At 47.7% G+C, this 57440-nt stretch carries 57 protein-coding genes, 1 tRNA gene, 3 rRNA genes, 1 other RNA gene and 1 other annotated feature (1 of these 63 only partly in view); of the genes, 38 read left to right on the top strand and 24 right to left on the bottom strand.

Annotated elements, in window-relative coordinates:
* Positions 1-224: 224 nt before the first annotated feature.
* The 7 genes from rrf to rluD all read right to left on the bottom strand — a co-directional run bounded on the left by rrf (position 225) and on the right by rluD (position 10089).
* A 5S ribosomal RNA gene (gene rrf, locus LG381_RS09975) occupies positions 225-340 on the bottom strand.
* Positions 341-439: 99 nt separating this feature from the next.
* Positions 440-3342 (bottom strand): 23S ribosomal RNA (locus LG381_RS09970).
* A gap of 191 nt (positions 3343-3533) precedes the next feature.
* A tRNA-Glu gene (locus tag LG381_RS09965) sits at positions 3534-3609 on the bottom strand.
* A gap of 85 nt (positions 3610-3694) precedes the next feature.
* Positions 3695-5236 (bottom strand): 16S ribosomal RNA (locus LG381_RS09960).
* Together the 16S, 23S and 5S rRNA genes with 1 tRNA gene alongside form the textbook arrangement of a ribosomal RNA operon.
* 441 nt (positions 5237-5677) lie before the next feature.
* Positions 5678-8251: an ATP-dependent chaperone ClpB gene (clpB, locus tag LG381_RS09955; protein WP_002431841.1), complete on the bottom strand. Its 2574-nt coding sequence runs from the start codon at positions 8249-8251 to the stop codon at positions 5678-5680.
* Positions 8252-8380: 129 nt separating this feature from the next.
* Complete coding sequence (gene yfiH / locus LG381_RS09950; protein WP_000040123.1) at positions 8381-9112, bottom strand: purine nucleoside phosphorylase YfiH; 732 nt, start codon at positions 9110-9112, stop codon at positions 8381-8383.
* A complete protein-coding gene (gene rluD, locus LG381_RS09945) occupies positions 9109-10089 on the bottom strand; it encodes a 23S rRNA pseudouridine(1911/1915/1917) synthase RluD (RefSeq protein ID WP_000079112.1) in 981 nt (326 codons plus the stop codon). Before rluD ends, yfiH begins: the two co-directional genes overlap by 4 nt.
* Before the next feature lie 134 nt (positions 10090-10223).
* Between rluD and bamD the strand changes: the two genes are divergently transcribed.
* From bamD to pheA, 4 genes are all read left to right on the top strand, one after another.
* Positions 10224-10961 (top strand): outer membrane protein assembly factor BamD, encoded by a 738-nt coding sequence (bamD, locus tag LG381_RS09940; RefSeq protein WP_000197682.1) that lies wholly within the window; start codon positions 10224-10226, stop codon positions 10959-10961.
* Between the two features lie 270 nt (positions 10962-11231).
* On the top strand, positions 11232-11573 hold the full coding sequence (raiA, locus tag LG381_RS09935) for a ribosome-associated translation inhibitor RaiA (protein WP_000178456.1): 342 nt from the start codon (positions 11232-11234) through the stop codon (positions 11571-11573).
* A gap of 102 nt (positions 11574-11675) precedes the next feature.
* Positions 11676-11801, top strand: a sequence feature (Phe leader region).
* A complete protein-coding gene (pheL, locus tag LG381_RS09930; RefSeq protein ID WP_001386991.1) occupies positions 11677-11724 on the top strand; it encodes a pheA operon leader peptide PheL in 48 nt (15 codons plus the stop codon). (Overlaps the previous feature by 48 nt.)
* Positions 11802-11823: 22 nt before the next feature.
* The gene (pheA, locus tag LG381_RS09925) at positions 11824-12984 is read left to right on the top strand and encodes a bifunctional chorismate mutase/prephenate dehydratase (protein WP_000200136.1); all 1161 of its coding nucleotides are present in this window, start codon (positions 11824-11826) and stop codon (positions 12982-12984) included.
* Between the two features lie 39 nt (positions 12985-13023).
* On the opposite strand, the gene tyrA is transcribed toward pheA, so the two are convergent.
* Together tyrA and aroF are read right to left on the bottom strand one after the other, a co-directional pair.
* Positions 13024-14145, bottom strand: coding sequence for a bifunctional chorismate mutase/prephenate dehydrogenase (gene tyrA / locus LG381_RS09920; RefSeq protein WP_000225241.1), 1122 nt, complete (start codon positions 14143-14145; stop codon positions 13024-13026).
* 10 nt (positions 14146-14155) lie between these two features.
* On the bottom strand, positions 14156-15226 hold the full coding sequence (aroF, locus tag LG381_RS09915; RefSeq protein WP_001168056.1) for a 3-deoxy-7-phosphoheptulonate synthase AroF: 1071 nt from the start codon (positions 15224-15226) through the stop codon (positions 14156-14158).
* Between the two features lie 209 nt (positions 15227-15435).
* Here aroF and LG381_RS09910 point away from each other — a divergent pair, with 209 nt between their 5' ends.
* The 4 genes from LG381_RS09910 to LG381_RS09895 all read left to right on the top strand — a co-directional run bounded on the left by LG381_RS09910 (position 15436) and on the right by LG381_RS09895 (position 18184).
* Positions 15436-15801, top strand: coding sequence for a DUF2799 domain-containing protein (locus tag LG381_RS09910; protein ID WP_000976011.1), 366 nt, complete (start codon positions 15436-15438; stop codon positions 15799-15801).
* 150 nt (positions 15802-15951) lie between these two features.
* Positions 15952-16470, top strand: a complete 519-nt coding sequence (locus LG381_RS09905) for a YfiR family protein (RefSeq protein ID WP_001212411.1) — start codon at positions 15952-15954, stop codon at positions 16468-16470.
* Positions 16463-17686, top strand: coding sequence for a diguanylate cyclase DgcN (dgcN, locus tag LG381_RS09900; RefSeq protein ID WP_000368158.1), 1224 nt, complete (start codon positions 16463-16465; stop codon positions 17684-17686). The genes LG381_RS09905 and dgcN overlap by 8 nt, the downstream gene beginning before the upstream one ends.
* A gap of 15 nt (positions 17687-17701) precedes the next feature.
* Positions 17702-18184 (top strand): OmpA family protein, encoded by a 483-nt coding sequence (locus LG381_RS09895; protein WP_000595359.1) that lies wholly within the window; start codon positions 17702-17704, stop codon positions 18182-18184.
* Positions 18185-18260: 76 nt separating this feature from the next.
* Here the strand turns inward: LG381_RS09895 and rplS are convergent, their stop codons facing one another.
* From rplS to ffh, 5 genes are all read right to left on the bottom strand, one after another.
* Positions 18261-18608 (bottom strand): 50S ribosomal protein L19, encoded by a 348-nt coding sequence (rplS, locus tag LG381_RS09890; protein ID WP_000065253.1) that lies wholly within the window; start codon positions 18606-18608, stop codon positions 18261-18263.
* 41 nt (positions 18609-18649) lie between these two features.
* Positions 18650-19417, bottom strand: a complete 768-nt coding sequence (gene trmD, locus LG381_RS09885) for a tRNA (guanosine(37)-N1)-methyltransferase TrmD (RefSeq protein WP_000264785.1) — start codon at positions 19415-19417, stop codon at positions 18650-18652.
* A 30-nt stretch (positions 19418-19447) separates the two neighbouring features.
* The gene (rimM, locus tag LG381_RS09880; protein WP_000043335.1) at positions 19448-19996 is read right to left on the bottom strand and encodes a ribosome maturation factor RimM; all 549 of its coding nucleotides are present in this window, start codon (positions 19994-19996) and stop codon (positions 19448-19450) included.
* An 18-nt stretch (positions 19997-20014) separates the two neighbouring features.
* A complete protein-coding gene (gene rpsP, locus LG381_RS09875) occupies positions 20015-20263 on the bottom strand; it encodes a 30S ribosomal protein S16 (protein ID WP_000256450.1) in 249 nt (82 codons plus the stop codon).
* A 247-nt stretch (positions 20264-20510) separates the two neighbouring features.
* Positions 20511-21872, bottom strand: coding sequence for a signal recognition particle protein (ffh, locus tag LG381_RS09870; protein WP_000460035.1), 1362 nt, complete (start codon positions 21870-21872; stop codon positions 20511-20513).
* Positions 21873-22038: 166 nt separating this feature from the next.
* Here ffh and LG381_RS09865 point away from each other — a divergent pair, with 166 nt between their 5' ends.
* From LG381_RS09865 to LG381_RS09855, 3 genes are all read left to right on the top strand, one after another.
* Positions 22039-22830: an inner membrane protein YpjD gene (locus LG381_RS09865; protein WP_024165125.1), complete on the top strand. Its 792-nt coding sequence runs from the start codon at positions 22039-22041 to the stop codon at positions 22828-22830.
* 20 nt (positions 22831-22850) lie between these two features.
* On the top strand, positions 22851-24137 hold the full coding sequence (locus tag LG381_RS09860; protein ID WP_032149952.1) for an HlyC/CorC family transporter: 1287 nt from the start codon (positions 22851-22853) through the stop codon (positions 24135-24137).
* A 121-nt stretch (positions 24138-24258) separates the two neighbouring features.
* The gene (locus LG381_RS09855) at positions 24259-24864 is read left to right on the top strand and encodes a cytoplasmic protein (RefSeq protein ID WP_225762357.1); all 606 of its coding nucleotides are present in this window, start codon (positions 24259-24261) and stop codon (positions 24862-24864) included.
* 35 nt (positions 24865-24899) lie between these two features.
* Here LG381_RS09855 and grpE read toward each other — a convergent pair whose 3' ends face one another.
* Positions 24900-25490, bottom strand: coding sequence for a nucleotide exchange factor GrpE (gene grpE / locus LG381_RS09850; protein WP_001300112.1), 591 nt, complete (start codon positions 25488-25490; stop codon positions 24900-24902).
* A gap of 122 nt (positions 25491-25612) precedes the next feature.
* On the opposite strand from grpE, the gene nadK reads away from it, so the two are divergent.
* The 3 genes from nadK (at position 25613) to bamE (ending at position 28731) form a co-directional block, all read left to right on the top strand.
* The gene (nadK, locus tag LG381_RS09845) at positions 25613-26491 is read left to right on the top strand and encodes an NAD(+) kinase (RefSeq protein WP_001059169.1); all 879 of its coding nucleotides are present in this window, start codon (positions 25613-25615) and stop codon (positions 26489-26491) included.
* Positions 26492-26576: 85 nt separating this feature from the next.
* On the top strand, positions 26577-28238 hold the full coding sequence (recN, locus tag LG381_RS09840; RefSeq protein ID WP_225762356.1) for a DNA repair protein RecN: 1662 nt from the start codon (positions 26577-26579) through the stop codon (positions 28236-28238).
* A 148-nt stretch (positions 28239-28386) separates the two neighbouring features.
* Positions 28387-28731: an outer membrane protein assembly factor BamE gene (gene bamE / locus LG381_RS09835; RefSeq protein ID WP_001203438.1), complete on the top strand. Its 345-nt coding sequence runs from the start codon at positions 28387-28389 to the stop codon at positions 28729-28731.
* Between the two features lie 58 nt (positions 28732-28789).
* Here bamE and LG381_RS09830 read toward each other — a convergent pair whose 3' ends face one another.
* Positions 28790-29080, bottom strand: coding sequence for an RnfH family protein (locus LG381_RS09830; RefSeq protein WP_001117836.1), 291 nt, complete (start codon positions 29078-29080; stop codon positions 28790-28792).
* A complete protein-coding gene (gene ratA, locus LG381_RS09825; protein ID WP_024191158.1) occupies positions 29070-29507 on the bottom strand; it encodes a type II toxin-antitoxin system toxin RatA in 438 nt (145 codons plus the stop codon). The genes LG381_RS09830 and ratA overlap by 11 nt, the downstream gene beginning before the upstream one ends.
* Positions 29508-29677: 170 nt before the next feature.
* On the opposite strand from ratA, the gene smpB reads away from it, so the two are divergent.
* The 6 genes from smpB to LG381_RS09795 all read left to right on the top strand — a co-directional run bounded on the left by smpB (position 29678) and on the right by LG381_RS09795 (position 35833).
* Entirely contained in the window at positions 29678-30160 is a 483-nt protein-coding gene (gene smpB / locus LG381_RS09820) for an SsrA-binding protein SmpB (RefSeq protein WP_000162574.1), read from the top strand.
* A 213-nt stretch (positions 30161-30373) separates the two neighbouring features.
* Positions 30374-30736, top strand: a transfer-messenger RNA (tmRNA) gene (gene ssrA / locus LG381_RS09815).
* A gap of 165 nt (positions 30737-30901) precedes the next feature.
* A complete protein-coding gene (locus tag LG381_RS09810; RefSeq protein ID WP_225762355.1) occupies positions 30902-32131 on the top strand; it encodes an integrase domain-containing protein in 1230 nt (409 codons plus the stop codon).
* A gap of 250 nt (positions 32132-32381) precedes the next feature.
* Entirely contained in the window at positions 32382-33545 is a 1164-nt protein-coding gene (locus tag LG381_RS09805) for a hypothetical protein (RefSeq protein WP_225762354.1), read from the top strand.
* A 108-nt stretch (positions 33546-33653) separates the two neighbouring features.
* Positions 33654-34013: a three component ABC system middle component gene (locus tag LG381_RS09800; RefSeq protein ID WP_014641072.1), complete on the top strand. Its 360-nt coding sequence runs from the start codon at positions 33654-33656 to the stop codon at positions 34011-34013.
* Complete coding sequence (locus LG381_RS09795; RefSeq protein ID WP_225762353.1) at positions 34013-35833, top strand: DUF3732 domain-containing protein; 1821 nt, start codon at positions 34013-34015, stop codon at positions 35831-35833. The genes LG381_RS09800 and LG381_RS09795 overlap by 1 nt, the downstream gene beginning before the upstream one ends.
* Before the next feature lie 54 nt (positions 35834-35887).
* Here LG381_RS09795 and LG381_RS09790 read toward each other — a convergent pair whose 3' ends face one another.
* Positions 35888-36364: a hypothetical protein gene (locus LG381_RS09790; RefSeq protein ID WP_048990929.1), complete on the bottom strand. Its 477-nt coding sequence runs from the start codon at positions 36362-36364 to the stop codon at positions 35888-35890.
* 192 nt (positions 36365-36556) lie between these two features.
* On the opposite strand from LG381_RS09790, the gene LG381_RS09785 reads away from it, so the two are divergent.
* From LG381_RS09785 to LG381_RS09770, 4 genes are all read left to right on the top strand, one after another.
* On the top strand, positions 36557-38056 hold the full coding sequence (locus tag LG381_RS09785; RefSeq protein ID WP_118897101.1) for an SIR2 family protein: 1500 nt from the start codon (positions 36557-36559) through the stop codon (positions 38054-38056).
* Between the two features lie 27 nt (positions 38057-38083).
* Positions 38084-38374, top strand: coding sequence for a hypothetical protein (locus LG381_RS09780; protein ID WP_225762352.1), 291 nt, complete (start codon positions 38084-38086; stop codon positions 38372-38374).
* A 112-nt stretch (positions 38375-38486) separates the two neighbouring features.
* On the top strand, positions 38487-39029 hold the full coding sequence (locus tag LG381_RS09775) for a hypothetical protein (protein WP_225762351.1): 543 nt from the start codon (positions 38487-38489) through the stop codon (positions 39027-39029).
* A gap of 597 nt (positions 39030-39626) precedes the next feature.
* Positions 39627-40754, top strand: a complete 1128-nt coding sequence (locus tag LG381_RS09770) for a relaxase/mobilization nuclease domain-containing protein (RefSeq protein ID WP_225762350.1) — start codon at positions 39627-39629, stop codon at positions 40752-40754.
* Here the strand turns inward: LG381_RS09770 and LG381_RS09765 are convergent.
* A protein-coding gene (locus LG381_RS09765; RefSeq protein WP_225762190.1) for an IS3 family transposase occupies positions 40673-41847 on the bottom strand; the annotation gives its coding sequence in 2 pieces (ribosomal slippage) (positions 40673-41589 and positions 41589-41847; 1176 coding nt in all). The two genes, LG381_RS09770 and LG381_RS09765, sit on opposite strands and share 82 nt — an antisense overlap.
* 607 nt (positions 41848-42454) lie before the next feature.
* Between LG381_RS09765 and glaH the strand changes: the two genes are divergently transcribed.
* The 6 genes from glaH to csiR all read left to right on the top strand — a co-directional run bounded on the left by glaH (position 42455) and on the right by csiR (position 49879).
* Positions 42455-43432: a glutarate dioxygenase GlaH gene (glaH, locus tag LG381_RS09760; RefSeq protein WP_225762349.1), complete on the top strand. Its 978-nt coding sequence runs from the start codon at positions 42455-42457 to the stop codon at positions 43430-43432.
* A gap of 19 nt (positions 43433-43451) precedes the next feature.
* Entirely contained in the window at positions 43452-44720 is a 1269-nt protein-coding gene (gene lhgO / locus LG381_RS09755; RefSeq protein WP_225762348.1) for an L-2-hydroxyglutarate oxidase, read from the top strand.
* A 22-nt stretch (positions 44721-44742) separates the two neighbouring features.
* Entirely contained in the window at positions 44743-46191 is a 1449-nt protein-coding gene (gene gabD, locus LG381_RS09750) for an NADP-dependent succinate-semialdehyde dehydrogenase (RefSeq protein WP_105285925.1), read from the top strand.
* A gap of 13 nt (positions 46192-46204) precedes the next feature.
* Positions 46205-47485 (top strand): 4-aminobutyrate--2-oxoglutarate transaminase, encoded by a 1281-nt coding sequence (gene gabT / locus LG381_RS09745; protein ID WP_225762347.1) that lies wholly within the window; start codon positions 46205-46207, stop codon positions 47483-47485.
* 310 nt (positions 47486-47795) lie between these two features.
* Positions 47796-49196: a GABA permease gene (gabP, locus tag LG381_RS09740; protein ID WP_010345708.1), complete on the top strand. Its 1401-nt coding sequence runs from the start codon at positions 47796-47798 to the stop codon at positions 49194-49196.
* A gap of 20 nt (positions 49197-49216) precedes the next feature.
* The gene (csiR, locus tag LG381_RS09735) at positions 49217-49879 is read left to right on the top strand and encodes a DNA-binding transcriptional regulator CsiR (RefSeq protein ID WP_000156829.1); all 663 of its coding nucleotides are present in this window, start codon (positions 49217-49219) and stop codon (positions 49877-49879) included.
* Here csiR and kbp read toward each other — a convergent pair whose 3' ends face one another.
* Complete coding sequence (kbp, locus tag LG381_RS09730; protein WP_000522419.1) at positions 49880-50329, bottom strand: potassium binding protein Kbp; 450 nt, start codon at positions 50327-50329, stop codon at positions 49880-49882.
* A gap of 82 nt (positions 50330-50411) precedes the next feature.
* Positions 50412-50570, bottom strand: a complete 159-nt coding sequence (locus LG381_RS09725) for a YqaE/Pmp3 family membrane protein (RefSeq protein WP_000508177.1) — start codon at positions 50568-50570, stop codon at positions 50412-50414.
* Between the two features lie 183 nt (positions 50571-50753).
* Here LG381_RS09725 and LG381_RS09720 point away from each other — a divergent pair, with 183 nt between their 5' ends.
* Entirely contained in the window at positions 50754-51053 is a 300-nt protein-coding gene (locus LG381_RS09720; protein ID WP_000137274.1) for a helix-turn-helix transcriptional regulator, read from the top strand.
* A gap of 9 nt (positions 51054-51062) precedes the next feature.
* Positions 51063-51587: a rhodanese family protein gene (locus LG381_RS09715; protein WP_105280263.1), complete on the top strand. Its 525-nt coding sequence runs from the start codon at positions 51063-51065 to the stop codon at positions 51585-51587.
* Positions 51588-51633: 46 nt separating this feature from the next.
* Here LG381_RS09715 and stpA read toward each other — a convergent pair whose 3' ends face one another.
* Positions 51634-52035, bottom strand: coding sequence for a DNA-binding protein StpA (gene stpA, locus LG381_RS09710; protein ID WP_000115375.1), 402 nt, complete (start codon positions 52033-52035; stop codon positions 51634-51636).
* A 670-nt stretch (positions 52036-52705) separates the two neighbouring features.
* Between stpA and alaE the strand changes: the two genes are divergently transcribed.
* Positions 52706-53155: an L-alanine exporter AlaE gene (gene alaE / locus LG381_RS09705; protein WP_000492676.1), complete on the top strand. Its 450-nt coding sequence runs from the start codon at positions 52706-52708 to the stop codon at positions 53153-53155.
* 36 nt (positions 53156-53191) lie between these two features.
* On the opposite strand, the gene LG381_RS09700 is transcribed toward alaE, so the two are convergent.
* A complete protein-coding gene (locus LG381_RS09700; protein WP_000281310.1) occupies positions 53192-53536 on the bottom strand; it encodes a DUF2002 family protein in 345 nt (114 codons plus the stop codon).
* A gap of 151 nt (positions 53537-53687) precedes the next feature.
* Between LG381_RS09700 and LG381_RS09695 the strand changes: the two genes are divergently transcribed.
* Entirely contained in the window at positions 53688-54017 is a 330-nt protein-coding gene (locus LG381_RS09695; RefSeq protein ID WP_010345700.1) for a DUF883 domain-containing protein, read from the top strand.
* 55 nt (positions 54018-54072) lie between these two features.
* Here the strand turns inward: LG381_RS09695 and LG381_RS09690 are convergent, their stop codons facing one another.
* Complete coding sequence (locus tag LG381_RS09690; RefSeq protein ID WP_222680471.1) at positions 54073-55407, bottom strand: PLP-dependent aminotransferase family protein; 1335 nt, start codon at positions 55405-55407, stop codon at positions 54073-54075.
* A gap of 87 nt (positions 55408-55494) precedes the next feature.
* Between LG381_RS09690 and LG381_RS09685 the strand changes: the two genes are divergently transcribed.
* The 4 genes from LG381_RS09685 to nrdE form a co-directional block, all read left to right on the top strand.
* On the top strand, positions 55495-55926 hold the full coding sequence (locus LG381_RS09685; protein ID WP_222680470.1) for a carboxymuconolactone decarboxylase family protein: 432 nt from the start codon (positions 55495-55497) through the stop codon (positions 55924-55926).
* A gap of 208 nt (positions 55927-56134) precedes the next feature.
* Entirely contained in the window at positions 56135-56380 is a 246-nt protein-coding gene (gene nrdH, locus LG381_RS09680; RefSeq protein ID WP_001220162.1) for a glutaredoxin-like protein NrdH, read from the top strand.
* Positions 56377-56787, top strand: a complete 411-nt coding sequence (gene nrdI, locus LG381_RS09675) for a class Ib ribonucleoside-diphosphate reductase assembly flavoprotein NrdI (RefSeq protein ID WP_000080948.1) — start codon at positions 56377-56379, stop codon at positions 56785-56787. Before nrdH ends, nrdI begins: the two co-directional genes overlap by 4 nt.
* On the top strand, positions 56760-57440 hold the 5' end (the start) of the coding sequence (nrdE, locus tag LG381_RS09670) for a class 1b ribonucleoside-diphosphate reductase subunit alpha (RefSeq protein WP_225762346.1). It continues 1464 nt past the right edge of the window; the window shows 681 of its 2145 coding nt (coding positions 1-681); it begins with the start codon at positions 56760-56762; its stop codon lies beyond the right edge, outside the window. Before nrdI ends, nrdE begins: the two co-directional genes overlap by 28 nt.

The following is a 57440-nucleotide window of genomic DNA, read 5'->3' as shown; positions in this document are numbered from 1 at the left end:
TTTCTGCACCAGCGCAAAAAGGCCATCCTTGCGGATGGCCTTCTGCTTTATCTGATGCCTGGCAGTTTATGGCGGGCGGCCTGCCCCCCACCCTCCGGGCCGTTGCTTCGCAACGTTCAAATCCGCTCCCGGCGGATTTGTCCTGCTCAGGAGAGCGTTCACCGACAAACAACAGATAAAACAAAAGACCCAGTCTTCCGACTGAGCCTTTCGTTTTATTTGATGCCTGGCAGTTCCCTACTCTCGCATGGGGAGACCCCACACTACCATCGGCGCTACGGCGTTTCACTTCTGAGTTCGGCATGGGGTCAGGTGGGACCACCGCGCTACGGCCGCCAGGCAAATTCTGTTTTATCAACACGTCGTTCTTCAACATGTCGATTTAATCTGTATCAGGCTGAAAATCTTCTCTCATCCGCCAAAACAGCTTCGGCGTTGTAAGGTTAAGCCTCACGGTTCATTAGTACCGGTTAGCTCAACGCATCGCTGCGCTTACACACCCGGCCTATCAACGTCGTCGTCTTCAACGTTCCTTCAGGACTCTCAGGGAGTCAGGGAGAACTCATCTCGGGGCAAGTTTCGTGCTTAGATGCTTTCAGCACTTATCTCTTCCGCATTTAGCTACCGGGCAGTGCCATTGGCATGACAACCCGAACACCAGTGATGCGTCCACTCCGGTCCTCTCGTACTAGGAGCAGCCCCCCTCAGTTCTCCAGCGCCCACGGCAGATAGGGACCGAACTGTCTCACGACGTTCTAAACCCAGCTCGCGTACCACTTTAAATGGCGAACAGCCATACCCTTGGGACCTACTTCAGCCCCAGGATGTGATGAGCCGACATCGAGGTGCCAAACACCGCCGTCGATATGAACTCTTGGGCGGTATCAGCCTGTTATCCCCGGAGTACCTTTTATCCGTTGAGCGATGGCCCTTCCATTCAGAACCACCGGATCACTATGACCTGCTTTCGCACCTGCTCGCGCCGTCACGCTCGCAGTCAAGCTGGCTTATGCCATTGCACTAACCTCCTGATGTCCGACCAGGATTAGCCAACCTTCGTGCTCCTCCGTTACTCTTTAGGAGGAGACCGCCCCAGTCAAACTACCCACCAGACACTGTCCGCAACCCGGATCACGGGTCAACGTTAGAACATCAAACATTAAAGGGTGGTATTTCAAGGTCGGCTCCATGCAGACTGGCGTCCACACTTCAAAGCCTCCCACCTATCCTACACATCAAGGCTCAATGTTCAGTGTCAAGCTATAGTAAAGGTTCACGGGGTCTTTCCGTCTTGCCGCGGGTACACTGCATCTTCACAGCGAGTTCAATTTCACTGAGTCTCGGGTGGAGACAGCCTGGCCATCATTACGCCATTCGTGCAGGTCGGAACTTACCCGACAAGGAATTTCGCTACCTTAGGACCGTTATAGTTACGGCCGCCGTTTACCGGGGCTTCGATCAAGAGCTTCGCTTGCGCTGACCCCATCAATTAACCTTCCGGCACCGGGCAGGCGTCACACCGTATACGTCCACTTTCGTGTTTGCACAGTGCTGTGTTTTTAATAAACAGTTGCAGCCAGCTGGTATCTTCGACTGATTTCAGCTCCATGAGTAAATCACTTCACCTACATATCAGCGTGCCTTCTCCCGAAGTTACGGCACCATTTTGCCTAGTTCCTTCACCCGAGTTCTCTCAAGCGCCTTGGTATTCTCTACCTGACCACCTGTGTCGGTTTGGGGTACGATTTGATGTTACCTGATGCTTAGAGGCTTTTCCTGGAAGCAGGGCATTTGTTGCTTCAGCACCGTAGTGCCTCGTCATCACGCCTCAGCCTTGATTTTCCGGATTTGCCTGGAAAACCAGCCTACACGCTTAAACCGGGACAACCGTCGCCCGGCCAACATAGCCTTCTCCGTCCCCCCTTCGCAGTAACACCAAGTACAGGAATATTAACCTGTTTCCCATCGACTACGCCTTTCGGCCTCGCCTTAGGGGTCGACTCACCCTGCCCCGATTAACGTTGGACAGGAACCCTTGGTCTTCCGGCGAGCGGGCTTTTCACCCGCTTTATCGTTACTTATGTCAGCATTCGCACTTCTGATACCTCCAGCATGCCTCACAGCACACCTTCACAGGCTTACAGAACGCTCCCCTACCCAACAACACATAGTGTCGCTGCCGCAGCTTCGGTGCATGGTTTAGCCCCGTTACATCTTCCGCGCAGGCCGACTCGACCAGTGAGCTATTACGCTTTCTTTAAATGATGGCTGCTTCTAAGCCAACATCCTGGCTGTCTGGGCCTTCCCACATCGTTTCCCACTTAACCATGACTTTGGGACCTTAGCTGGCGGTCTGGGTTGTTTCCCTCTTCACGACGGACGTTAGCACCCGCCGTGTGTCTCCCGTGATAACATTCTCCGGTATTCGCAGTTTGCATCGGGTTGGTAAGTCGGGATGACCCCCTTGCCGAAACAGTGCTCTACCCCCGGAGATGAATTCACGAGGCGCTACCTAAATAGCTTTCGGGGAGAACCAGCTATCTCCCGGTTTGATTGGCCTTTCACCCCCAGCCACAAGTCATCCGCTAATTTTTCAACATTAGTCGGTTCGGTCCTCCAGTTAGTGTTACCCAACCTTCAACCTGCCCATGGCTAGATCACCGGGTTTCGGGTCTATACCCTGCAACTTAACGCCCAGTTAAGACTCGGTTTCCCTTCGGCTCCCCTATTCGGTTAACCTTGCTACAGAATATAAGTCGCTGACCCATTATACAAAAGGTACGCAGTCACCCCATAAAAGAGGCTCCCACTGCTTGTACGTACACGGTTTCAGGTTCTTTTTCACTCCCCTCGCCGGGGTTCTTTTCGCCTTTCCCTCACGGTACTGGTTCACTATCGGTCAGTCAGGAGTATTTAGCCTTGGAGGATGGTCCCCCCATATTCAGACAGGATACCACGTGTCCCGCCCTACTCATCGAGCTCACAGTATGTGCATTTTTGTGTACGGGGCTGTCACCCTGTATCGCGCGCCTTTCCAGACGCTTCCACTAACACACACACTGATTCAGGCTCTGGGCTGCTCCCCGTTCGCTCGCCGCTACTGGGGGAATCTCGGTTGATTTCTTTTCCTCGGGGTACTTAGATGTTTCAGTTCCCCCGGTTCGCTTCATTAACCTATGGATTCAGTTAATGATAGTGTGACGAATCACACTGGGTTTCCCCATTCGGAAATCGCCGGTTATAACGGTTCATATCACCTTACCGACGCTTATCGCAGATTAGCACGTCCTTCATCGCCTCTGACTGCCAGGGCATCCACCGTGTACGCTTAGTCGCTTAACCTCACAACCCGAAGATGTTTCGTAAAACACCATCGTGTTGCGAAAATTTGAGAGACTCACGAACAACTTTCGTTGTTCAGTGTTTCAATTTTCAGCTTGATCCAGATTTTTAAAGAGCAAATATCTCAAACATCACCCGAAGATGAGTTTTGAGATATTAAGGCAGGTGACTTTCACTCACAAACCAGCAAGTGGCGTCCCCTAGGGGATTCGAACCCCTGTTACCGCCGTGAAAGGGCGGTGTCCTGGGCCTCTAGACGAAGGGGACGTATCAGTCTGCTTCGCAAGACGCCTTGCTTTTCACTTTCTATCAGACAATCTGTGTGAGCACTTCAAAGTACGTTTCTTTAAGGTAAGGAGGTGATCCAACCGCAGGTTCCCCTACGGTTACCTTGTTACGACTTCACCCCAGTCATGAATCACAAAGTGGTAAGCGCCCTCCCGAAGGTTAAGCTACCTACTTCTTTTGCAACCCACTCCCATGGTGTGACGGGCGGTGTGTACAAGGCCCGGGAACGTATTCACCGTGGCATTCTGATCCACGATTACTAGCGATTCCGACTTCATGGAGTCGAGTTGCAGACTCCAATCCGGACTACGACGCACTTTATGAGGTCCGCTTGCTCTCGCGAGGTCGCTTCTCTTTGTATGCGCCATTGTAGCACGTGTGTAGCCCTGGTCGTAAGGGCCATGATGACTTGACGTCATCCCCACCTTCCTCCAGTTTATCACTGGCAGTCTCCTTTGAGTTCCCGGCCAAACCGCTGGCAACAAAGGATAAGGGTTGCGCTCGTTGCGGGACTTAACCCAACATTTCACAACACGAGCTGACGACAGCCATGCAGCACCTGTCTCACAGTTCCCGAAGGCACCAATCCATCTCTGGAAAGTTCTGTGGATGTCAAGACCAGGTAAGGTTCTTCGCGTTGCATCGAATTAAACCACATGCTCCACCGCTTGTGCGGGCCCCCGTCAATTCATTTGAGTTTTAACCTTGCGGCCGTACTCCCCAGGCGGTCGACTTAACGCGTTAGCTCCGGAAGCCACGCCTCAAGGGCACAACCTCCAAGTCGACATCGTTTACGGCGTGGACTACCAGGGTATCTAATCCTGTTTGCTCCCCACGCTTTCGCACCTGAGCGTCAGTCTTCGTCCAGGGGGCCGCCTTCGCCACCGGTATTCCTCCAGATCTCTACGCATTTCACCGCTACACCTGGAATTCTACCCCCCTCTACGAGACTCAAGCCTGCCAGTATCAGATGCAGTTCCCAGGTTGAGCCCGGGGATTTCACATCTGACTTAACAGACCGCCTGCGTGCGCTTTACGCCCAGTAATTCCGATTAACGCTTGCACCCTCCGTATTACCGCGGCTGCTGGCACGGAGTTAGCCGGTGCTTCTTCTGCGGGTAACGTCAATGAGCAAAGGTATTAACTTTACTCCCTTCCTCCCCGCTGAAAGTACTTTACAACCCGAAGGCCTTCTTCATACACGCGGCATGGCTGCATCAGGCTTGCGCCCATTGTGCAATATTCCCCACTGCTGCCTCCCGTAGGAGTCTGGACCGTGTCTCAGTTCCAGTGTGGCTGGTCATCCTCTCAGACCAGCTAGGGATCGTCGCCTAGGTGAGCCGTTACCCCACCTACTAGCTAATCCCATCTGGGCACATCCGATGGCAAGAGGCCCGAAGGTCCCCCTCTTTGGTCTTGCGACGTTATGCGGTATTAGCTACCGTTTCCAGTAGTTATCCCCCTCCATCAGGCAGTTTCCCAGACATTACTCACCCGTCCGCCACTCGTCAGCGAAACAGCAAGCTGTTTCCTGTTACCGTTCGACTTGCATGTGTTAGGCCTGCCGCCAGCGTTCAATCTGAGCCATGATCAAACTCTTCAATTTAAAAGTTTGATGCTCAAAGAATTAAACTTCGTAATGAATTACGTGTTCACTCTTGAGACTTGGTATTCATTTTTCGTCTTGCGACGTTAAGAATCCGTATCTTCGAGTGCCCACACAGATTGTCTGATAAATTGTTAAAGAGCAGTGCCGCTTCGCTTTTTCTCAGCGGCACGGGGTGTGCATAATACGCTTTCCCGCTACAGAGTCAAGCATTTTTTTGCTTTTCTCTGTTGAGATTCTCAGGAGAACCCCGCTGACCCGGCGGCGTGTTTGCCGTTGTTCCGTGTCAGTGGTGGCGCATTATAGGGAGTTATTCCGGCCTGACAAGCGAAAAATATAAAAACTTTATCGTTCGCTCATTTTTCAGGCAAAACATCTTAAATATAGTCTTTTCCGTCTAATTTATAGACAAAAACGAGCCCCGAAGGGCTCGTTTTAGCATTACTGGACGGCGACAATCCTGTCTTCATTAACTTCCAGGCGAATAACTTTACCCGGAACCAATTCACCAGACAGTATTTGCTGTGCCAGCGGGTTTTCGATCTGCTGCTGGATAGCACGTTTCAGAGGACGTGCACCATAGACCGGATCGTAACCGTTCTCGCTCAGCAGTTTCAGCGCCTCGTCAGAAATGTGGATTTCATAACCACGTTCTTCCAGACGTTTGTACAGACGTTTCAACTGAATCTGCGCAATCGACGCAATGTGCTGTTCACCCAGCGGATGGAAGACCACCACTTCATCGATACGGTTAATAAATTCCGGACGGAAGTTATGGCTTACCACACCGAGCACCAGCTCTTTCATGTGCGCATAATCCAGTTCACCGAAGCGTTCCTGAATCAAATCGGAACCGAGGTTAGAGGTCATAATGACAACCGTATTACGGAAGTCGACCGTTCTCCCCTGCCCGTCAGTCAGACGCCCATCATCCAGTACCTGTAACAGAATGTTGAAAACATCCGGATGCGCTTTTTCCACTTCATCCAGCAGGATGACGGAATACGGACGACGACGCACCGCTTCGGTCAGGTAGCCACCTTCCTCATAACCGACATATCCCGGAGGCGCACCAACCAGACGAGACACCGAGTGTTTCTCCATAAACTCGGACATATCGATACGAACCATCGCCTCGTCGCTATCGAACATAAAGTTCGCCAGCGCCTTACAAAGTTCAGTTTTACCCACACCAGTTGGGCCGAGGAACAGGAATGAACCAATCGGGCGATTTGGATCCGCCAGCCCCGCACGGCTACGACGAATAGCGTTCGATACCGCATCAACCGCTTCGTTCTGACCAATAACGCGATGGTGCAGTTCTTGTTCCATACGCAGCAGTTTTTCGCGCTCGCTTTCCATCATGCGAGAAACAGGAATCCCCGTCCAACGCGCCAGCACTTCAGCAATTTCGGCGTCGGTCACTTTATTACGCAACAGACGCATAGTTTTGCCTTCCAGCTGCGTTGCGGCTTCCAGTTGTTTTTCGAGTTCCGGAATTTTGCCGTATTGCAGTTCAGACATCCGCGCCAGGTCACCTACACGGCGAGCCTGTTCAATAGCGATTTTCGCCTGTTCCAGTTCTGCTTTAATGGTCTGTGTACCAGAAAGCGATGCTTTCTCTGCTTTCCACTCTTCTTCTAACTCGGAGTACTGACGTTCTTTGTCGCTCAGTTCTTCGTTGAGCATATCCAGGCGTTTTTTACTGGCTTCATCAGACTCTTTCATTAACGCCTGTTGTTCCAGTTTGAGCTGGATGATACGACGATCGAGTCGGTCGAGTTCTTCTGGTTTTGAGTCAATCTGCATACGAATGCTGGATGCTGCTTCATCGATCAGGTCGATGGCTTTATCCGGCAGTTGACGGTCAGCAATGTAGCGATGAGACAACGTCGCCGCTGCAACAATTGCCGGGTCAGTAATTTGCACATGGTGGTGCAGTTCGTAACGTTCTTTCAGGCCACGCAGAATAGCAATGGTGTCTTCCACCGTTGGTTCGGCAACAAACACCTTCTGGAAACGACGTTCCAGAGCAGCATCTTTTTCGATGTACTGACGATATTCGTCCAGCGTTGTGGCACCTACACAGTGCAGCTCACCACGAGCCAGCGCCGGTTTCAGCATGTTCCCGGCATCCATTGCGCCGTCCGCTTTACCCGCGCCAACCATAGTATGTAATTCGTCGATAAACAGGATGACATTGCCTTCCTGTTTAGCGAGATCGTTAAGCACGCCTTTTAAGCGTTCTTCAAACTCACCGCGATATTTCGCCCCTGCCACCAGCGCGCCCATATCCAGCGCCAGTACGCGGCGGCCTTTCAGCCCTTCCGGAACTTCACCATTGATAATACGCTGCGCCAGACCTTCAACGATGGCAGTTTTACCGACGCCGGGTTCACCAATCAGCACTGGGTTATTTTTAGTACGACGTTGCAGTACCTGAATGGTACGGCGAATTTCTTCATCACGACCAATCACCGGATCGAGTTTGCCCTGCTCGGCTCGTTCGGTGAGGTCAATGGTGTATTTTTTCAAAGCCTGACGTTGGTCTTCAGCTCCTTGATCGTTCACGCTTTCACCTCCACGCATTTGTTCAATCGCTTGAGTAATGTTGGCGGTGGTCGCCCCTGCTGCTTTCAGGATGTCGGCCAGCGTGCCGCGAGACTCAAGTGCCGCCAGAACGAACAGTTCTGACGAGATAAAGTTATCACCACGTTTTTGCGCCAGCTTGTCGCAAAGATTAAGAACGCGCACCAGATCCTGTGATGGCTGGACATCACCACCAGTACCTTCAACCTGCGGTAAACGATTTAATGCCTGATTGATATCTGTGCGCAACTGGCCAGCATTAATGCCAGCGGATGTTAATAAAGGACTAACCGAACCCCCTTCCTGATTCAGCAGGGCGCTCATTAAATGAAGTGGTTCGATGAATTGGTTGTCGTGCCCGAGTGCAAGTGATTGGGCATCGGCAAGAGCAAGCTGGAATTTATTAGTAAGACGATCCAGACGCATAACTCCTCCCATAACGGATCAAAGTTGCTACTGGAGATTAAATGAGGTCATCCCTCAATTATTCAAGGTTATTGACCAGATTAATGTGAAAAGAAAATCACGCGTACCGGATCGTCTTGATTCTTTAGGTTATATCAGCCAAATGAAACTTGCCATACGACCCGTAGTCTTGTCGCGACGATAAGAGAAGAAAGTCTCATTTTCCGTATATGTACAACGGTCGCCGCCGAAAATCTGCTCAACACCAACGCTCGCCAGACGCTGCCGGGCAAGCTGATAAATATCCGCCAGAAACTTATCACCATGCTGAATGAAAGCTGCACTCGCTTTGGCGTCTACAGCCATAAACGCTTCACGAACCTCCGCCCCCACTTCAAACGCGCGTGGACCAATTGCCGGCCCTAACCAGGCGAGAATGTTTTCGGGATTATCAGCAAAACAGGAAACCGTCTCTTCCAGCACGCCAGCGCACAGTCCACGCCAGCCAGCATGAGCGGCGGCGACTTCCGTTCCCGCACGATTACAAAACAGCACGGGCAGGCAGTCGGCAGTCATCACAGCACAAACCGTACCGGGCGTGTGGCTATAAGAGGCATCCGCTCGTTTTGAAGCATAAGGTTCGCCAGTAAGCTTAAGCACATCTTTGCCGTGTACCTGCTCAAGCCAGACCGGTTTTGAAGGCAAATTGCCCGCAGCAAAAAGTCGCTTGCGATTCTCCTCAACGTGATCCGGGTTATCGCCACAATGGGCACCCAGGTTGAGCGAGTCATACGGCGGCAAGCTCACGCCGCCGATACGAGTAGAGCTACAGGCCGCAACACCTTTTGGCAGCGGCCACTGCGGGACAATCAGTTTACTCATAACCAGTCCACTTCATCCTTATGCTCTTCGAAATCGGCGCGCATCACCTCAATCAGCTCCACCATATCTTGTGGAATAGGCGCATGCCATTCCATTTCGATACCGGAGATTGGGTGATAAAGACGCAGCATGGTTGCATGTAGCGCCTGGCGGTCAAACTTACGCAGCGTGGAGATAAATGCTTCCGAAGCCCCTTTTGGCGGACGCGGACGGCCACCATAAACCGGATCGCCCACCAGCGGATGAGTGATATGGGCCATATGCACGCGGATCTGGTGCGTACGTCCAGTTTCCAGACGCAACCGCAGACGCGTGTGCACACGGAAATGTTCCATAATGCGATAGTGAGTGACCGCCGGTTTGCCCATTGGATGCACCGCCATATGGGTACGTTTGGTCGGGTGACGACTAATTGGCTCATCCACCGTACCGCCAGCGGTCATATGACCAATTGCCACCGCTTCGTACTCACGAGTAATTTCACGCCGTTGCAAAGATTCGACTAAACGCGTCTGAGCCGGAACGGTTTTTGCGACAACCATCAGACCAGTGGTGTCTTTATCCAGACGATGGACAATGCCCGCACGTGGAACATCAGCAATGGGCGGATAGTAATGAAGCAACGCATTCAGTACCGTACCATCCGGATTACCCGCGCCAGGATGTACCACCAGGTCGCGTGGTTTATTAATGACGATGATATCTTCATCTTCATAGACGATATCCAGCGGGATATCCTGCGGTTCAAAACGCGCTTCTTCTTCAATCTCAGCGTTGATGGCCACCTGCTCGCCACCCAATACTTTTTCTTTCGGCTTATCACAAACTTTGCCGTTAACCAGCACGCGCTGGTCGAGGATCCATTCTTTTATCCGCGAACGTGAATAATCCGGGAACATTTCGGCCAAAGCCTGATCTAAGCGTTGACCGAGTTGGTTTTCGGACACCGTTGCAGTGAGCTGTACTCGTTGTGCCATATATACTGCTTCTTCGTTTATCGTTGGGGTTTTACGGCTTTGCCGTTTAATATAGTGTGCTATTGTAGCTGGTCTTAACCGGGAGCAGGAACAGAGAATCTCCCGTATTACATTTTGAGGAAAGTCAAAACGTCATGACGCGCATGAAATATCTGGTGGCAGCCGCCACACTAAGCCTGTTTTTGGCGGGTTGCTCGGGGTCAAAGGAAGAAGTACCTGATAATCCGCCAAATGAAATTTACGCGACTGCACAACAAAAGCTGCAGGACGGTAACTGGAGACAGGCAATAACGCAACTGGAAGCGTTAGATAATCGCTATCCGTTTGGTCCGTATTCGCAGCAGGTGCAGCTGGATCTCATCTACGCCTACTATAAAAACGCCGATTTGCCGTTAGCACAGGCTGCCATCGATCGTTTTATTCGCCTTAACCCGACCCATCCGAATATCGATTATGTCATGTACATGCGTGGCCTGACCAATATGGCGCTCGATGACAGTGCGCTGCAAGGGTTCTTTGGCGTTGACCGTAGCGATCGCGATCCTCAACATGCACGAGCTGCGTTTAGTGACTTTTCCAAACTGGTGCGCGGCTATCCGAACAGTCAGTACACCACCGATGCCACCAAACGTCTGGTATTCCTGAAAGATCGTCTGGCGAAATATGAATACTCCGTTGCTGAGTACTATACAGAACGTGGTGCATGGGTTGCCGTCGTTAACCGTGTAGAAGGCATGTTGCGCGATTACCCGGATACCAAGGCTACACGTGATGCGCTGCCGCTGATGGAAAATGCATACCGTCAGATGCAGATGAATGCGCAAGCTGAAAAAGTAGCTAAAATCATCGCCGCAAACAGCAGCAATACATAACAGAAACCTGAAACACAAAACGGCAGCCCTTGAGCTGCCGTTTTTTTATTCTGTCAGTTGTGAAACTGAAGCGATTTAGTCACTACCGATCTCATCAAATATGGCTCGCTTTGAGATATTCCTCAAGTAAAAAAACACCTCTTCCTGCGATTTCTCACAAAAAAGCCTCATTGACAAAAAGTGACAAAATTATGAGATTTCCATCACACATTTTGACATCAGGAACGGTATGCTGAATTCACCAAGACGGGAAGACAAGAGGTAAAATTTATGACAATGAACATTACCAGCAAACAAATGGAAATTACTCCGGCCATCCGCCAACATGTCGCAGACCGTCTCGCCAAACTGGAAAAATGGCAAACACATCTGATTAATCCACATATCATTTTGTCCAAAGAGCCACAAGGGTTCGTTGCTGACGCCACAATCAATACACCTAACGGCGTTCTGGTTGCCAGTGGTAAACATGAAGATATGTACACCGCAATTAACGAATTGATCAACAAGCTGGAACGGCAGCTCAATAAACTGCAGCACAAAGGCGAAGCACGTCGTGCCGCAACATCGGTGAAAGACGCCAACTTCGTCGAAGAAGTTGAAGAAGAGTAGTCCTTTATATTGAGTGTATCGCCAACGCGCCTTCGGGCGCGTTTTTTGTTGACAGCGTGAAAACAGTACAGGTACTGTACTTAAGTCGCTTAAGGAAACAAACATGAAACACACGCCGTTCTTCTTCGCATTCTTTTTTACCTTCCCCTGAATGGGAGGCGTTTCGTCGTGTGAAACAGAATGCGAAGACGAACAATAAGGCCTCCCAAACCGGGGGGCCTTTTTTATTGATAACAAAAAAGGCAACACTATGACATCGGAAAACCCATTACTGGCGCTGCGCGAGAAAATCAGCGCGCTGGATGAAAAATTACTGGCGTTACTGGCAGAGCGGCGTGAACTGGCTGTCGAGGTGGGAAAAGCCAAACTGCTCTCTCATCGCCCCGTGCGTGATATTGATCGTGAACGCGATTTACTGGAAAGATTAATTACGCTCGGTAAAACGCACCATCTGGACGCCCATTACATTACTCGCCTGTTCCAGCTCATCATTGAAGATTCCGTATTAACTCAGCAGGCACTGCTCCAGCAGCATCTCAATAAAATTAATCCACATTCAGCACGTATTGCTTTTCTCGGCCCTAAAGGTTCCTATTCACACCTTGCCGCACGTCAGTACGCTGCTCGCCATTTCGAACAATTTATTGAAAGCGGTTGCGCAAAATTTGCTGATATTTTTAATCAGGTGGAAACCGGTCAGGCCGACTATGCGGTAGTACCGATTGAGAATACCAGTTCAGGTGCCATAAACGACGTTTACGATCTACTACAACATACCAGCTTATCGATTGTTGGCGAGATGACGCTGACCATCGATCACTGCCTGCTGGTTTCTGGTACTACAGATTTATCAACCATCACCACAGTCTACAGCCATCCACAGCCGTTCCAGCAATGCAGTAAATTTCTTAATCGTTACCCGCACTGGAAGATTGAATATACCGAAAGTACGTCTGCGGCGATGGAAAAGGTTGCACAGGCAAAATCACCGCATGTTGCTGCACTGGGGAGCGAGGCAGGCGGCACTTTGTACGGTTTACAGGTACTGGAACGTATTGAGGCAAATCAGCGACAAAACTTCACCCGATTTGTGGTGCTGGCACGTAAAGCGATTAACGTGTCTGACCAGGTTCCGGCAAAAACCACATTATTAATGGCGACCGGACAACAAGCTGGTGCACTGGTAGAAGCATTGCTGGTACTACGTAACCATAATCTGATTATGACCCGTCTGGAATCACGCCCGATTCACGGTAATCCGTGGGAAGAGATGTTTTATCTGGATATTCAGGCCAATCTTGAATCAGCGGAAATGCAAAAAGCATTGAAAGAGTTAGGTGAAATTACCCGTTCGATGAAGGTATTAGGCTGTTACCCAAGTGAGAATGTAGTGCCTGTTGACCCGGCGTGATGAAATCGTGCCGGGTGATGCCTCCCCGGCACAAGATGACTACTGGCGACTGTCGTTCGCCTGACGCAATAACACGCGGCTTTCACTCTGGAAGCGTTGCGCATAATCGCCAAACCAGTTTTCCACCTTGCGGAAACTGTCGATAAACGCCTGCTTGTCCCCCTTCTCCAGCAGCTCAATTGCCTCGCCAAAACGCTTATAGTAACGCTTGATCAACGCCAGATTACGTTCTGACGACATAATGATGTCGGCATAAAGCTGCGGATCCTGAGCAAACAGTCGCCCAACCATCGCCAGCTCAAGGCGGTAAATGGGCGAAGAGAGCGCCAGAAGTTGCTCAAGCTGAACATTTTCTTCTGCCAGATGCAAACCATAAGCAAAAGTGGCAAAGTGGCGCAGTGCCTGAATAAACGCCATATTCTGATCGTGCTCGACGGCGCTAATCCGATGCAGCCGCGCGCCCCAAACCTGAATTTGCTCCAGAAACCATTGATATGCTTCCGGCTGGCGTCCATCACACCAGACCACCACCTGCTTCGCCAGACTGCCGCTGTCCGGGCCAAACATCGGGTGAAGTCCCAACACCGGACCATCATGTGCCGCCAGCATGGCCTGTAACGGTCCATTTTTCACCGATGCCAGATCGACCAGAATACAATCCTGCGGTAAAGGCGGTAATTTGGCGATAACCTGTTCGGTCACATGAATCGGCACACTGACAATCACCATTCCGGCATCGGCAACAATATCAGCTGCACGTTCCCAGTCATGTTGCTCCAGAATCCGCACCTGATAACCTGATAGGGTCAGCATCTTCTCGAACAAGCGCCCCATCTGACCGCCACCACCGACGATAACCACCGGGCGCAACGTAGGGCAAAGCGTTTTAAAACCTTTGTCATTCTCGCTGGAGTAGGACTCCCGCATCACCCGACGCAGGATATCCTCAATAAGATCTGGCGGTACACCCAGGGCTTCCGCCTCAGCGCGACGCGAGGCCAGCATAGATGCCTCACGCTCCGGGACATAAATAGGCAGTCCAAAGCGGCTTTTCACCTCACCGACTTCGGCGACCAGTTCCAGACGCTTCGCTAATAAATTCAGCAGCTCTTTATCGACTTCATCAATTTGATCGCGTAACGCGGTCAACTCAGCAACCATAATAAACCTCTTAAGCCACGCGTGCCGTCAGCTGCCCGTTCAGATCCTGATGAATCTCACGCAGCAAGGCATCGGTCATTTCCCAACTGATGCAGGCATCGGTTACGGATACACCGTATTTCATTTCGCTGCGCGGTTGCTCGGAAGACTGATTGCCTTCGTGGATGTTACTTTCGATCATCAGACCAATAATTGAGCGATTACCGTCTTTAATCTGGGCAACCACGGACTCTGCCACCGCAGGCTGACGGCGATAATCTTTATTGGAATTACCGTGACTGCAATCTACCATCAGAGACGGACGCAGTCCCGCCTGTTCCATCTCTTTTTCACATTGCGCGACATCTGCAGGGCTGTAGTTCGGCGCTTTACCGCCACGCAGGATCACATGTCCGTCCGGATTCCCCTGAGTTTGTAGCAACGCAACCTGCCCTGCCTGGTTAATACCAACAAAACGGTGTGGCTGGGCAGCAGCGCGCATGGCGTTAATTGCCGTTGCCAGACTGCCGTCGGTGCCGTTTTTAAAACCAACCGGCATAGACAGCCCGGATGCCATTTCACGGTGCGTTTGCGATTCCGTGGTACGAGCACCAATTGCCGACCAGCTAAACAAATCGCCCAGGTATTGCGGGCTATTTGGATCTAACGCTTCCGTCGCCAGCGGAAGCCCCATGCTCACCAGTTCAAGCAGCAATTTACGCGCGATTTGCAGACCGGCTTCGACGTCAAAAGAGCCATCCATATGAGGATCGTTAATTAACCCTTTCCAGCCGACAGTCGTACGGGGTTTTTCAAAATAGACGCGCATCACCAGATAGAGGCTATCGCTGACCTCTGCGGCAAGGGCTTTAAATCGACGAGCGTATTCCAGAGCGGTTTCAGGATCATGAATGGAACAAGGACCACACACCACCAACAGACGAGGATCGCGCCCGGCGATAATATCTGAAATAGTTTTACGCGAATCAGCAATCTGGGCTTCTTGTTGCTGGCTTAATGGAAAAGCGGCCTTCAACTGTTCCGGGGTCATCAGAACCTGTTCGTCGGTAATGTGTACGTTATTCAGCGCGTCTTTTTGCATGATGGCGATCCTGTTTATGCTCGTTTGCGATAGTTGATCCTCAATGAGGATGACGTAACGATAACACAGCGAGTAAAGATTTCAATCCAAATTACGTAAATATTACTTTACAGATACAATTTTAATAAGCTACAAGCCACAAAATTCGTATAAATAAATTTACACCATCATTAAAAACAATCCGCTATGCTTTGAAAAAAGGAGAGAAAATGATGAAAAAATTTATCGGTTCCTTGTTGGCTTTGGTGGTTAGTGGTTGCCAGATTGATCCTTATACTCACGCGCCAAACTTAACCAGCACCGACTGGTATGATGTTGGTATGGAAGATGCAATATCTGGCATTGCCATAAAAGATCGCGATACATTTAGCGATTCACAGGCTGATCGGGGGGTATACCTTAAAGGATATGCCGAAGGACAAAAGAAAACCTGCCAAATCGATTTTACTTATGCCAGAGGGCTTTCCGGTAAAAGTTTCCCTGCCAGCTGCAACAATGTTGAAAATGCCAACCAACTACATGAAGCATGGCAAAAAGGGGCAGATGAAAATGCCAGCACGATGCGATTGAATTAACTGGAGCGCCTCAATAAATTAATCATAAGATTTAACTCATTCAAACTTTAATTCTCATCGTGATGACGCCCGCATAAAAGAATGATATTTTAATGAGCATTCTGAAAAAATTATCGATGCATTTCGAGCGACGGTGGTGAGGATCCCTGAATGCGTTTTTCCCACCGGTTATTTTTACTGCTGATGCCCCTCCTGGCGAGTGCACCATTACTCGCTCAGGAAACCACTAACGCCGCGAAAAATGTGCGTCTGATGGTTTCCGGTATTGTCAGCTACACTCGTTGGCCAGCGTTATCTGGCCCGCCAAAGCTATGTATTTTTTCATCTTCACGTTTTAGTACCGCCCTGCAAGATAATGGCGCGACTTCTTTACCTTATCTGCCCGTCATCATTCACAGCAAACAAGAAGCACTAATTTCAGACTGTAATGGTTTTTATTTTGGCAACGAGTCACCGACATTCCAGATGGAATTAATCGAACAATATCCGTCTAAGGCGTTATTATTAATTGCCGAACAAAATGCAGAGTGCATTATTGGCAGCGCCTTTTGTCTGATTATCAACAATAATGATGTCAGATTTGCCGTCAACCTGGATGCCTTATCGCGTAGTGGTGTAAAGGTCAACCCGGATGTCTTAATGCTCGCTCGGAAGAAAAAAGATGGATAACGATAATTCTCTTAATAAGCGACCAACGTTTAAAAGAGCATTACGCAACATCAGCATGACCAGCATCTTTATCACCATGACGCTGATCTGGCTGCTGCTTTCCGTGACGTCGGTACTGACACTGAAACAATACGCACAAAAAAACCTGGCGCTCACCGCAGCAACCATGACTTATAGTCTGGAAGCAGCGGTCGTTTTTGCCGATGGTTCGGCAGCGACAGAAACCCTGGCCGCACTAGGGCAGCAAGGTCAATTTTCAACCGCTGAAGTACGTGATAATCAGCAAAATATCATTGCATCCTGGCACTACACAGCCAGAGAACCGGGAGATAGATTCAGCAATTTCATTAGCCACTGGCTCTTTCCCGCACCGGTAATTCAGCCCATTCGCCACAATGGAAAAATCATCGGCGAAGTTCAGTTAACCGCTCGCGACAGTTCAATCAGCCATTTCATCTGGTTTTCACTCGCTGTGCTTACCGGTTGTATTCTGCTGGCATCAGGCATTGCAATCACCCTCACCCGCCATTTGCATAACGGACTGGTGGAGGCGCTAAAAAACATTACTGATGTAGTTCATGATGTGCGATCCAACCGCAATTTTTCCCGACGAGTTTCGGAAGAGCGTATCGAAGAATTTCACCGCTTTGCTCTCGACTTCAATAGTCTGCTGGATGAAATGGAAGAGTGGCAGCTTCGTTTACAGGCAAAAAATGCGCAACTCTTACGTACTGCCCTGCATGATCCGTTAACCGGCCTGGCTAACCGCGCTGCATTCCGCAACTGCATCAATACGTTAATGAGTGATTCTGCCGTTCGGGAAACCTCAGCCTTACTTTTTCTTGATGGCGATAATTTTAAATATATCAATGACACATGGGGTCACGCGACGGGTGATCAGGTCTTGATCGAGATAGCAACACGGTTAATGGAATTTAGCGGGAAACGGCATCAAGCGTACCGTATAGGAGGCGATGAGTTCGCCATGATTCTGTATGGCGTACTGTCAGAATATGAAGTACAGCGTATTTGTACTGCTCTCACACAAACCTTTCATCGCCCATTCGATCTCCATAACGGTCACCAGACCAGTATGACCTTAAGTATTGGATACGCTCTGACTCGCGAACACGCTTCTGCGGAAAAATTACAAGAGCTTGCCGATCGTAATATGTATCAGGCCAAACATCAGCGCGCCGAAAAGCTGGTGAAATAACAAGGAAATATCTACATGATAAAGCAACTGGTAGCACCTCTGGTTTTCTCCACTCTGATACTGGCTGGTTGCCAGACTCCACAAGGCAAATTTACCCCAGAGCAAGTCGCTGCTATGCAGTCTTATGGTTTTACTGAATCTGCCGGTGACTGGTCGCTTGGCTTATCCGACACTATTCTGTTTGCTAAAAATGACTACAAACTGCTTCCGGAAAGTCAGCAACAAATCCAGACTATGGCGGCAAAACTGACCTCTACCGGGCTAACACATGCCCGTATGGATGGTCATACCGATAACTATGGTGAAGATAGCTACAACGAAGCCTTATCACTGAAGCGAGCGAATGTCGTCGCCGATGCCTGGGCCGAGGGTGGACAAATTCCGCGCAGCAATCTCACCACTCAGGGTTTAGGGAAAAAATATCCTATTGCCAGCAACAAGACAGCACAGGGCCGGGCTGAAAACCGCCGCGTTGCGGTGGTAATTAGTGCGCCTTAAATACAATTTCAGTAGATAAAAAAAGGGCCAGCCAATTGGCCAGCCCTTCTTAACAGGATGTCGCTTAAGCGAAATCTTAGTTGAGGCGCTCTTTGATACGAGCAGCCTTACCAGTACGCTCACGCAGGTAGTACAGTTTAGCTTTACGAACAGCACCACGACGTTTGACAGAAATGCTGTCAACTACCGGAGAGTGAGTCTGGAAGACACGCTCAACGCCTTCGCCGTTGGAAATTTTACGAACAGTGAATGCAGAGTGCAGACCGCGGTTACGAATAGCGATAACCACGCCCTCGAATGCCTGCAGACGTTTTTTGGAACCTTCAACAACCCATACTTTCACTTCCACGGTATCACCCGGACGGAAGGAAGGTACGTCCTGCTTCATCTGCTCTTGTTCAAGTTGCTTAATAATGTTGCTCATAATTTAATCTCTTATCCTGGGTAAACTGATATCTCGGGGGCTTACGCCATCCCATCATGTTTATGTTGCTGTTGTGCGTGTTCCGTTTTGAACTCCGCCAGCAACCTTGCTTGCTCTTCAGTCAGAGCCAGGTTTTCCAGAAGTTCAGGTCTTCTAAGCCAGGTACGGCCCAGCGACTGTTTCAAACGCCAGCGACGTATCTCGGCATGGTTTCCCGACAGTAACACTGACGGAACTTCCATCCCTTCTAACACCTCAGGCCGCGTATAGTGCGGGCAATCCAGCAATCCTTCAGCAAAGGAATCTTCCGTTGCCGAGGCTTCATGTCCCAGTACCCCCGGAATAAACCGGGAAACGGAGTCAATCAGCGTCATTGCTGGTAACTCACCACCGCTGAGAACGTAATCGCCGATTGACCATTCTTCGTCAATTTCGGTTTGGATCACGCGCTCATCTATACCTTCGTAGCGACCGCACACCAAAATCAATTTTTGATTCGTTGCCAGTTCGCTGACGCCCGCTTGATCAAGCTTGCGCCCCTGTGGTGACAGATAGATCACCTTAGCGCCTTCACCCGCCGCGCTTTTTGCTGCATGAATGGCGTCCCGTAAAGGTTGCACCATCATTAACATCCCCGGTCCGCCGCCGTAAGGACGATCGTCCACGGTTCGGTGCCGGTCATGCGTGAAGTCACGTGGACTCCAGCTCTGGATGCTCAGCAGGCCATTTTTCACTGCCCGGCCAGTTACCCCGTAATCGGTAATTGCGCGGAACATTTCAGGAAACAGGCTAATTATGCCAATCCACATAGCGCCGTCTTTTACCGTTTATCCGGTGGTTTAAAAACCAGGATCCCAATCTACTTCGATTGAACGAGTAGTGAGATCGACTTTCTTGATAACCTGCCCATCGAGGAACGGTACGAGACGTTCCTTGATACCAAACGCATCTTTCAGGTTTGCCTTAATGACGAGAACGTCATTAGATCCGGTTTCCATCATGTCGACGACTTTACCAAGATCGTAGCCTTCAGTGGTCACTACCTGACAGCCCATCAGGTCTTTCCAGTAGTAGTCACCCTCTTCAAGCTGAGGCAGCTGCGATGAATCCACGACAATTTCACAATTCGTCAGCAGGTTCGCCGCATCACGATCGTCAACACCTTTCAGCTTGATGATCATGTCCTGATTGTGGTGCTTCCAGCTTTCCAGCTGGACTTGCTGCCACTGACCCGCCTTCTGGATAAACCAGGGCTGATAGTCAAAAATGCTTTCGGCGTCTTCGGTGGAAGAAAACACTCTGAGCCACCCACGAATACCGTAAGACGAACCCATTTTTCCCAAAACGATGGGATCAACAGGTGCTTGCGCGGTGAGTTGTTTGCTCATCATGACCACCGTGACAGATTAAGCTGCTTTGTTTACTTCTTTGATCAGCGCAGCAACGCGATCAGAAATAGTTGCGCCCTGGCCAACCCAGTGAGCGATGCGATCCAGATCCAGGCGAGTGCCTTCTTCTTTTTCGCTAGCGATTGGGTTGAAGAAACCAACGCGCTCGATGAAGCGACCGTTGCGTGCATTACGGCTGTCAGCGACAACAACCTGGTAGAACGGACGCTTTTTAGCGCCGTGACGTGCTAAACGAATAGTTACCATAACATCCTCTTGTGTGAATAAAACAACCGGACCCCATCGAGGAACGGAGTCCGGTGTCATATTAAAAGCCCGAAAATTTTACTCATTTTTGCAGAAATTGCAACCAACAGATGCTAACCCGGCATTAAAAGGCCGCTGGCGGCGCAGCCAGTTTGGTGCCGGAGTGCGCGCAGTCATCGGAGCGTACCCCAGTACGTGAGGATGACGAGCACACCCCGGTGCCAAAATGGCAAATAAGCCAAGCCGATTAGCGGCCTGGGAAGCCTGGGGGCATCATACCCTTCATGCTTCTCATCATCTTCGCCATTCCGCCCTTCTTCATTTTCTTCATCATGCGCTGCATGTCGTCGAACTGCTTCAGAAGACGGTTAACGTCCTGCACCTGCATACCGCAACCGGCAGCGATACGGCGTTTACGCGAACCTTTGATGATTTCTGGCTTAGCGCGCTCTTTCATCGTCATCGAGTTGATGATGGCTTCCATACGCACCAGCACTTTATCGTCCATCTGGGACTTCACGTTATCCGGGATCTGCCCCATGCCCGGCAGCTTGCCCATCAGGCTGGCCATGCCGCCCATATTTTTCATCTGGCGCAACTGCTCAAGGAAATCGTTGAGATCGAAGCCATCACCTTTTTTCAGCTTGCTGGCTAATTTCTCAGCCTGCGCGCGGTCAACTTTGCTTTCGATATCTTCGATCAGCGACAGAACATCGCCCATGCCGAGAATGCGTGAAGCGATACGATCCGGGTGGAACGGCTCCAGCGCCTCTGTTTTCTCGCCAACACCGAGGAACTTGATGGGCTTGCCGGTAATATGGCGAATAGAAAGCGCCGCACCGCCACGCGCATCGCCGTCCACTTTAGTCAACACTACGCCGGTAAGCGGTAACGCTTCATTGAACGCTTTTGCCGTATTGGCAGCATCCTGACCGGTCATGGCGTCAACCACAAACAGGGTTTCAACCGGGTTAATCGACGCATGGACCTGTTTGATCTCATCCATCATCGCTTCGTCAACGTGCAGACGACCGGCGGTATCCACCAGCAGCACGTCGTAGAATTTCAGTTTGGCTTCTTTCAGCGCCGCATTAACAATATCAACCGGCTTCTGACCAACATCTGAAGGGAAGAAATCGACGCCTACCTGTTCGGCCAGCGTCTCAAGCTGTTTGATTGCCGCCGGGCGATAAACGTCGGCAGAAACCACCAGCACTTTCTTCTTGTGCTTCTCGCGCAGGAACTTACCGAGTTTACCCACGCTGGTTGTTTTACCGGCACCTTGCAGGCCCGCCATCAGCACCACCGCAGGCGGTTGCGCAGCCAGGTTCAGGGTCTGGTTCTCTTCGCCCATCGCCGCAACCAACTCGTTACGGACGATTTTGACGAACTCCTGCCCCGGCGTCAGGCTTTTATTAACTTCATGACCAACCGCTTTCTCTTTTACGCGATTGATAAACTCACGCACTACCGGCAGAGCGACGTCCGCCTCCAACAGCGCCATGCGCACTTCGCGCAGCGTATCTTTAACGTTGTCTTCAGTAAGGCGTCCACGGCCACTGATATTGCGCAGCGTGCGCGACAAACGATCGGTTAAATTATCAAACATTGTCTCTCGCCTGGGGTGGAAACGGTTGGCCGCAATCGCGACACATCATCTGTATTTTGCCGCAGTATAACATGAAGGCGTCTTTGTTGTTATGCAACGGTTGGAGCAGCGTTCACCTGACGCTATACTGCTTTTCTTTCTCATTGCTCAAACTGTCGACATCACTATGCCCGTTTTTGCTCTGCTCGCGCTCGTCGCCTACTCCGTCAGTCTCGCGCTGATTGTTCCCGGTCTGCTGCAAAAAAACGGCGGCTGGCGGCGAATGGCTATTATTTCTGCGGTCATCGCGCTGGTCTGCCACGCTATCGCTCTTGAAGCCCGCATTTTGCCTGGCGGCGATAGCGGACAAAACCTTAGCCTGTTGAATGTCGGTTCGCTGGTCAGCCTGATGATTTGTACGGTAATGACCATCGTGGCCTCACGCAACCGTGGCTGGCTGCTGTTGCCGATTGTTTATGCCTTTGCGCTCATCAATCTGGCGCTGGCGACCTTCATGCCCAATGAATACATCACTCATCTGGAAGCAACGCCAGGAATGCTGGTGCACATTGGCTTATCGCTCTTTTCCTATGCCACGCTAATTATTGCCGCCCTGTACGCGTTGCAACTGGCATGGATTGATTATCAACTGAAGAACAAGAAGCTGGCATTCAATCAGGAAATGCCGCCGCTGATGAGTATTGAGCGTAAAATGTTCCACATTACGCAAATTGGCGTGGTGCTGTTAACACTCACTCTTTGTACCGGCCTGTTCTACATGCACAACTTATTTAGCATGGAAAATATCGACAAGGCCGTGCTCTCTATTGTGGCGTGGTTTGTCTATATTGTGCTGCTGTGGGGGCATTATCATGAAGGATGGCGTGGGCGCCGCGTCGTTTGGTTTAACGTCGCAGGAGCGGTCATCCTTACACTGGCCTACTTTGGCAGCCGAATTGTCCAGCAGTTAATCAGCTAAAACCAGAAAAGGAGTTTCCCCTGGAACATATCTCTACTACCACGTTGATCATAATTCTGATCATCATGGTGGTCATTTCAGCCTATTTTTCTGGCTCCGAAACCGGAATGATGACACTCAACCGCTATCGTCTGCGGCATATGGCGAAGCAGGGTAATCGCTCGGCCAAACGCGTCGAAAAATTGCTGCGTAAGCCAGACCGCCTGATAAGCCTGGTGTTAATCGGCAATAACCTGGTCAATATTCTTGCCTCCGCGCTCGGCACTATTGTCGGGATGCGTTTGTACGGCGATGCGGGCGTGGCAATTGCGACTGGTGTGCTGACCTTTGTGGTGCTGGTTTTTGCCGAAGTGTTGCCGAAAACTATCGCTGCGCTATACCCGGAAAAAGTCGCTTATCCGAGTAGTATTCTGTTAGCACCGCTGCAAATTTTGATGATGCCGCTGGTCTGGTTGCTGAACGCTATCACCCGCATGTTAATGCGCATGATGGGCATCAAAACCGATATCGTGGTCAGCGGCTCTTTGAGCAAAGAAGAGTTGCGCACTATCGTGCACGAATCGCGCTCACAAATTTCCCGTCGCAATCAGGATATGCTGCTGTCGGTGCTCGATCTGGAAAAAATGACCGTTGATGACATCATGGTGCCGCGCAGTGAAATTATCGGTATTGATATCAACGATGACTGGAAATCGATTCTGCGCCAACTCTCCCACTCACCTCACGGGCGCATCGTGCTCTACCGTGATTCGCTGGACGACGCCATCAGTATGCTGCGAGTACGTGAAGCCTGGCGGTTGATGTCGGAGAAAAAAGAGTTCACCAAAGAAACCATGCTGCGCGCCGCGGACGAGATCTATTTTGTGCCTGAAGGTACGCCGCTCAGCACGCAGTTGGTAAAGTTTCAGCGCAACAAAAAGAAAGTCGGCCTGGTTGTCAACGAATACGGAGATATTCAGGGGCTGGTGACGGTCGAAGATATTCTGGAAGAGATTGTCGGCGATTTTACCACGTCCATGTCGCCAACACTTGCCGAAGAAGTCACGCCGCAAAACGACGGTTCGGTGATTATCGATGGCACCGCCAACGTGCGAGAAATTAACAAAGCCTTTAACTGGCATCTACCGGAAGATGATGCCCGCACAGTTAATGGCGTCATTCTTGAAGCTCTGGAAGAGATCCCTGTTGCAGGCACCCGCGTACGTATTGGCGAGTACGATATCGATATTCTCGACGTTCAGGACAATATGATTAAGCAGGTAAAAGTTTTTCCTGTAAAACCGCTGCGCGAGAGTGTGGCGGAGTAACGCAATGGCGAACTCCGGTTCGCTTTTTTTTATCGCCGTCTTTTAGGATTCCATCAATTCCTGTCATTTACTTAGCAATGTAATAATGTCTTTTCAAGCATTCGGAAAGGATATTGATGTTATGTCAGAAGATTATGTAATTGAATGGGATAAGGATTTTGCAGACGATCTCAACGTCGTCGCCAGCGTTTTTTTACAGCACACCCCAACCTTATGGCCCACTATTTTCTCTCAACTTTCGACGCAACCTGAAATCTTTGAAGACGAAGATGAAGACGAATATGGATTGCAGGACGTTCTCGATTGCAGTCGTGGCGATCTCGGGAATCGTGACCTGGCGCAGGCATTTTTACAGGTTCTACGCGGTGAAGGATTAATTCAACTCGTTGACTGGAAAGGTGAAGATGAAGAAGGTGAGCTGGCTAATTTTGCTGCAGATCGCTTTTATGAGCTCACAAAAAACCTGACAGCTTCTGAGGAATTAAGGAGTCTTCTTGTCGAAATAACCCAAGAGGATGAAATCTCCGATGTCTGTGAAGCCGGAGACCGCTACCTTGACGAAATCTTTGAACGCATCCAAACCGAACTCAATAAAAGGGGCTTTCAGATTTTTGATCTGAATGAAGGATCTGACACCTATAACGTGGTCGTTCTGCCAATGAACGAATATAAAAAAATAGATGATTTCAACACGCCGTGGCTGGAAGTACAGGATTTTTTAAGCTAAAAAAAATGGCCGACTTCGCGTCGGCCATCAGATATTTACTTCGCCTTCGCTACAGTAACCATCGCCGCACGAATCGTACGACCATTCAGCGTATAACCCTTCTGCATAATGCCCAGTACGTTACCTGGCGCAACGTCATCAGATTCCACCATTGCGATAGCCTGATGCACATTCGGGTCCAGCGGCACGTTAGTTTCGGCGATCACTTCAACACCAAACTTACGCACAACATCCAGCATCGACTTCAGCGTCAGCTCAATGCCTTCAACCATCGCAGACATATCCGGGTTAGCTTTATCAGCCACTTCCAGCGCACGATCCAGGCTATCAATCACCGGCAGCAATTCGTTGATGAATTTCTCCAGCGCGAATTTGTGGGCTTTTTCAATATCCAGTTCAGTACGACGACGCAGGTTTTCCATTTCGGCTTTTACACGCAAAATGCCGTCACGTTCACGGGTCTGGGCTTCAGCCAGCTGAGCTTCGAGATTCGCAATTTTTTCATCGCGCGGATCCACCTGCTCAGCAGAAGCTTCTGGCTCAACTGCCTCAATCTCTTCGTGCTGATCCATGATAATTTCTTCCGGGGCTTGCCCCTCAGGCGTTTTCTGTTCTTTACTACTCATGAATTTCTCCGCGTTTTTTTCGCATTCATCTCGCTAACTTCGCTTATTATGGGGATCAGTTTCAGGGTTTCAAGGGAAGCACTCACATTGTCATCAATCTTCGCAACAAGGACCTCGGAAAAATGAATAATCATTTCAAGTGTATTGGCATTGTGGGACACCCACGGCACCCTACTGCACTGACAACACATGAAATGCTCTACCGCTGGCTGTGCACAAAAGGTTACGAGGTCATCGTTGAGCAACAAATCGCTCACGAACTGCAACTGAAGAATGTGAAAACTGGCACGCTCGCGGAGATTGGGCAACTGGCTGATCTCGCGGTAGTCGTTGGTGGCGACGGTAATATGCTGGGCGCGGCGCGCACACTCGCCCGTTACGATATTAAAGTTATTGGAATCAACCGTGGCAACCTGGGTTTCCTGACTGACCTTGACCCCGATAACGCCCAGCAACAATTAGCCGATGTGCTGGAAGGCCACTACATCAGCGAGAAACGTTTTTTGCTGGAAGCGCAAGTCTGTCAGCAAGATTGCCAGAAACGCATCAGCACCGCGATAAATGAAGTGGTGCTTCATCCAGGCAAAGTGGCGCATATGATTGAGTTCGAAGTGTATATCGACGAGATCTTTGCGTTTTCTCAGCGATCTGATGGACTAATTATTTCGACGCCAACAGGCTCCACCGCCTATTCCCTCTCTGCAGGCGGTCCTATTCTGACCCCCTCTCTGGATGCGATTACCCTGGTGCCCATGTTCCCGCATACGTTGTCAGCACGACCACTGGTCATAAACAGCAGCAGCACGATCCGTCTGCGTTTTTCGCATCGCCGTAACGACCTGGAAATCAGTTGCGACAGCCAGATAGCACTGCCGATTCAGGAAGGTGAAGATGTCCTGATTCGTCGCTGTGATTACCATCTGAATCTGATTCATCCGAAAGATTACAGTTATTTCAATACATTAAGCACCAAGCTCGGCTGGTCAAAAAAATTATTCTAATTTTACGCCAGCCTCTTTACTGTATATAAAACCAGTTTATACTGTACACAATAACAGTAATGGTTTTTCATACAGGAAAACGACTATGTTGGCACAACTGACCATCAGCAACTTTGCTATCGTTCGTGAGCTTGAGATTGATTTTCATAGCGGCATGACCGTAATAACTGGCGAGACCGGCGCGGGTAAATCTATTGCAATAGATGCCCTCGGTCTTTGTCTCGGTGGTCGCGCTGAAGCCGACATGGTGCGTACCGGCGCTGCTCGCGCTGACCTGTGCGCCCGTTTTTCTCTGAAAGATACGCCAGCGGCCCTGCGCTGGCTGGAAGAAAACCAACTGGAAGATGGCCACGAATGCCTGCTTCGTCGTGTTATCAGTAGTGATGGCCGCTCTCGTGGTTTTATCAACGGTACGGCTGTTCCGCTGTCTCAGCTACGCGAACTGGGTCAGTTGCTGATTCAGATCCATGGTCAACACGCTCATCAGTTACTCACCAAACCTGAGCATCAGAAATTCCTGCTTGATGGCTATGCCAATGAAACGTCTCTGCTCCAGGAAATGACCGCACGTTATCAGTTGTGGCATCAAAGCTGCCGTGACCTCGCGCATCATCAACAACTCAGTCAGGAACGCGCCGCCCGTGCTGAACTACTGCAATACCAATTAAAAGAATTAAACGAATTTAATCCGCAGCCCGGCGAGTTTGAACAAATCGACGAAGAGTACAAACGTCTGGCTAACAGCGGTCAATTGCTTACGACCAGCCAGAATGCATTGGCATTAATGGCCGACGGTGAAGATGCGAACCTGCAAAGCCAGCTTTACACCGCTAAACAACTGGTCAGCGAATTGATTGGTATGGACAGCAAACTGTCCGGCGTACTTGATATGCTGGAAGAGGCTACTATCCAGATTGCCGAAGCCAGTGACGAATTACGCCACTACTGCGATCGTCTGGATCTCGACCCTAACCGCTTGTTTGAACTTGAACAGCGCATCTCAAAACAGATTTCGCTGGCACGTAAACATCACGTCAGCCCTGAGGCATTGCCACAGTATTACCAGTCGCTACTGGAAGAACAGCAGCAACTGGACGATCAAGCTGACTCGCAAGAAACACTCGCATTGGCGGTAACGAAACATCATCAGCAGGCGCTGGAAACGGCGCGCGCATTACACCTGCAACGCCAGCACTATGCAACTGAGCTGGCACAGCTGATCACCGATAGTATGCAGGCGCTCTCCATGCCGCATGGCCAGTTTACGATTGATGTTAAATTTGACGAGCATCACCTGGGCGCTGACGGTGCTGATCGTATTGAGTTTCGGGTAACCACCAACCCAGGTCAGCCGATGCAGCCCATAGCCAAAGTCGCCTCCGGTGGTGAATTGTCCCGTATCGCACTGGCAATTCAGGTCATCACCGCGCGTAAAATGGAAACCCCGGCGCTTATTTTCGATGAAGTGGATGTGGGGATTAGCGGTCCGACAGCGGCAGTTGTCGGCAAACTGCTACGTCAGCTTGGTGAATCAACCCAGGTGATGTGTGTTACCCACCTGCCACAAGTTGCAGGATGCGGTCATCAACACTATTTTGTCAGCAAAGAAACCGATGGCGCTATGACCGAAACGCATATGCAATCCCTGGATAAAAAGGCGCGGTTACAAGAGCTGGCGCGCCTACTTGGCGGCAGTGAAGTCACACGCAACACGCTGGCGAACGCGAAAGAACTACTGGCAGCGTAAACTTTTTTCCTGCTTCACGGTCAGAATAAACAGCAAAACGCCGTAAGACCGGAAAGCAAAAGGTTTTAAAGTGATGAAAGGTCTATTATCATCGGCATATTACAGATGAGCCACGTACTGCTCGGGCCCGAAAAGGAATCAAATCACTATGCGCTGTAAAACGCTGACTGCTGCAGCAGCAGTACTATTGATGTTGACCGCAGGCTGTTCCACTCTGGAGCGAGTGGTTTACCGTCCTGACATCAACCAGGGGAACTATCTGACCGCTAACGACGTGTCCAAAATACGCGTTGGCATGACGCAACAACAAGTTGCGTACGCATTGGGTACACCGCTGATGTCCGATCCATTTGGTACGAATACCTGGTTCTATGTCTTCCGCCAGCAACCAGGCCATGAAGGTGTAACGCAGCAAACTCTGACGCTGACCTTTAACAGCAGCGGTGTGTTGACCAATATTGATAACAAACCTGCGCTGAGTGGCAACGAATAAAACTTGCTGTTTATAGCGATTAAAAAAGGTGCTCAGTGAGCACCTTTATTTCTGCCTGCTATTTATTCGCCGATTTTTCTGCGCGCTGTCTACGAAGCTCTTTCGGATCGGCAATCAGTGGTCGATAAATCTCTACACGATCGCCCTCGCGCACGATATCGCTCAGTTTTGCCGGACGACTGTAAATGCCGACTTTATTTTTAGTTAAATCGATATCTGTACGCAATTCCAGCAAACCACTTGCGCGAATTGCCTCTTCAACCGTCGCGCCCTCCTGCAATGTTACACGCTGCAAATACTGCTTCTCTGGTAACGCGTAAGCTACCTCTACAGCAATTTTACCTGGCACTATAAACCTCTTTTGCTCGCACGGTGAAAGCCTGCACCATATTAGCCGCCAGCTCTTTAAACACGCGACCGAAGGCGAGTTCAATCAACTTATTAGTAAACTCAAAGTCGAGGTGAAACTCGATACGGCACGCTTCCGGACTCAACGGTGTAAACTTCCAGCCGCCGATCAATTTCTTGAACGGCCCATCAACCAGATTCATCAGAATACTTTGGTTACTGGTCAACTGGTTGCGGGTAGTAAACGTTTTGCTGATCCCAGCCTTAGAGACATCTACCGCAGCGGTCATCTGTCCAGGAGTGGACTCCAGAATCCGACTTCCAGTACAACCTGGCAAAAACTGAGGATAAGACTGAACGTCATTCACTAACTGATACATTTGCTCCGCGCTGTAGGGAACGAGTGCGGTCCGGCTAATTTGAGGCATAACAAATTCCATCAACAAAAATCCAACAAATAATATCATTTATCCTGCTGTAAAAAAAACGCTATCCCGGCGCTGGGTAACATCGTGTTCATGCTAAGATAGAGCCTTGTCCCCCGCAGGATTGATATGGGGTATTTTCGATTTCAGATTACCGATGATTCACGACGCTTATGACGAAGAAAAAAGCACATAAACCTGGTTCAGCGACCATCGCGCTTAACAAGCGCGCCCGTCACGAATACTTTATTGAAGAAGAGTTCGAAGCGGGACTTGCCCTGCAAGGCTGGGAAGTTAAATCCCTGCGCGCAGGAAAAGCCAATATTAGCGACAGCTATGTCCTTCTGCGCGACGGAGAAGCGTTCCTGTTTGGCGCAAATATCACGCCGATGGCTGTGGCTTCCACACATGTGGTGTGCGATCCTACTCGTACCCGCAAGTTACTTCTCAATCAGCGCGAACTGGACTCATTATATGGTCGCGTCAATCGTGAAGGCTATACCGTAGTGGCGCTCTCTCTGTACTGGAAAAATGCCTGGTGCAAAGTGAAAATCGGCGTCGCGAAAGGTAAGAAACAGCACGATAAACGTTCCGACATCAAAGAACGTGAATGGCAGGTTGATAAAGCGCGTATCATGAAAAACGCTCACCGTTAAACCTGCATCACATATACTGCAGATCCTCACCGCGCCTCCCCTCTCCGGTGGCGCGAATGCACATCTTATCGGCTATCATATTTGATACAGATGTCGTCATCCCTTTGCTTAATCGAATAAAAATCATGCTACGCGGGCGCTAAATCCTGAACGATAACGCCATTGGGGCTGGTCATGACGCTCACAAATCTGGTATACTCGCCGTTACACATTGGGGCTGATTCTGGATTCGACGGGATTTGCGAAACCCAAGGTGCATGCCGAGGGGCGGTTGGCCTCGTAAAAAGCCGCAAAAAATAGTCGCAAACGACGAAAACTACGCTTTAGCAGCTTAATAACCTGCTTAGAGCCCTCTCTCCCTAGCCTCCGCTCTTAGGACGGGGATCAAGAGAGGTCAAACCCAAAAGAGATCGCGTGGAAGCCCTGCCTGGGGTTGAAGCGTTAAAACTTAATCAGGCTAGTTTGTTAGTGGCGTGTCCGTCCGCAGCTGGCAAGCGAATGTAAAGACAGACTAAGCATGTAGTGCCGAGGATGTAGGAATTTCGGACGCGGGTTCAACTCCCGCCAGCTCCACCACTTTTTAGTTGTTTGAAGTACAATGAAGTCTACTAAGCCCGCACAGCACAAGCTCTGCGGGCTTTTTTACGTCTATTGTCGTCCAGTGAGAATTGCTGAGAACTATCACTTATGGCACCCTGAATGGGACCCACTAAGAAGGATCCAAAAACCGAGGGTCCCAAAATGGCAAAAATCGCTAAGAAGCTCACTGACACTGAAATCAAAAGCACCAAGCCAGCCGACAAAGAAATCAACTTGTTTGACGGAGATGGTTTGATACTACGAATCGCTCCCCTCTCGAAAGGAGGAAAGAAGAATTGGTATTTCAGATATGCAGTGCCAGTCAGTAAAAAAAGAACCAAAATGAGCCTTGGGACCTACCCTCACCTTACACTGGCAAGAGCCAGAGCCTTACGAGATGAATACCTTTCCTTGCTTGCTAATGGCATTGATCCCCAAGTTCATAACAACGATAAAGCTAATGCCTTAAAGAATGCTACTGAACACACTCTCCAAGCCGTGGCAAGGAAATGGTTGGATGAGAAGGTAAAGACCTCTGGTATCTCAAAAGACCATGCAGAAGACATCTGGCGAAGCCTGGAGAGAAATATATTTCCCGGCTTGGGTAAGGTTCCTGTCAATGAGATCCGACCCAAACTCTTAAAGCAACATCTCGACCCTATTGAGCAACGAGGAGTCCTCGAAACCTTACGGCGAATCATTTCCCGATTAAATGAAATTTTTCGCTGGGCCGCGACTGAAGAACTTATCGAGTTCAATCCGGCTGACAACCTTGGGCAACGGTTCAGTAAGCCTAAAAAACAGAATATGCCAGCATTACCCCCTTCTGAGTTACCCCGCTTCCTAATAGTGTTAAACAATGCCTCAGTTCGTTTGGAGACAAGATTGCTGATTGAATGGCAATTGCTTACCTGGGTTCGTCCAGGGGAAGCCGTTCGTGCGAGATGGGCTGATATAGATACTGACAACTCAATGTGGAACATCCCGGCTGAGTTTATGAAAATGAAGAAGCCTCACAAAGTTCCACTAAGCAAAGAAGCTTTGAGAGTCCTGGAGTCAATGAAAGCGATAAGTGGGCATAGAAAGTGGGTTTTCCCAAGTATCAAAGCTCCGCTCAATCACATGCATGAACAAACAGCCAACGCAGCTATCATCCGAATGGGGTTCGGAGGCGAGCTTGTAGCTCACGGTATGCGTTCTATTGCAAGAACAGCGGCAGAAGAATCCGGTAAGTTCAGATCTGAAGTTCTTGAGGCAGCGCTTGCCCACTCAAAAAAAGATGAAATTATCGCAGCATACAATCGTGCAGAATATCTGATAGAGCGACAGAGTTTGATGCAATGGTGGAGTGATTACGTTCAAGCTCAAAGAACTAAATCTCTCGCTGCTTGACTGATACAGGGGATTAGCAAGAAGGATAGGGATAGCCTGGAAAGCCCATATGCTGACGAATGCCCCTTAGCTAAAACATTTTCATCGGATTGAAAGCGCACATGTACATAAAACCAGTATAAAAACATAAGGTTATATAACTAAACTTTGATTCGTATGCTTCCATATGTTTTTAGTGTTTGATATGGTGAAAAAAAGATACTGATGTTTTTTTATGCTTTCATTGCTTGTTTCCTTAGTGGGCTACCATATGGATTTCTTTGAAAAAACTAATGCTGACAAAAATTCAATAGGTTTTACCTATCAAGATTACGTTGCTTTAAAACATGCCTTAGAGCTTAAACCAGAAGAACACATTGGGATTGAAGTTTATGACGATCTCCATCTTGAGAGCATCGAGGGTCATAAAACTTTGGTTCAAGTTAAACATTCAATTAACAAGTCTAATATAACTAATAAAGACATAGACTTATGGAAAACATTATATAATTGGTCAGAGGCGATTAAGACCATAGGCGACAAAAGCATTAGCCTTATTTTTTACACTAACAAAGGTCTTACCTTAGAGCCTGGTATCGTGCAACTTTTGACTAACGACACTAAGGACATTGAAAAAATAAAAAATGAAATAGAAAAGATAGAACAAGATCATAAAAATAAGTCAGATGACCTCTATAAGTATATTTCTATCATAAACTCACTCGATAGCAATTCTTCTAAACGTTTATTTAATAGTATAAGTTTTCAACATAGCGAAGATGGGATCATCCGCCAAATAAAAACATTACTAAAAACATTAGCAATCCCTGATGATAAAATAGATGATGCTTTTAATTATATTTCAGGTGCTTTTTTTAAACATAAATATGACTTGGTTAAAAATCATACCAAAATAAATATAAGTTATGATGATTTTCGAAATAATTTGGGAATAGATAGGATTATTCAAATTTCAAGAAATTGTATAAATAATTTCGACCAATACTACGATTTTGAATCTGCATACCCAACTAACGTTGAGTCAAAGATCTCTTACAAACAACTCAAAGATTTGGATTTGAATAGCGATTCAATCGTAAAATATATAAATGAAATGGCTAAAACAGAAGCTTTCATTCAAAAATTGCAAAGCTCTGGAGATTTAACAACTCAAGAAGAAAGACTAATATATCAAAAAGCGTTTGATGAATGGCAATCACGTCATTCAGCAACGTATATACGAAGCCGTTTTACAGAAATAAATGAAGATCATCTTAATAAAGCCTTCTCTGTCTATACTGAATTGACAGGGAACTGTAATATTGTGTTGGATAAAAATCAATTACCTAAATCTATGACTACAGGAACATTCTTGCTCCTTTCAGATAAGCCAAAAATAGGATGGCTTCAAAACTGGGAGTCAGTCTATAAATGAAAATATATAACAATGAGCTTTTGGGTATATTCTCTTTGCAAGAGGTGTTATCAATAGCATCAAATATTGAAATAAGCAATGCAATGCAATGCAATGCAATGCAATGCAATGCTAATTTTACCAATTATATTTCATAAAAAAAGCTTAGATTACCTTGCCCACAAGAGAACCAATACACTATCTTTTCAAGATCTACTATTAACCAAGCCCGAAATAATAGTATCCATAAATAAAAGATTCTATAACTTCCTTCCATCCTCAGTTAATTGTGTTTCATTGTGCCTTGAAAATGGAATAGCTGAATTAGAACACGGTAAATTAGCATTTAAAAACAAGTTAATATTAGATAATGCGATCCCGTTTATTGGCAAAAGAGCCGTAAAAATACAGGCAGCATCTATAAATGTTGCACGTTTATTATTAGAAGAACCACACAATATATATGACATTTGTGGAGTTAGATTATAATGCAGATTACTAATATTTTAATATGGCAAATTGATTCAACCTTGAGGAATTTAGAACTTGAGGAAAATAAGGTAAATGTAATAACAGGTGATTCTGGCAAAGGGAAATCCTCAATACTGGCTATCATTGATTATTGCCTTTTATCCTCATCATCTGATGGTATATCAAAAACAAATGTCGATAATTTTGTAAATTGGTATGGGATTAGATTAAGTATAAACGGTAAATATTTCACTATTTGTAGAAAAGCGACTCACTTTGAAGAAGATGATCTAGTTTACTTTGACAAAAATGGAGACATTCCACAAATCCCTATTAACAATATCAAAAAAGATGTTTTAAAGGAACATCTGAATTATGAGTTTGGTATTAATAGTTCCCTAAAAATCCCTTATGGTGGTAGATTCATACAACAAGGGTCAAAAGTATCCTATAGATATTTTATCCCACATTGCTTTATAGATCAAACAACACTAACCTCTTCAGAACATCTTTATTCAAAAATTTCTGATTTAAAGATAAGAGAGCGTATTGACCGAACCTTTGACATGGCTCTTGGCAGTGAAAACGCCGAAACTATGATAATGAGAACGCGGTTAGAAGAATTACAAAGGAATCTTGCTCGTATCGAATATAAACAGTCGGCTAGCAAAGACTCTTATTTCAATTTCGAAAGTGAAATAGAATCACTATACGACAGGGCGTGTTATTTTGGTTTAATAAGTGAAAAACGCAAGAATGAACCAACTGTAAGTGATAAACTTGAAAATTTGAAAGCGATAGTTAATTACAAGGATATAAACGAAATCCCAGCAATTAATGAAAGAACAAAAATTGAAAAAGAACTTTTCCTCTTAAAAAAAGAACTGACAGACATTAATGAATATATAGAAACAAATACTGAATATAAGAAGTTTTTAAAAGACAACCAAGACTCTCTTTTAATAGCCAAATATTTAGATGATAATTATAGCGAAATATTATATACAAAAAACATCTATTCAATCATTAAATCCTTATTGAATCAAAGCTCAGAGATAAAAAAGGCTATAGCCGAAAAAGGACAAAACTCACTCATATCAAAAACAAATGCTAAGAGAAAAGAGTTAGAACTTAAAATATCATCCTTGAGTAAAAAACTTGTAACTGTTAGTGATGAAAAGATCACACCAATCGAACTTTATCGGTTCATGGGTGAACTCAGCTCTGAAATTAAACGGATAGTTGTTCTCCCTAAATATGATTATACTGATACTATAGAAAAGATAACTACTAAAATTAATGAGTTAGAAAGCAAGATAACAGACAATAATGCCTTTAAAGAATATACATTGAGTTTACTGAACGGGAAAATAAAGGAAATATTCACACGGATGCCTTTAAAAGGATTTGAGGATGCAACTCCAATATTCAATAAGGCAAAAAAAACACTTGATTTGATAAATAAAAATCAAGTTGAAAAAATGATAGATATTGGAAGTGCTTCTAACTATATGTATGTACATGTAGCTTATTTCCTTGCACTTCACGAATTGGTAAGAGATAGAAAAGTACCGTGGGTTCCACGATTCTTAGTCGTTGACCAGCCCAGCACTCCATATTTTAGTACTGCTGGTAAAAAAACTGATGACTTTGCAAGTCTTGATGCAGCCCTAAATGAAATTAATTCTTTTGTTGAGAAAATGCGGTCTCATGGTGGTTTCCAAATAATACTGTTAGAGCATATTGAAGAGTCTTATTGGCTTGACAGAGAAATGACGAACTTTAATCTTGTTGATAATGAATTAAGAGGCAATTATGGTTTAATTCATTTCAAATAAAATCGTACAGAGATTATGAGGGCACTATGATTGCATACATAGTGCCACAGCTTATCAGCTACGAGGTTTATAACCAACATCCAGGATAAATTTTGAAAGTTCTGAACGTGTTATATCAATATCATATGCGCTGCATAACATAGCAAGTGCTTGAGCAAATTTTATTCTTATCTTTTGCAGATTTTTATACATTTTCACATTAGCATCAGCGGAATTAGAAATCTTATGAAGACTCATAAGTTCTTCACTCATAGTCAAAACCAAATTTAATAAAACTAATGAAACCGACTCATCATTGCATTTCAGCCTAACATTTTCCGTCTCTTTCTTTATTTCTTCCAGGCTTTTTATAACTGCATAAATAATTTCCTCATCAAGAGGAGCCGTTAAGACTTTCTTTGGTTCAAGAAATTTTATATAACGTTCAATTTCAACTTTATTAGGGTTTTTCTTGATTAAATCCTTCAGGGTAATACCAGATATCGAAACACCAGAACCAATAACAGAGATAATATCCATTATGATCGACATAGATAACTCCTATCATACTCAAAATTAATTTCTCTCGAAGTATATTCCTTATCGTATTACTAAGCAAAATCAATGAGAAAAAAGCACTTTTTGCCCAAGAAAGCTGGACAGTGCTAGATAATCAAACGATAATATTATTATGATTGCTAAAACATCTACTTTCCCTTTATAAACAAAGAGTTAACTTAAATTATGGATATAAGAGAGTTTATCGGGAACTATCGAAATCATCCAGTACTGTTCATTGGAACTGGATTCAGTTTGAGATATCTGTCAAATTCCTTTGATTGGAATGGTCTCCTATCTCATATCTGCTTTGAGCTTACCGGTGATAAAGAATCTTATCTTGACATTAAATCAAAATGTCAAATAAATGGTGAGTATAAATATGAAAAAATTGCAAGCAATATAGAAAGATTATTTAACGAAGCTTTATCTAATGACAGAAATGGTAAATTCAAAGAAATAAATGATATTTTCTATACTGAAATGGATAAAGGTGTTAATTTAAGTAGATTTAAAATATATATAACTAAAATATTATCAACCACTTTAGTTAAAGAAGAAAAAAATGACGAAATAGCTGAACTGATAAAAATGAGAAAAAATATTGGTTCAATTATTACTACTAATTATGACACTTTGATTGAACAATTTTTTGAATTCGAACCCCTAATAGGTAATAGCATACTTTTAAGTAATCCTTATGGTTCTGTATATAAAATACATGGTTGTGTCTCTGCCCCTTCCGAACTAACGATTACAGAAGAAGATTATGACTATTTCGATAACAAATATGAACTAATTAGAGCACAATTACTCTCATTATTCATTCATAATCCGGTTATCTTTATTGGTTATAGCATAAGCGATAGAAATATACAGCAAATTTTAAAGACTATTTTTTCCTATGTACCTACTAACTCAGATATAGCTAATAAAATAAGAAGTAATTTTTTACTTGTCGAATATGAAAAAGATTCACGATCTAATACCATATCTGAACACGATATATATATAGGAAATGCTACCACTATAAGAATAAATAAAATAAAGACTGATGATTACGCTTCTATATATGAAAGTTTGTCAGATTTAATCTTACCAGTTTCAGCAATGGATATTAGAAAAGTTCAAAAAGTCTGGAATGAAATAAGAAGTGGTGGGGATATTGAAGTAAAAATCACAGAAGATTTAGACCAGTTAAAAAATGGACAAATGGTATTAGCCGTAGGATCTCATAAACGAGTCAAGTATGAGTTCCAAACCAAGCCTGAGATGATGCAAGATTATTTCAAGATTGTTGAGGAAGCAAATAAGCAATTAATTATATTGTTAAATAAACAGAAAATACAAAGTTCCCAGTTCTTTCCAATCTTTGCATTCAGTGAAATCTGCCCTGAACTTGATAATGTAGAAATTTATAAGGAACAACAAAGAAGGAAACTTGCTGATCATTTTGAGCGGACAACTGCAAACAATTGCAGCAATATTCACAATACTATTTCAGAAATTATTGATGATAGGGCACTACCTATCTCAAAAAAAGATGACTGCATCTTTCATAGTTATTATCAAGATAGAATACAATCTGAGGATATTAAGAGTTATTTATTATCTTTCGAAGATAAAAATAGCACAGTATATAGACGATTATTATGCTTGTACGATTATAAATATTATGACATTTAAATTTCAATTAAAACATTCGAGGAAAAAATGAATAAACTCTTTTCAATATTTTTACTATTACCTTTAGCTGTCTACGCAGAACCACCAAAGATTGTTTCTCCAATTGATCATGCGCCGTTGTTCCATGCCTGCTCCGAAAAGCAAGAAAACTTAAATATTTCAAGCAACCAATTAATTGATAAATTAGTTGCTATATATCATATAAATAGAAAGACAGCAGAAAGGGTAGTATCTCTATTAGATACAATACCTGCTGCTGCGCAACCAAGTTTTGACTGTTCGAATGTTGACACAGAATATAATAACATCCATAAATAAAGAGAAGTAAAAGGCCTTCTTGTTCATAAGCAGGCCTTTTACTAAAATTGACAACATGGTTAAAACATTGTAGTTATTTATCACATTAATAATAATTACAGAGGTTAACACCATGAAAATAACTCAATTACTTTTTCTTCTGACAAGCATAGCTTTCTCAACAAATAGTTTTGCTAATGAATCAAATAATCCAAGTGATGACGTGCAAGAAATGCTTGGTTCTCAATATTCACAGATTGCTTATGAATATCTTACTTTACATAAAGATAAGAATATTTTTATTGATGAGAAAAATATAAATGAAAAATATACGCAAGAAGAATTCAAAAGATTATACACTCGTCAATTTAACACGAATTACAAATATTACTCACTTATGATAAAGAATCATCCAGAAGAATTCAAAAAGACAATTTCTTTATTAAATAAAATTAGAGAAACAAACAAGCCATGTCCACATAACGGTTTGATTAATCAATGTTTGTTTTCAAGGTCTCAATTTTTAGACTTCAATATAAAATTATCAAGCATGATTTTAAATGGTGAATCAAAACCGGAGATCGACCGAATATTTAAATCAAAAAAATTAGAAGAAAAACAATTTCAATTATTGAAAAACATGTTAATTGAACAAGCCACAAAAACCAAGCTATAAGCAAGGGCTAACTCTCAGCATCTCCTTCGGTGATACTTTGAGTTGCTCCTTGTTTTTTCGCCCTTTGGTTGAAAAAATTAAAAGCAAAATCAACTGCATACATTGACATTTTCAGCATCTATCATATAAGTAAAATAAGCATAACGGACATGCTTATTTTACTTTACAATATGAAAGGAGTTCATATGAATGATAGAAATCATACTTTTAATAATATCAAGCCATTCAGAATCTGTAGCTATGAAAATTTCGCTTCTGCTGAATTACCCTCTCAGCAGACACGTTCTCATTGTATTAGTATCAGATTAAATGATATCGAGTTGTCTTACGTTGATAGCCTACGAGAGGATCTCAACCGTGCTGTTTGGATACGTATGTCAGCATTGAATCGTCTCCTCCCAAAATTCCTGAAATAAATCTAACTGTCTGGAAAGACCTTGCCAAAGCATCTCAGGATCTGAACAACCTTGTTCAGCATCTCAACACTAAATCACACGATAGTCCTTTTACTATCACTGAAATTTATACGGTGCAAAAAAGAATAAAAGCACTAAGAGATGCCCTTCTGTCAGCAAATCGATCTGTCAGTGATAAATAATGAAAGGGATGCAAAAAATCCGCAGAGGAAAGAGTTTTGCTGGTGTCGTCCTCTATGCCTTAAAGCCCTGTTCTCATCATAAAAATGACCCTATCGTGATCGGTGGAAATGTAACGATAGTTGGCAATGCCGCTAAAGATCTGATCGCTGAATTTGATAGCACCAAACAGCTTCGTCCTGACGTGCAAAAGGCTGTTTGGCACAACTCGCTTCGTTTGCCTAAAAACGAGGCATTGACTGATGCTCAGTGGGCTGAAATAGCAGATGATTATATGTCCCGAATGGGCTTCTCTGAGACGCATCTAAGATGCTATGTCCTTCATGACGATAAGGCTGGTCAGCACATCCATATCATCGCCAGTCGCATCGAACTCAGTTCGGGGAAGCTCTACCTTGGAAAAAATGAAAATCTCATCAGCACCCGCATCATCCAGCAGCTTGAACTCGACTATTCACTGACAAGAACCAAAGGGCCGGAAGCTAAGGCACCTCCGGCATCGCCCTCCCCTGAACCAAAACACAAAAAATCACGTAATGAAGCGATGATGGAGGAAAGGATTGGTGAGTTATGCCCGAAAACCATCATCCAGAACGCTCTTGAAGTATTCCTTGCCAATAAACCATCAACCACTGAGTTTGTGCATCAGCTTGTGGCACAAAACATCAGAGCAATCCCGAACATCGCTTCTACTGGCCGCATGAACGGCTTCTCATTCGAATACCAGGGGATTGTGTTCAAAGCATCTCAATTAGGAAAAGGGTATTCTTGGGCTGAATTACAAAACAAGATCGATTACCAAGCTGAACGCGATAATGCTTTTCTGTTCGAACTGAAAGCATCTGTCAATGAAGATTCTGAAATAGTCATCCCTACAGAAACCATAACAGAAGACGTGAATAAAGCCATCGAAGTGATTATCCCCGTTAACAATACTGGTCTGGGCGAAGAGTGTTTACACGAAGCTGACGAAAGCCCTCAAGGTTTACTGAGAGTGGAAATAATATCTGGTTCTATTGCAACAGAAGAGGCTGCCGCATGTAGTGGTCAACAAAAACTGGCCACAGCTTTAGAGTTTTTCCAGAACAATCGTTCTGATTCATTCGGCGTCAAACCACCATTATATTGATGAGGTCTGAGCTGGCTGTAATATCCTGTGATGTAATTCGTTATTGCCGTGCTGGCTTCGCTAAAATTCGCGTAGCCATTATCCGGTACCCACTCTGTTTTCAGGCTTCTGAAGAACCGTTCCATTGGGCTGTTATCCCAGCAATTTCCCCGGCGACTCAGGCTTTGCTTTATCTGATATCTCCACAGTAACTGTCTGAAATTCCTGCTGGTATAGTGACTGCCTTGATCCGAGTGATACAGTAAATTAGCCGGTTTCCCCCGTGCTTCCCAGGCCATCGGCAGGGCTTTACCTGTCAGTGCGGAATCAGGGAAAAATGACATCGCCCAGCCAACCGGTTTGCGGGAAAACAAATCGAGTACAACAGCCAGATAAGCCCAGCGTTTTCCCGTCCAGATATAAGTCACATCACCGCACCAAGCCTGATTAGGCTCGGTAACAGCAAACTGGCGATCCAGATAATTAGGGATCTCAATGTGTTCCTTAGACGCCTTCTTATAACGATGGCCAGGTTGCTGACAGCTGATAATATTGAGCGCTTTCATCAGCTTTGTTGCCCGCCAGCGGCTCAGTTTTATACCTTTGGTGGTGACCATTGCGGCAATGCTTCGCGCTCCTGCTGAACCGTTACTTTCGTGATAAACTTCACGCACAAGGCTCAGTAATGCCACTTTCGTGGCGTCAGGCTTCCTGGGCTGCCGCCAGTATTTATAACTGCTGCGATGAACCCCAAACACGTTGCACACAACGGCAACAGGAAACCGCGCCCTGAGTTTCTCAACTAATGAGAATTGTTCAGGGAGTCTGACATCAAGAGCGCGGTAGCCTTTTTTAATATATCCCTTTCCATTTCAACGCGTTGAAGTCTTTTCTTCAACTCACGTATTTCAATCTGCTCAGGTGTCATGGGTGAAGCTATGGGTGATTTTCCCGCTCGCTCTTCTTTCAGTTGTCGAACCCATTTATCCATCGTGGATTTGCCGACATTCATCGCAGTGGCAGCGGCGGCAACGGTGTAATGCTGATCGAGTACAAGCTGGGCAGCCTCGAGGCGAAACTCGGGGCTAAAATTGCGTCTGTTACGTCCGGTCATAATGTCACCTGTTTTGACTATGAGGTGATGATATCACCTCTATTCAGGTGGCCAAATTCACTATGCCACTACACACAGTCTTCTCACTCCTTTTTCAATAGAGAGAAAACCATCGCCAATGTAACAAATATCTGGTTGTATTCTCTGCGCCCCGTACTGAATTGTATTAATACGTTCCTGACTTAAATCCGAATTTTTTAGCCCATTAAAATCCCCTTGTGTTCGTTGAGCCTAAAAGCATAGAGACACACATTGCTCTCCCCCCTTGCAAGAAGAATACAGTACTAAAAATACCCTGCTTACAATGAGTTATCTCAAATTGACTCACCTTGTATTAAATCGCTGGGTAAGTTTATTTTAAAGTATGAAATCATGCTTATACACGCCCTTACAATCCACAATAGTGCATTGTTTTAACTCGTTATTCCCCTAAAAAAGCATCTGGCACTCACCAAATCAAATGTTAACCATTTGTTGTTTTCGATCACAATAAGAAAACAATATGTCACTTTTGTGCGCATTTTTCAGAAATGTAGATATTTTTAGATTATGGCTACGAAATGAGCATCGCCATGTCACCCTACATCTCATAAGAGGATCGCTTCTGATGAATGCACTGACCGCCGTACACACTAACGCTGTCGATTCAGGCCAGGACTATAGCGGATTCACCCTCACCCCGTCGGCGCAATCCCCTCGCCTGCTGGAACTTACCTTCTCTGAACAGACGACCAAACAGTTCCTTGAACAGGTCGCCGAGTGGCCCGTGCAGGCACTGGAGTACAAATCGTTTCTGCGTTTTCGGGTAGGCAAAATTCTTGACGACTTGTGTGCAAATCAGCTGCAACCACTGCTGTTGAAGACGCTGCTAAACCGTGCTGAAGGTGCGTTGTTGATCAATGCGGTGGGTGTCGATGATGTGAAGCAAGCGGATGAGATGGTGAAGCTGGCAACGGCGGTGGCGCATCTGATTGGTCGTTCCAATTTCGATGCCATGAGCGGTCAGTATTACGCGCGTTTTGTAGTGAAAAATGTCGATAACTCAGATAGCTATCTGCGCCAGCCGCACCGCGTAATGGAACTGCATAACGACGGCACCTACGTTGAAGAAATCACTGATTACGTGCTGATGATGAAAATCGACGAACAGAACATGCAGGGCGGAAACTCGCTGCTGCTGCATCTCGATGACTGGGAACATCTGGACCACTTTTTCAGCCATCCGCTGGCGCGCCGTCCGATGCGCTTTGCCGCGCCGCCAAGTAAAAACGTCAGCAAAGATGTCTTCCATCCTGTGTTCGACGTCGATCAGCAGGGTCGCCCGGTGATGCGTTATATCGACCAGTTCGTCCAGCCAAAAGACTTCGAAGAAGGCGTGTGGCTGAGCGAGCTTTCCGATGCCATTGAAAACAGCAAAGGCATTCTGTCTGTGCCGGTTCCCGTTGGCAAATTCCTGTTGATTAACAATCTGTTCTGGCTGCACGGTCGCGACCGCTTTACCGCGCATCCGGATCTGCGTCGTGAACTAATGCGCCAGCGCGGCTATTTCGCATACGCCACTAACCACTACCAGACGCATCAGTAAGCGCAAAGGAATTGAGCGGATGTATGATTTTGTGATTATTGGTGGCGGCATCATCGGCATGTCGACCGCCATGCAACTGATTGACGTCTATCCGGATGCCCGCATTGCGCTACTGGAAAAAGAGTCCGGCCCGGCCTGCCATCAGACGGGCCACAACAGCGGCGTGATCCATGCCGGAGTCTATTACACACCCGGCAGCCTGAAAGCGCAGTTTTGCCTGGCGGGGAACCGCGCCACCAAAGCCTTTTGCGATCAAAACGGCATCCGCTACGACAACTGCGGCAAGATGCTGGTCGCCACATCCGCACTCGAAATGGATCGGATGCGCGCGTTATGGGAACGCACGGCGGCAAACGGTATCGAGCGCGAGTGGTTAAACGCCGACGAGCTGCGCGAGCGTGAACCGAATATCACCGGGCTTGGCGGTATTTTTGTGCCGTCCAGCGGCATTGTCAGCTACTGCGAAGTGACAGCGGCGATGGCAAAAATCTTCCAGGCCAGAGGCGGTGAGATTATCTATAACGCCGAAGTCAGCGGCCTTAATGAGCATAAGAATGGCGTGGTGATACGTACCCGTCAGAGCGGCGAATATGAAGCGTCGACGCTGATTAGCTGTTCCGGGCTGATGGCTGACCGGCTGGTGAAAATGCTCGGCCTCGAACCGGGCTTTATCATCTGCCCGTTCCGAGGCGAGTATTTCCGCCTCGCGCCGGAGCATAACCAGATTGTTAACCATCTGATTTACCCCATTCCCGATCCAGCGATGCCCTTTTTAGGCGTTCATCTCACCCGGATGATCGACGGCAGCGTGACTGTTGGGCCAAACGCGGTGCTGGCTTTCAAACGTGAAGGCTATCGCAAGCGCGACTTCTCATTTAGCGACACGCTGGAAATTTTGGGCTCCCCGGGGATTCGCCGGGTACTGCAAAACCATCTACGCTCAGGACTGGGCGAGATGAAAAACTCGCTGTGCAAAAGCGGCTATCTGCGGCTGGTGCAAAAGTATTGTCCCCGGCTTTCGCTAAGCGATCTCCAGCCCTGGCCCGCCGGTGTGCGGGCGCAGGCGGTATCGCCGGACGGTAAGCTGATTGACGATTTTCTGTTTGTCACCACCCCGCGCACGATCCACACCTGCAATGCGCCCTCCCCGGCAGCGACATCAGCAATTCCTATTGGTGCGCATATTGTCAGCAAGGTACAAACGCTGTTGGCAAGCCAGAGTAACCCCGGACGCACGCTGCGAGCGGCACGTAGTGTGGATGCCTTACACGCCGCATTTAATCAATAACCTTTGAAAACAGGACGTAACGATGAAACTTAACGACAGTAACTTATTCCGCCAGCAGGCGTTGATTAACGGGGAATGGCTGGACGCTAACAATGGTGAAGTCATCGACGTCACCAATCCGGCGAACGGCGACAAACTGGGTAGCGTACCAAAAATGGGCGCAGATGAAACCCGCGCCGCTATCGACGCCGCCAATCGCGCCCTGCCCGCCTGGCGTGCGCTTACCGCCAAAGAACGCGCCACCATTCTGCGTAACTGGTTCAATTTGATGATGGAGCACCAGGACGATTTAGCGCGCCTGATGACCCTCGAACAGGGTAAACCGCTGGCTGAAGCGAAAGGCGAAATCAGCTACGCCGCCTCCTTTATTGAGTGGTTTGCCGAAGAAGGCAAACGTATTTATGGCGACACCATTCCCGGTCATCAGGCCGATAAACGCCTGATTGTTATCAAGCAGCCGATTGGCGTTACCGCCGCTATCACGCCGTGGAACTTCCCGGCGGCGATGATTACCCGTAAAGCCGGCCCGGCGCTGGCGGCAGGCTGCACCATGGTGCTGAAACCTGCGAGTCAAACACCGTTCTCTGCGCTGGCGCTGGCGGAGCTGGCGATCCGCGCGGGCGTTCCGGCTGGCGTATTTAACGTCGTCACTGGCTCGGCGGGGGCTGTCGGTAACGAACTGACCAGCAATCCGCTGGTGCGCAAGCTGTCGTTTACCGGCTCGACCGAAATTGGCCGCCAGTTGATGGAACAGTGCGCGAAAGACATCAAAAAAGTGTCGCTGGAGCTAGGCGGCAACGCGCCGTTTATCGTCTTTGACGATGCCGATCTCGATAAAGCCGTGGAAGGCGCGCTGGCCTCGAAATTCCGCAACGCCGGGCAAACCTGCGTTTGCGCCAACCGTTTATACGTGCAGGACGGTGTGTATGACCGCTTTGCCGAAAAATTGCAGCAGGCGGTGAGCAAACTGCACATCGGCGACGGGCTGGATAACGGTGTCACCATCGGGCCGCTGATCGATGAAAAAGCGGTAGCAAAAGTGGAAGAGCATATTGCCGATGCGCTGGAGAAAGGCGCGCGTGTGGTTTGCGGTGGTAAAGCGCACGAACGCGGCGGCAACTTCTTCCAGCCGACCATTCTGGTGGACGTTCCGGCTAACGCCAAAGTGTCGAAAGAAGAGACGTTTGGCCCCCTCGCCCCACTGTTCCGCTTTAAAGATGAAGCCGATGTGATTGCGCAAGCCAACGACACCGAGTTTGGTCTTGCCGCCTATTTCTACGCCCGTGATTTAAGCCGCGTCTTCCGCGTAGGCGAGGCGCTGGAGTACGGCATCGTTGGCATCAATACCGGCATTATTTCCAATGAAGTCGCCCCGTTCGGTGGTATCAAAGCCTCGGGTCTGGGTCGTGAAGGTTCGAAGTATGGCATCGAAGATTACTTAGAAATCAAATATATGTGCATCGGTCTTTAACTGGAGAACGCGAATGAGCAGCAATAAAGAGTTAATGCAGCGCCGCAGTCAGGCGATTCCCCGTGGCGTTGGGCAAATTCACCCGATTTTCGCTGACCGCGCGGAAAACTGCCGGGTGTGGGACGTTGAAGGCCGTGAGTATCTTGATTTCGCGGGCGGCATTGCGGTGCTCAACACCGGGCACCTGCATCCGAAAGTGGTGGCGGCGGTAGAAGCGCAACTGAAAAAACTGTCGCACACCTGCTTCCAGGTGCTGGCTTACGAGCCGTATCTGGAGCTGTGCGAAATAATGAATCAGAAGGTGCCGGGCGATTTCGCCAAAAAAACGCTGCTGGTAACGACCGGTTCCGAAGCGGTGGAAAATGCGGTGAAAATCGCCCGCGCCGCCACCAAACGCAGCGGCACCATCGCCTTTAGCGGCGCTTACCACGGGCGCACGCACTACACGCTGGCGCTGACCGGCAAGGTGAATCCGTATTCTGCGGGGATGGGGCTGATGCCGGGGCATGTTTATCGCGCGCTTTATCCTTGCCCGCTGCATAACATCAGTGAAGATGACGCTATCGCCAGTATCCACCGAATTTTTAAAAATGACGCTGCGCCGGAAGATATCGCTGCCATCGTGATTGAGCCGGTTCAGGGCGAAGGCGGTTTCTACGCCGCGACGCCAGCCTTTATGCAGCGTTTACGCGCACTGTGTGACGAGCACGGAATCATGCTGATTGCCGATGAAGTGCAGAGCGGCGCGGGGCGTACCGGCACGCTGTTTGCAATGGAGCAAATGGGGGTTGCGGCGGATCTTACCACCTTTGCGAAATCGATCGCGGGCGGCTTCCCGCTGGCGGGCGTCACCGGACGCGCTGAAGTAATGGATGCTGTCGCACCGGGCGGCCTGGGCGGCACCTATGCCGGTAACCCGATTGCCTGCGTAGCCGCGCTGGAAGTGTTGAAGGTGTTCGAGCAGGAAAATCTGCTGCAAAAAGCCAACGACCTGGGTCAGAAGCTAAAAGACGGATTATTGGCGATCGCCGAAAAACACACCGAGATCGGCGACGTTCGCGGGCTAGGGGCGATGATTGCCATCGAGCTGTTTGAAGATGGCGATCACAGTAAACCCAACGCCAGACTCACCGCTGAGATCGTGGCGCGCGCCCGCGACAAAGGCCTGATTCTTCTTTCCTGCGGCCCGTACTACAACGTGCTGCGCATCCTTGTGCCGCTCACTATTGAAGATGCTCAGATCCGTCAGGGGCTGGAGATCATCGCTCAGTGTTTTGATGAGGCGAAACAATAGCTATGTCTGTTTGTAAGAATTAACCGTTGCTAAGGGAATGATAACGATACAGTAAAAAATAATAACGATGAGGCGATCGACAAAGTTAAAAATGACTGCGGACTGTCCCCTCGCCCCTCTGGGGAGAGGGTTAGGGTGAGGGGTATACACGATGCTAAACCCTCACCCCGACCCTCTCCCTGAGGGAGAGGGAGAAAACCATCACGCTTTCGCTTTTAAGATTTTGTTGACCGCCTCAATTAAACGCGTGACCCGACGCGGGAAATGTCGGGGCGCTCTCCCAAGTGACACACTTTCGAGAGGATTCAGGATGGGGCAATCATCGCAACCACATGAGCTAGGCGGCGGGCTGAAATCACGCCACGTCACCATGTTGTCTATTGCCGGTGTTATCGGCGCAAGTCTGTTTGTCGGTTCGAGCGTCGCCATCGCCGAAGCGGGTCCTGCGGTATTACTGGCTTATCTGTTCGCCGGATTACTGGTGGTTATGATTATGCGGATGCTGGCAGAAATGGCGGTCGCCACGCCCGACACCGGCTCCTTTTCCACCTACGCCGATAAAGCCATTGGTCGCTGGGCGGGCTATACCATCGGCTGGCTGTACTGGTGGTTTTGGGTACTGGTTATCCCGCTGGAAGCCAACATCGCCGCCATGATCCTGCATTCGTGGGTTCCAGGTATTCCCATCTGGTTATTTTCCCTGGTCATTACCCTCGCCTTAACCGGCAGTAATTTATTAAGCGTTAAAAACTACGGTGAATTTGAATTCTGGCTGGCGATATGCAAAGTGATTGCCATTCTGGCGTTTATTTTCCTTGGAGCTGTAGCAATTAGCGGTTTTTACCCTTATGCCGAAGTGAGCGGTATTTCAAGATTGTGGGATAGCGGCGGCTTTATGCCGAACGGCTTTGGCGCGGTATTAAGCGCGATGCTGATAACCATGTTTTCTTTTATGGGGGCAGAGATTGTCACCATTGCGGCAGCCGAATCCGACACGCCGGATAAACATATTGTCCGCGCCACCAACTCGGTTATCTGGCGTATCTCCATTTTCTATTTGTGTTCTATTTTTGTCGTCGTGGCACTCATTCCGTGGAATATGCCAGGACTGAAAACCGTGGGTTCCTACCGTTCCGTGCTGGAGCTGCTGAATATTCCACATGCAAAATTCATTATGGACTGCGTTATTTTGCTGTCGGTGACCAGTTGTCTGAACTCGGCTCTGTATACCGCCTCAAGGATGCTCTACTCCTTAAGCCGTCGCGGGGATGCGCCAGCGGCAATGGGTAAAATCAACCGTAGCAAAACCCCGTATGTGGCAGTATTACTCTCGACCGGCGCGGCGTTTTTAACGGTGGTAGTGAACTATTATGCGCCCGCCAAAGTGTTTAAATTCCTGATCGACAGCTCCGGCGCTATTGCCCTGCTGGTTTATTTAGTCATCGCCGTTTCGCAATTGCGGATGCGTAAAATCCTGCTGGCGGAAGGCGGCGAAATTCGCCTGCGCATGTGGCTTTATCCGTGGCTCACCTGGCTGGTGATTGGCTTTATTACCTTTGTACTGGTGGTGATGTTATTCCGCCCGGCGCAGCAACTGGAGGTAATTTCCACCGGCTTATTAGCGATAGGGATTATCTGTACCGTGCCAATTATGGCACGCTGGAAAAAGCTGATATTGTGGCAAAAAACACCCGTTCATAATACACGCTGATAATGTTCAGGAGTCACACCATGACCATTACGTCTCTGGATGGCTACCGCTGGTTGAAAAACGATATTATTCGCGGCAATTTTCAGCCAGATGAAAAATTACGGATGAGTTCGCTAACGTCGCGTTATGCACTCGGCGTCGGGCCGTTGCGGGAAGCGCTTTCGCAACTGGTGGCGGAACGGCTGGTCACGGTGGTGAATCAAAAAGGGTATCGGGTGGCGTCTATGTCAGAGCAAGAACTGCTCGATATTTTCGACGCCCGCGCCAATATGGAAGCGATGCTGGTGAGTCTGGCAATTGCCCGTGGCGGCGATGAGTGGGAGGCTGACGTTCTCGCAAAAGCGCATTTGCTCAGTAAGCTTGAGGCTTGTGACGCCAGCGAGAAAATGCTTGATGAATGGGACCAGCGCCATCAGGCATTTCATACTGCAATTGTGGCGGGCTGTGGCTCCCACTATTTACTGCAAATGCGTGAACGGTTGTTTGATCTGGCGGCGCGCTATCGGTTCATCTGGCTGCGGCAAACGGTGCTTTCTGTAGAAATGCTGGAAGATAAACATGAACAGCACCAGACCCTGACTAAGGCGGTACTGGCGCGAGATACGGCGCGCGCCAGTGAGTTAATGCGCCAGCATCTACTGACGCCAATTCCGATTATCCAGCAGGCGATGGCTGGCAATTAACTACTCTTCAGGAATACGCAACACCTGCCCCGGGTAAATTTTATCCGGGCTTTTTAGCATCGGTTTATTCGCTTCGAAGATTTTATTGTAGAGATTGGCGTTACCGTAAACCTGTTTGGAAATAGCACTCAGAGTGTCACCAGACTTAACGGTATAAAACTGGCTGGCAGTGCCTGGCGTCGCCGTTTTTACCTGATCGTCCACGCTGGCAATACCGGAAATATTCCCCACTGCAACAAGGATTTTTTCCTTCGCTTCCTGACTTAAGCCGTCACCTGTAACCGTCGCTTTACCATCGACAATCTGAATATTCACTTTATCGGCATCAGGTATACCGGTTTTGTTCAGATGTTCCTGCACCTTCTTCGCCTGATCGTCTTTATCATGCTGACCAGTGACCGCGTCCCAGAGCTTTTCTCCGGCATCTTTCACAAAATTGAACAGACCCATAACTACCTCATTCGTTAATGGAAACACTCAGAAAGTGTAGCAGAGGAACGCGGCGCGTTAACGCCGCAGGATGAGCACAGGATCAATCGCGGGTTTGCACCCAGAAAGCGTGAATTAAACCAGGGATATAGCCAAGAAGTGTCAGCAAAATATTAATAATGAATGCCCAACCAAATCCTTTCCCCAGCAGCACGCCGAGCGGTGGCAAAATGATGGTGATGACGATTCTCCAGAACCCCATATGTCCTCCCTATAAGAAAATTACTCATTGTTTAAAAAGAAATTTTATCTCTTAAGCATAGTAATTTTATGCGGAGTCTGCCTGTTTCAGCCTTTGCTTTTACCCTCATTTACGCTGCTGACGCTGGTATACGTTGCATTTTTAGTTTAGAGTTTATTTAATTTAGAAAACACTTAAATAAATATGACTGAACTAGCCCAACTACAGGCCAGCGCCGAACAGGCTGCGGCCTTACTGAAAGCAATGAGTCACCCCAAACGGTTGCTGATTCTGTGCATGATTTGCGGTTCCCCCGGCACCAGCGCCGGTGAACTGGCGCGCATTACCGGACTGAGTGCCTCTGCAACGTCACAGCATCTGGCACGGATGCGTGACGAAGGGCTTATCGACAGCCAACGGGATGCCCAACGCATTCTTTATTTCATTAAAAATGAGGCGGTAAATGCCATTATCGCCACCCTGAAAAACGTCTATTGTCCGTAAGGAGTAGCAATGGCTTTAACAACAATTCCACCGCTTGATGCACAAGAATTAATCTCACGCGGTGCAAAGTTAATCGATATTCGCGATGCCGATGAATATCTTCGTGAACATATTCCTGAAGCGGATCTGGCGCCATTATCCGTACTGGAACAGTCTGGTCTTCCGACAAAATTACGTAGCGAACAAATTATATTCCACTGTCAGGCAGGAAAACGCACCAGTAATAATGCACAAAAATTAGCAGCGATTGCCGCTCCCGCAGATATCTTTTTACTGGAGGGCGGTATTGATGGCTGGAAAAAAGCGGGATTGCCGGTAGCTGAAAATAAATCGCAGCCTTTACCATTAATGCGTCAGGTACAGATCACAGCTGGTGGCTTAATATTAATCGGCGTCGTATTGGGTTATGCCGTGAATAGCGCGTTCTTCTTATTAAGCGGCTTTGTCGGTGCGGGATTAATGTTTGCGGGCATCAGCGGTTTTTGCGGGATGGCAAGGTTGTTAGATAAGATGCCGTGGAATCAGCGAGCGTAAGAAGCGACGCCGGACGCGCCATAGTGGCGGCATCCGGCAGCAGTCATTAGATCAGGAAATCGTCGAGAGATTTACCTTCAGCCAGTGCCTGAGCGATCGGTTTCGGTGTACGACCCTGGCCGGTCCAGGTTTTGACTTCACCATTAAAATCGGTGAATTGATATTTTGCCGGACGCGGCTGGCGTTTTTTACCTGCACGCGGTGCAGCAGAATTATTACCGAATAACTCTTCCGGGTTAATTCCGTCAGCCTTCATCAGCTCCAGCCAGGTGCTAATTTTCTCCTGGCGCTCTGCCAGTTCACGCTGCTGCTGTTCTTCTTCTTCACGTCTTTCTTTAGTGACAACCCTGAATTTTTCGAGCATTTCTTCAAGAACGTCAATGGAGAATTCGCGAGCCATCGCACGGAGGGTGCGAATGTTATTTAAACTTTGTAACATTACGGACATAATAAAGAAAACCTTTTAACGCCAAAACAAAAAAAAGTATTTCGTCGCGTAGTGTAAGCGATCACTTATTATATTTCCACAAAATTTAATCTATTTACAGTCGCGCGCGATATTATTTCAACCGTTATTTCCAGACAGATTAATAATTATTTTCGGTTTATATATTAGCCATTTGACTTATCATTGCAGACATTTGCGAATAATCGGATGCCCTCTGTGCCATCATCACCGAAGGTAGATTAAAGAAAATTGAATAAAAATGCATACATAAAGAATAAAAACAAAGTTTCAGTAACTGAAGTTTTATGCTGGCATTAGTGGCTTCAGGTCATTAAAAATGCTAAATGAGCTCAACCCGCTACTTAAGCCGGATTGTCTACGCTTTACGGCGTTAACAGCCCTTAACCGCCCCACCAGCACAGTTCACAATGACCACGTAATAATATGATTTTAAATAAAATTATTCATAAAGGCATTTAAAAATCCATAATGTATAAAAAATACGCCATTGCGGAACATTTTATCTACAAAAACAAAATAAATAAAAATTTTTCACTAATTGATTACTAACAACCAGTAATATACGCTATGCAAAAATGAAACAGGCAGTCTAAAGCACTGCTTCCATTTCCATTCATACCCGATTTCGCTTTTATTAAGGAGCATTAGCATGTTCTCACCGCAGTCACGCTTGCGTCATGCAGTTGCAGACACGTTCGCGATGGTTGTTTACTGTACTGTCGTGAACATGTGTATTGAAGTTTTCCTCTCCGGGATGAGCTTCGAACAATCTTTTTATTCCAGGCTGGTGGCCGTTCCGGTGAATATCTTAATTGCATGGCCATATGGCATGTACCGCGATCTGTTTATGCGCGCGGCACGCAAAGTTAGCCACTCTGGTTGGACAAAAAATCTGGCTGATATTTTGGCTTATGTGACGTTCCAGTCACCAGTGTATATGGCGATCTTATTAGTGGTAGGCGCAGACTGGCACCAGATTATGGCAGCGGTCAGTTCAAACATCGTTGTTTCGATGCTGATGGGGGCGGTCTATGGCTACTTCCTTGATTACTGTCGCCGCTTGTTCAAAGTGAGCAGCTACCAGCAGGTAAAAGCCTGACCCTTCTTTTCGCGACTGGCATCGCCAGTCGCGTCTTTAACTGGCTTCGCCAAATAAGCCATGCAAATAACGTTCAAGCGCAACACGCGAACTAAAGCCATGCGGGATACCGTAATGCTCATGACGTTCACCCGCTAAATAGAGCGGAAATTGCTGGTAATGATCGCAAGTTTTAATATCGGAAGCAGGTTCAGCCAGTGTGGAACTACGTTCTTTTAATGTTGGATGAATTATCAGTGCGGTACGTCCCATTCTCGCTTCGCGGTTAACATAGACATAATGTTCCCCACGACGGTAACCGTATGCTTTCTGGGTTACTACATCGACAGTAAAACCGACTTTCTCAAGTACGCGCGCCACCTCGTCTGGTCGTAAATACATATTTTATCCTCGTTAATATCTACTGCGCGCCTACCTTACCTGATTGCGCATTCACAACGCTTTCAGAAAAGTCCATAAAGCCGCGATGAATCTCTGTTAAGAAAATTATGGTCTACACTGAAAATTACATCGAATTCTAATGGGGGATCATATGTTTAACAGACCGAACCGCAACGACGTCGATGATGGCGTGCAGGATATTCAGAATGATGTCAATCAATTAGCCGACAGTCTCGAATCTGTATTGAAGTCCTGGGGCAGCGACGCCAAAGGTGAAGCCGAAGCCGCACGCAGTAAAGCTCAGGCTCTACTGAAAGAAACCAGAGCGCGGATGCATGGTCGTACTCGCGTCCAGCAAGCCGCGCGCGATGCAGTTGGCTGCGCAGATTCTTTTGTTCGTGAAAGACCCTGGTGTAGCGTGGGTACAGCAGCTGCGGTAGGTATTTTTATCGGCGCGCTGTTAAGCATACGCAAATCGTAATGCAACAATGATAATAAATACGCGTCTTTGACCCCGAAGCCTGACTTCGGGGTTTTTAACTTAAGGCTCTGCGTAATTGTTGTGCCACCTGCTGCGCCATACTCTCACTGATAATATTGGTAAACGAGAGAAGCAATCCTCCTTTCCCACTTGATCGGATACGCCAGTCGCTAAGTGCCTGCACCGCAAGGCCAGCAGTATTGGCTTTACGCGCGTGGAAAATATCGTCGCCCACCATGCTGATAACCATCTGGATGCCGCCTTTTTGTGGCATAACCAGGAATCCCTGTTGCGTAAGCGCCTGTTCAATCCACTGCCTACGCTGCGCATAGTGCTGACGCATTTTCTTCAGATGCCGCCAGAAATGCCCCTCGCGAAGAAAGTCAGCCAGTGTGTTCTGCCATAGAACTGGCACTGCACATGGCTTCAGTGACGCCTGTTGGCGGAATTGCGTAATCTGCTCCACCGGTACCACCAGCCACGCACAGCGCAATGCAGGAAATAGCGATTTGCTGAATGTTCCGGCATAAATCACCCGCCGTGGTGCGTCGAGGCTTTTCAGCGCCGGTAATGGCTTACCGTGATAACGGAATTCACTGTCGTAATCGTCTTCAATAATCCACGCCTGCGCACGCTCTGCCCACGCCAGCACCTGATGCCTGCGCGCCAGAGAGAGTGCAACACCGAGCGGGCTTTGGTGCGCAGGAGTTATCAGAGCAAAACGTGCATCAGGATAATTTTGCATTCCACTTGCGACATCCAGTCCGTTGTCATCAACAGGCACAGGTAAAATTTCCACACCGTGGCGAGTAACAATCGGGCGAATCAGCGGAAAGCCAGGATCTTCCATCCACATCCCGTCTCCCGGTTTCGCCAGCGCGTGCAGAATTAAGGCCATTGAGGCTGCATAACCGTGAGTGATAAAGACCTGTTCTGGCTGGCATTCAATCCCGCGTGAGACGCGTAAATAATCAACAATTGCCTCACGCAACGCCACCTCACCACAGACATCGCCTAACGCCAAATCAAAGCGCGTCTGGGTACGCAGACGGCGCCCCATCACCCGCGCCCACAGCTCACGCGGAAAGAGATCGAGTGCGGGTAATCCCATCTGGAATGGTAGCGGTTGCTGGCTTTCACCGGCAAAGGCAAGCACATCCACAGCGGATTGTTGCGGATGTATTTGCTCGCTGACAAAGGTGCCCGCCTGCCCCCGCCGTACCAGCCATCCTTGTGCCACCAGCTCAGCATAAGCATTTTCGACGGTGGCTCGAGACACGCCCAGCTCCTGCGACCAGGTACGACTGGAAGGTAGCCTTGCGCCGGGTTTCAGTTCCCCTTGCTCAATAGCCGTTTTTAACTGACGGGCGATATCCTGATAGCGCGGCATATGGTCTGCTTTTTTAGGTAATTTATGGCTCTCTTTAGCAGTCCATTATAGTGCTACATTGCGGGCGTTAATAAGAGGAGAAACTGTATGACTACATTACGTCAGCCTTACTACGAACTTAGCCCGGCAGTGTATAACGCGCTGGTGCAGGCCAAAACGGCGCTGGAAAATAGTGCGCTGGATACCACACTGATGGAGTTAGTTTATTTGCGCGTCTCGCAAATCAACGGCTGCGCATTTTGTCTGGAGATGCACAGTAAAGCATTACGCAAATCCGGTGTGCCGCAGCACAAGCTGGACGCTCTGGCAGGCTGGCGGGTGAGCCATCATTTTGATGATCGCGAGCGGGCGGCGCTGGCCTGGGCGGAATCGGTGACCGATATTGCCCGAAGCCATGCAGAAGACGACGTTTATCAACCTTTGCTTGAATATTTCAGCGCATCAGAGATCAGCGACCTGACTTTTGCCATCGGACTGATGAATTGCTTTAACCGCCTGGCCGTTTCCATGCGGATGTAACTTCCTGATGCCGGGTAATCACCCGGCTATAGAACACAAAACCCCCTACCCCGCTGAGCTGCTCGACTGCGGTGAGACTTATCGAAATTTCCCATATCTTGTATGGTTGAATCTTTTTTCAACTACATCTAGTATCCCTGTATCAACAGAGAGACAACCCGACGCGTATCATCGCGCCGTATCTTCATTTTAAACGGAAATACGAATCATGCGCATTATTATTTACACTCGTAACGATTGCGTTCAGTGCCACGCCACCAAACGGGCGATGGAAAACCGGGGCTTTGATTTTGAAATGATTAATGTCGATCGCGTTCCTGAAGCGGCGGAAGCGTTGCGTGCTCAGGGCTTTCGTCAGTTGCCGGTAGTGATTGCAGGCGATCTTAGCTGGTCTGGTTTTCGTCCGGATATGATCAACCGTCTGCATCCAGCGCCACACGCGGCCAGTGCATGAGCCAGCTCGTCTACTTCTCCAGCAGCTCCGAAAATACGCAGCGTTTTATCGAACGTTTAGGGCTGCCCGCCGTGCGCATTCCACTCAATGAGCGGGAACGGATTCAGGTAGACGAGCCTTACATCCTGATCGTGCCCTCTTACGGCGGTGGCGGTACGGCTGGCGCTGTGCCACGACAGGTGATTCGCTTTTTAAACGACGAACATAACCGGGCGTTGCTTCGCGGCGTTATTGCTTCGGGTAATCGCAACTTTGGTGAGGCGTATGGTCGCGCCGGAGATGTGATTGCCCGGAAATGCGGCGTGCCGTGGCTGTACCGCTTTGAACTCATGGGTACGCAAAGCGATATCGAAAATGTTCGTAAAGGAGTAACCGAATTTTGGCAACGACAACCGCAGACCGCCTGACGCAGGAAACAATGGATTACCACGCCCTGAATGCGATGCTTAACCTTTACGATAGCGCAGGTCGCATTCAGTTCGATAAAGACAGCCAGGCCGTAGACGCCTTTATGGCGACGCATGTACGCCCGAACAGTGTGACCTTCAGTAGCCAGCAGCAGCGCCTGAACTGGTTGGTCAACGAAGGTTACTATGATGAAAGCGTTCTTAATCGCTACTCTCGCGACTTTGTCATTACGCTATTTGCCCGCGCGCACGCCAGCGGTTTTCGTTTTCAGACGTTCCTCGGTGCATGGAAGTTTTACACCAGCTATACGTTGAAGACATTCGACGGTAAGCGTTATCTGGAGGATTTTGCCGATCGAGTCACTATGGTGGCGCTGACGCTGGCACAAGGCGATGAAACGCTGGCGACGCAACTGACTGATGAGATGCTGTCTGGACGTTTTCAGCCTGCCACGCCAACATTCCTCAACTGTGGTAAACAGCAGCGCGGCGAACTGGTTTCCTGTTTTCTGCTGCGTATTGAAGACAATATGGAGTCGATTGGTCGGGCGGTAAATTCCGCACTGCAACTGTCGAAACGCGGCGGCGGCGTGGCATTTTTGCTGTCGAATCTGCGGGAAGCGGGCGCGCCAATTAAACGTATTGAAAATCAA

This window comes from Escherichia sp. Marseille-Q3837 (genome assembly GCF_916618735.1).
In the GTDB taxonomy this organism is placed as follows: Bacteria; Pseudomonadota; Gammaproteobacteria; order Enterobacterales; family Enterobacteriaceae; genus Escherichia; species Escherichia ruysiae.
Note: the sequence above shows the minus strand (reverse complement) of the source record. Positions and strands in the feature narration are given on the sequence as shown.

Coding starts and splice junctions, on each gene's coding strand:
- LG381_RS09800 (WP_014641072.1), top strand. CDS start 33,654: ATGCTAATTTTACCAATTATATTTCATAAAAAAAGCTTAGATTACCTT.
- ratA (WP_024191158.1), bottom strand. CDS start 29,507: ATGCCTCAAATTAGCCGGACCGCACTCGTTCCCTACAGCGCGGAGCAA.
- nrdI (WP_000080948.1), top strand. CDS start 56,377: ATGAGCCAGCTCGTCTACTTCTCCAGCAGCTCCGAAAATACGCAGCGT.
- LG381_RS09905 (WP_001212411.1), top strand. CDS start 15,952: ATGCGTTTTTCCCACCGGTTATTTTTACTGCTGATGCCCCTCCTGGCG.
- LG381_RS09805 (WP_225762354.1), top strand. CDS start 32,382: ATGGATTTCTTTGAAAAAACTAATGCTGACAAAAATTCAATAGGTTTT.
- gabT (WP_225762347.1), top strand. CDS start 46,205: ATGAGCAGCAATAAAGAGTTAATGCAGCGCCGCAGTCAGGCGATTCCC.
- LG381_RS09795 (WP_225762353.1), top strand. CDS start 34,013: ATGCAGATTACTAATATTTTAATATGGCAAATTGATTCAACCTTGAGG.
- rpsP (WP_000256450.1), bottom strand. CDS start 20,263: ATGGTAACTATTCGTTTAGCACGTCACGGCGCTAAAAAGCGTCCGTTC.
- LG381_RS09810 (WP_225762355.1), top strand. CDS start 30,902: ATGGCAAAAATCGCTAAGAAGCTCACTGACACTGAAATCAAAAGCACC.
- LG381_RS09865 (WP_024165125.1), top strand. CDS start 22,039: ATGCCCGTTTTTGCTCTGCTCGCGCTCGTCGCCTACTCCGTCAGTCTC.
- LG381_RS09715 (WP_105280263.1), top strand. CDS start 51,063: ATGGCTTTAACAACAATTCCACCGCTTGATGCACAAGAATTAATCTCA.
- LG381_RS09775 (WP_225762351.1), top strand. CDS start 38,487: ATGAAAATAACTCAATTACTTTTTCTTCTGACAAGCATAGCTTTCTCA.
- LG381_RS09785 (WP_118897101.1), top strand. CDS start 36,557: ATGGATATAAGAGAGTTTATCGGGAACTATCGAAATCATCCAGTACTG.
- LG381_RS09725 (WP_000508177.1), bottom strand. CDS start 50,570: ATGGGGTTCTGGAGAATCGTCATCACCATCATTTTGCCACCGCTCGGC.
- tyrA (WP_000225241.1), bottom strand. CDS start 14,145: ATGGTTGCTGAGTTGACCGCGTTACGCGATCAAATTGATGAAGTCGAT.
- csiR (WP_000156829.1), top strand. CDS start 49,217: ATGACCATTACGTCTCTGGATGGCTACCGCTGGTTGAAAAACGATATT.
- gabP (WP_010345708.1), top strand. CDS start 47,796: ATGGGGCAATCATCGCAACCACATGAGCTAGGCGGCGGGCTGAAATCA.
- LG381_RS09895 (WP_000595359.1), top strand. CDS start 17,702: ATGATAAAGCAACTGGTAGCACCTCTGGTTTTCTCCACTCTGATACTG.
- gabD (WP_105285925.1), top strand. CDS start 44,743: ATGAAACTTAACGACAGTAACTTATTCCGCCAGCAGGCGTTGATTAAC.
- rimM (WP_000043335.1), bottom strand. CDS start 19,996: ATGAGCAAACAACTCACCGCGCAAGCACCTGTTGATCCCATCGTTTTG.
- raiA (WP_000178456.1), top strand. CDS start 11,232: ATGACAATGAACATTACCAGCAAACAAATGGAAATTACTCCGGCCATC.
- trmD (WP_000264785.1), bottom strand. CDS start 19,417: ATGTGGATTGGCATAATTAGCCTGTTTCCTGAAATGTTCCGCGCAATT.
- LG381_RS09690 (WP_222680471.1), bottom strand. CDS start 55,407: ATGCCGCGCTATCAGGATATCGCCCGTCAGTTAAAAACGGCTATTGAG.
- nadK (WP_001059169.1), top strand. CDS start 25,613: ATGAATAATCATTTCAAGTGTATTGGCATTGTGGGACACCCACGGCAC.
- glaH (WP_225762349.1), top strand. CDS start 42,455: ATGAATGCACTGACCGCCGTACACACTAACGCTGTCGATTCAGGCCAG.
- kbp (WP_000522419.1), bottom strand. CDS start 50,329: ATGGGTCTGTTCAATTTTGTGAAAGATGCCGGAGAAAAGCTCTGGGAC.
- yfiH (WP_000040123.1), bottom strand. CDS start 9,112: ATGAGTAAACTGATTGTCCCGCAGTGGCCGCTGCCAAAAGGTGTTGCG.
- bamE (WP_001203438.1), top strand. CDS start 28,387: ATGCGCTGTAAAACGCTGACTGCTGCAGCAGCAGTACTATTGATGTTG.
- lhgO (WP_225762348.1), top strand. CDS start 43,452: ATGTATGATTTTGTGATTATTGGTGGCGGCATCATCGGCATGTCGACC.
- LG381_RS09910 (WP_000976011.1), top strand. CDS start 15,436: ATGATGAAAAAATTTATCGGTTCCTTGTTGGCTTTGGTGGTTAGTGGT.
- grpE (WP_001300112.1), bottom strand. CDS start 25,490: ATGAGTAGTAAAGAACAGAAAACGCCTGAGGGGCAAGCCCCGGAAGAA.
- clpB (WP_002431841.1), bottom strand. CDS start 8,251: ATGCGTCTGGATCGTCTTACTAATAAATTCCAGCTTGCTCTTGCCGAT.
- LG381_RS09790 (WP_048990929.1), bottom strand. CDS start 36,364: ATGTCGATCATAATGGATATTATCTCTGTTATTGGTTCTGGTGTTTCG.
- aroF (WP_001168056.1), bottom strand. CDS start 15,226: ATGCAAAAAGACGCGCTGAATAACGTACACATTACCGACGAACAGGTT.
- stpA (WP_000115375.1), bottom strand. CDS start 52,035: ATGTCCGTAATGTTACAAAGTTTAAATAACATTCGCACCCTCCGTGCG.
- pheA (WP_000200136.1), top strand. CDS start 11,824: ATGACATCGGAAAACCCATTACTGGCGCTGCGCGAGAAAATCAGCGCG.
- LG381_RS09685 (WP_222680470.1), top strand. CDS start 55,495: ATGACTACATTACGTCAGCCTTACTACGAACTTAGCCCGGCAGTGTAT.
- recN (WP_225762356.1), top strand. CDS start 26,577: ATGTTGGCACAACTGACCATCAGCAACTTTGCTATCGTTCGTGAGCTT.
- ffh (WP_000460035.1), bottom strand. CDS start 21,872: ATGTTTGATAATTTAACCGATCGTTTGTCGCGCACGCTGCGCAATATC.
- LG381_RS09855 (WP_225762357.1), top strand. CDS start 24,259: ATGTCAGAAGATTATGTAATTGAATGGGATAAGGATTTTGCAGACGAT.
- LG381_RS09720 (WP_000137274.1), top strand. CDS start 50,754: ATGACTGAACTAGCCCAACTACAGGCCAGCGCCGAACAGGCTGCGGCC.
- LG381_RS09770 (WP_225762350.1), top strand. CDS start 39,627: ATGAAAGGGATGCAAAAAATCCGCAGAGGAAAGAGTTTTGCTGGTGTC.
- smpB (WP_000162574.1), top strand. CDS start 29,678: ATGACGAAGAAAAAAGCACATAAACCTGGTTCAGCGACCATCGCGCTT.
- rluD (WP_000079112.1), bottom strand. CDS start 10,089: ATGGCACAACGAGTACAGCTCACTGCAACGGTGTCCGAAAACCAACTC.
- alaE (WP_000492676.1), top strand. CDS start 52,706: ATGTTCTCACCGCAGTCACGCTTGCGTCATGCAGTTGCAGACACGTTC.
- bamD (WP_000197682.1), top strand. CDS start 10,224: ATGACGCGCATGAAATATCTGGTGGCAGCCGCCACACTAAGCCTGTTT.
- rplS (WP_000065253.1), bottom strand. CDS start 18,608: ATGAGCAACATTATTAAGCAACTTGAACAAGAGCAGATGAAGCAGGAC.
- dgcN (WP_000368158.1), top strand. CDS start 16,463: ATGGATAACGATAATTCTCTTAATAAGCGACCAACGTTTAAAAGAGCA.
- nrdH (WP_001220162.1), top strand. CDS start 56,135: ATGCGCATTATTATTTACACTCGTAACGATTGCGTTCAGTGCCACGCC.
- LG381_RS09780 (WP_225762352.1), top strand. CDS start 38,084: ATGAATAAACTCTTTTCAATATTTTTACTATTACCTTTAGCTGTCTAC.
- LG381_RS09700 (WP_000281310.1), bottom strand. CDS start 53,536: ATGTATTTACGACCAGACGAGGTGGCGCGCGTACTTGAGAAAGTCGGT.
- LG381_RS09695 (WP_010345700.1), top strand. CDS start 53,688: ATGTTTAACAGACCGAACCGCAACGACGTCGATGATGGCGTGCAGGAT.